At 64.1% G+C, this 55,604-nt stretch carries 53 protein-coding genes and 4 pseudogenes (2 of these 57 running past the window's edge); 27 read left to right on the top strand and 30 right to left on the bottom strand.

Features of this window, described 5'->3' with window-relative positions; all coding sequences use genetic code 11:
- Window positions 1-1,218, bottom strand: the 5' portion of a protein-coding gene (locus CSV86_RS19105; RefSeq protein ID WP_009395276.1) for a Na+/H+ antiporter. 429 nt of this gene lie to the left of the window's left edge; the window shows 1,218 of its 1,647 coding nt (coding positions 1-1,218); the start codon lies at window positions 1,216-1,218; the stop codon falls past the left edge of the window.
- Window positions 1,219-1,426: 208 nt separating this feature from the next.
- On the opposite strand from CSV86_RS19105, the gene pncA reads away from it, so the two are divergent.
- The 5 genes from pncA (at window position 1,427) to CSV86_RS19130 (ending at window position 5,310) form a co-directional block, all read left to right on the top strand.
- On the top strand, window positions 1,427-2,092 hold the full coding sequence (gene pncA / locus CSV86_RS19110; RefSeq protein ID WP_240160538.1) for a bifunctional nicotinamidase/pyrazinamidase: 666 nt from the start codon (window positions 1,427-1,429) through the stop codon (window positions 2,090-2,092).
- Between the two features lie 129 nt (window positions 2,093-2,221).
- On the top strand, window positions 2,222-2,569 hold the full coding sequence (locus CSV86_RS19115) for an ArsC family reductase (protein WP_009395278.1): 348 nt from the start codon (window positions 2,222-2,224) through the stop codon (window positions 2,567-2,569).
- Window positions 2,570-2,608: 39 nt separating this feature from the next.
- Window positions 2,609-3,643, top strand: a complete 1,035-nt coding sequence (dapD, locus tag CSV86_RS19120) for a 2,3,4,5-tetrahydropyridine-2,6-dicarboxylate N-succinyltransferase (protein WP_009395279.1) — start codon at window positions 2,609-2,611, stop codon at window positions 3,641-3,643.
- 54 nt (window positions 3,644-3,697) lie between these two features.
- Entirely contained in the window at window positions 3,698-4,903 is a 1,206-nt protein-coding gene (locus CSV86_RS19125) for an aminotransferase class V-fold PLP-dependent enzyme (protein WP_009395280.1), read from the top strand.
- The gene (locus tag CSV86_RS19130) at window positions 4,900-5,310 is read left to right on the top strand and encodes a SufE family protein (protein WP_009395282.1); all 411 of its coding nucleotides are present in this window, start codon (window positions 4,900-4,902) and stop codon (window positions 5,308-5,310) included. Before CSV86_RS19125 ends, CSV86_RS19130 begins: the two co-directional genes overlap by 4 nt.
- Here the strand turns inward: CSV86_RS19130 and tcdA are convergent.
- Entirely contained in the window at window positions 5,289-6,113 is an 825-nt protein-coding gene (gene tcdA, locus CSV86_RS19135) for a tRNA cyclic N6-threonylcarbamoyladenosine(37) synthase TcdA (protein WP_009395285.1), read from the bottom strand. The two genes, CSV86_RS19130 and tcdA, sit on opposite strands and share 22 nt — an antisense overlap.
- 292 nt (window positions 6,114-6,405) lie before the next feature.
- On the opposite strand from tcdA, the gene CSV86_RS19140 reads away from it, so the two are divergent.
- From CSV86_RS19140 to CSV86_RS19155, 4 genes are all read left to right on the top strand, one after another.
- A complete protein-coding gene (locus CSV86_RS19140; RefSeq protein WP_009395286.1) occupies window positions 6,406-8,997 on the top strand; it encodes a glycosyltransferase in 2,592 nt (863 codons plus the stop codon).
- A gap of 253 nt (window positions 8,998-9,250) precedes the next feature.
- Complete coding sequence (gene dapE / locus CSV86_RS19145) at window positions 9,251-10,402, top strand: succinyl-diaminopimelate desuccinylase (protein WP_009395287.1); 1,152 nt, start codon at window positions 9,251-9,253, stop codon at window positions 10,400-10,402.
- On the top strand, window positions 10,402-11,214 hold the full coding sequence (locus CSV86_RS19150; RefSeq protein ID WP_009395288.1) for a putative RNA methyltransferase: 813 nt from the start codon (window positions 10,402-10,404) through the stop codon (window positions 11,212-11,214). Before dapE ends, CSV86_RS19150 begins: the two co-directional genes overlap by 1 nt.
- 19 nt (window positions 11,215-11,233) lie before the next feature.
- Window positions 11,234-11,611 (top strand): hypothetical protein, encoded by a 378-nt coding sequence (locus CSV86_RS19155; protein WP_009395289.1) that lies wholly within the window; start codon window positions 11,234-11,236, stop codon window positions 11,609-11,611.
- 54 nt (window positions 11,612-11,665) lie between these two features.
- Here the strand turns inward: CSV86_RS19155 and CSV86_RS19160 are convergent, their stop codons facing one another.
- From CSV86_RS19160 to CSV86_RS19170, 3 genes are all read right to left on the bottom strand, one after another.
- The gene (locus CSV86_RS19160) at window positions 11,666-11,875 is read right to left on the bottom strand and encodes a cold-shock protein (RefSeq protein ID WP_009395290.1); all 210 of its coding nucleotides are present in this window, start codon (window positions 11,873-11,875) and stop codon (window positions 11,666-11,668) included.
- A gap of 80 nt (window positions 11,876-11,955) precedes the next feature.
- Window positions 11,956-13,233, bottom strand: a complete 1,278-nt coding sequence (locus CSV86_RS19165; RefSeq protein WP_000610830.1) for an ISL3 family transposase — start codon at window positions 13,231-13,233, stop codon at window positions 11,956-11,958.
- Between the two features lie 12 nt (window positions 13,234-13,245).
- On the bottom strand, window positions 13,246-14,250 hold the full coding sequence (locus tag CSV86_RS19170; protein WP_040363373.1) for a permease: 1,005 nt from the start codon (window positions 14,248-14,250) through the stop codon (window positions 13,246-13,248).
- A gap of 141 nt (window positions 14,251-14,391) precedes the next feature.
- Here CSV86_RS19170 and CSV86_RS19175 point away from each other — a divergent pair, with 141 nt between their 5' ends.
- From CSV86_RS19175 to CSV86_RS19190, 4 genes are all read left to right on the top strand, one after another.
- The gene (locus CSV86_RS19175) at window positions 14,392-14,706 is read left to right on the top strand and encodes an ArsR/SmtB family transcription factor (protein WP_000349485.1); all 315 of its coding nucleotides are present in this window, start codon (window positions 14,392-14,394) and stop codon (window positions 14,704-14,706) included.
- 381 nt (window positions 14,707-15,087) lie between these two features.
- Complete coding sequence (gene plsB, locus CSV86_RS19180; RefSeq protein ID WP_009403240.1) at window positions 15,088-17,568, top strand: glycerol-3-phosphate 1-O-acyltransferase PlsB; 2,481 nt, start codon at window positions 15,088-15,090, stop codon at window positions 17,566-17,568.
- 89 nt (window positions 17,569-17,657) lie between these two features.
- Complete coding sequence (locus tag CSV86_RS19185) at window positions 17,658-18,056, top strand: YbaY family lipoprotein (protein WP_009403244.1); 399 nt, start codon at window positions 17,658-17,660, stop codon at window positions 18,054-18,056.
- A gap of 39 nt (window positions 18,057-18,095) precedes the next feature.
- Window positions 18,096-18,785: a DUF4197 domain-containing protein gene (locus tag CSV86_RS19190; protein WP_009403246.1), complete on the top strand. Its 690-nt coding sequence runs from the start codon at window positions 18,096-18,098 to the stop codon at window positions 18,783-18,785.
- Between the two features lie 151 nt (window positions 18,786-18,936).
- Here CSV86_RS19190 and CSV86_RS19195 read toward each other — a convergent pair whose 3' ends face one another.
- Together CSV86_RS19195 and CSV86_RS19200 are read right to left on the bottom strand one after the other, a co-directional pair.
- Complete coding sequence (locus CSV86_RS19195) at window positions 18,937-22,005, bottom strand: efflux RND transporter permease subunit (protein ID WP_009403248.1); 3,069 nt, start codon at window positions 22,003-22,005, stop codon at window positions 18,937-18,939.
- A 6-nt stretch (window positions 22,006-22,011) separates the two neighbouring features.
- Window positions 22,012-23,112, bottom strand: a complete 1,101-nt coding sequence (locus CSV86_RS19200) for an efflux RND transporter periplasmic adaptor subunit (protein WP_009403249.1) — start codon at window positions 23,110-23,112, stop codon at window positions 22,012-22,014.
- A 112-nt stretch (window positions 23,113-23,224) separates the two neighbouring features.
- Here CSV86_RS19200 and CSV86_RS33480 point away from each other — a divergent pair, with 112 nt between their 5' ends.
- The 4 genes from CSV86_RS33480 to CSV86_RS19220 all read left to right on the top strand — a co-directional run bounded on the left by CSV86_RS33480 (window position 23,225) and on the right by CSV86_RS19220 (window position 25,100).
- Entirely contained in the window at window positions 23,225-23,602 is a 378-nt protein-coding gene (locus tag CSV86_RS33480) for a type II toxin-antitoxin system Phd/YefM family antitoxin (RefSeq protein WP_009403250.1), read from the top strand.
- A 10-nt stretch (window positions 23,603-23,612) separates the two neighbouring features.
- Window positions 23,613-23,897 carry a type II toxin-antitoxin system RelE family toxin gene (locus CSV86_RS19210; RefSeq protein ID WP_009403252.1) on the top strand — a complete coding sequence of 95 codons (285 nt, stop codon included), beginning with the start codon at window positions 23,613-23,615 and terminating at the stop codon, window positions 23,895-23,897.
- 207 nt (window positions 23,898-24,104) lie between these two features.
- The gene (locus tag CSV86_RS19215) at window positions 24,105-24,341 is read left to right on the top strand and encodes a hypothetical protein (RefSeq protein ID WP_009403253.1); all 237 of its coding nucleotides are present in this window, start codon (window positions 24,105-24,107) and stop codon (window positions 24,339-24,341) included.
- 123 nt (window positions 24,342-24,464) lie between these two features.
- Complete coding sequence (locus CSV86_RS19220) at window positions 24,465-25,100, top strand: TetR/AcrR family transcriptional regulator (RefSeq protein WP_009403255.1); 636 nt, start codon at window positions 24,465-24,467, stop codon at window positions 25,098-25,100.
- A gap of 138 nt (window positions 25,101-25,238) precedes the next feature.
- On the opposite strand, the gene CSV86_RS19225 is transcribed toward CSV86_RS19220, so the two are convergent.
- Window positions 25,239-26,018 (bottom strand): class I SAM-dependent methyltransferase, encoded by a 780-nt coding sequence (locus CSV86_RS19225; RefSeq protein WP_009403257.1) that lies wholly within the window; start codon window positions 26,016-26,018, stop codon window positions 25,239-25,241.
- A 90-nt stretch (window positions 26,019-26,108) separates the two neighbouring features.
- Here CSV86_RS19225 and CSV86_RS19230 point away from each other — a divergent pair, with 90 nt between their 5' ends.
- Window positions 26,109-26,729 carry a hypothetical protein gene (locus tag CSV86_RS19230; protein ID WP_009403258.1) on the top strand — a complete coding sequence of 207 codons (621 nt, stop codon included), beginning with the start codon at window positions 26,109-26,111 and terminating at the stop codon, window positions 26,727-26,729.
- On the opposite strand, the gene CSV86_RS19235 is transcribed toward CSV86_RS19230, so the two are convergent.
- The 7 genes and pseudogenes from CSV86_RS19235 to ppc all read right to left on the bottom strand — a co-directional run bounded on the left by CSV86_RS19235 (window position 26,726) and on the right by ppc (window position 33,887).
- The gene (locus CSV86_RS19235) at window positions 26,726-27,415 is read right to left on the bottom strand and encodes an extensin-like domain-containing protein (protein WP_009403259.1); all 690 of its coding nucleotides are present in this window, start codon (window positions 27,413-27,415) and stop codon (window positions 26,726-26,728) included. The genes CSV86_RS19230 and CSV86_RS19235 overlap by 4 nt on opposite strands.
- Before the next feature lie 7 nt (window positions 27,416-27,422).
- Window positions 27,423-28,253 (bottom strand): isocitrate lyase/PEP mutase family protein, encoded by an 831-nt coding sequence (locus tag CSV86_RS19240; protein ID WP_009403260.1) that lies wholly within the window; start codon window positions 28,251-28,253, stop codon window positions 27,423-27,425.
- A 29-nt stretch (window positions 28,254-28,282) separates the two neighbouring features.
- On the bottom strand, window positions 28,283-29,152 hold the full coding sequence (locus CSV86_RS19245; RefSeq protein ID WP_009403262.1) for a DUF72 domain-containing protein: 870 nt from the start codon (window positions 29,150-29,152) through the stop codon (window positions 28,283-28,285).
- Between the two features lie 4 nt (window positions 29,153-29,156).
- Window positions 29,157-29,456: a hypothetical protein gene (locus CSV86_RS19250; protein WP_009403264.1), complete on the bottom strand. Its 300-nt coding sequence runs from the start codon at window positions 29,454-29,456 to the stop codon at window positions 29,157-29,159.
- Between the two features lie 129 nt (window positions 29,457-29,585).
- Window positions 29,586-30,260, bottom strand: a complete 675-nt coding sequence (gene tsaB, locus CSV86_RS19255; RefSeq protein WP_009403267.1) for a tRNA (adenosine(37)-N6)-threonylcarbamoyltransferase complex dimerization subunit type 1 TsaB — start codon at window positions 30,258-30,260, stop codon at window positions 29,586-29,588.
- Window positions 30,261-30,345: 85 nt separating this feature from the next.
- The gene (gene adk / locus CSV86_RS19260) at window positions 30,346-30,993 is read right to left on the bottom strand and encodes an adenylate kinase (RefSeq protein WP_009403268.1); all 648 of its coding nucleotides are present in this window, start codon (window positions 30,991-30,993) and stop codon (window positions 30,346-30,348) included.
- Between the two features lie 267 nt (window positions 30,994-31,260).
- Window positions 31,261-33,887: pseudogene (gene ppc / locus CSV86_RS19265) on the bottom strand (phosphoenolpyruvate carboxylase).
- A 127-nt stretch (window positions 33,888-34,014) separates the two neighbouring features.
- On the opposite strand from ppc, the gene CSV86_RS19270 reads away from it, so the two are divergent.
- The 5 genes from CSV86_RS19270 (at window position 34,015) to CSV86_RS19290 (ending at window position 36,750) form a co-directional block, all read left to right on the top strand.
- Window positions 34,015-34,359 carry a hypothetical protein gene (locus CSV86_RS19270; protein WP_009403270.1) on the top strand — a complete coding sequence of 115 codons (345 nt, stop codon included), beginning with the start codon at window positions 34,015-34,017 and terminating at the stop codon, window positions 34,357-34,359.
- A gap of 340 nt (window positions 34,360-34,699) precedes the next feature.
- On the top strand, window positions 34,700-35,128 hold the full coding sequence (locus tag CSV86_RS19275; RefSeq protein WP_009403273.1) for a DUF4398 domain-containing protein: 429 nt from the start codon (window positions 34,700-34,702) through the stop codon (window positions 35,126-35,128).
- 48 nt (window positions 35,129-35,176) lie between these two features.
- A complete protein-coding gene (gene lptF / locus CSV86_RS19280; protein WP_009403275.1) occupies window positions 35,177-35,968 on the top strand; it encodes a lipotoxin F family OmpA-related lipoprotein LptF in 792 nt (263 codons plus the stop codon).
- 220 nt (window positions 35,969-36,188) lie between these two features.
- Window positions 36,189-36,464 carry a type II toxin-antitoxin system Phd/YefM family antitoxin gene (locus tag CSV86_RS19285; protein WP_170395107.1) on the top strand — a complete coding sequence of 92 codons (276 nt, stop codon included), beginning with the start codon at window positions 36,189-36,191 and terminating at the stop codon, window positions 36,462-36,464.
- On the top strand, window positions 36,427-36,750 hold the full coding sequence (locus CSV86_RS19290; protein ID WP_009403283.1) for a type II toxin-antitoxin system RelE family toxin: 324 nt from the start codon (window positions 36,427-36,429) through the stop codon (window positions 36,748-36,750). Before CSV86_RS19285 ends, CSV86_RS19290 begins: the two co-directional genes overlap by 38 nt.
- Window positions 36,751-36,864: 114 nt before the next feature.
- Here CSV86_RS19290 and CSV86_RS19295 read toward each other — a convergent pair whose 3' ends face one another.
- The 15 genes and pseudogenes from CSV86_RS19295 to CSV86_RS19365 all read right to left on the bottom strand — a co-directional run bounded on the left by CSV86_RS19295 (window position 36,865) and on the right by CSV86_RS19365 (window position 52,949).
- A complete protein-coding gene (locus CSV86_RS19295; protein ID WP_009403285.1) occupies window positions 36,865-37,191 on the bottom strand; it encodes a PA3694 family proteiin in 327 nt (108 codons plus the stop codon).
- A complete protein-coding gene (locus CSV86_RS19300) occupies window positions 37,188-38,111 on the bottom strand; it encodes an alpha/beta hydrolase (RefSeq protein WP_037061482.1) in 924 nt (307 codons plus the stop codon). Before CSV86_RS19300 ends, CSV86_RS19295 begins: the two co-directional genes overlap by 4 nt.
- Window positions 38,083-39,366 (bottom strand): flavohemoglobin expression-modulating QEGLA motif protein, encoded by a 1,284-nt coding sequence (locus tag CSV86_RS19305; protein ID WP_170394947.1) that lies wholly within the window; start codon window positions 39,364-39,366, stop codon window positions 38,083-38,085. The genes CSV86_RS19300 and CSV86_RS19305 overlap by 29 nt, the downstream gene beginning before the upstream one ends.
- A 25-nt stretch (window positions 39,367-39,391) precedes the next feature.
- Window positions 39,392-39,937, bottom strand: coding sequence for a LolA-like protein (locus CSV86_RS19310; protein WP_009403292.1), 546 nt, complete (start codon window positions 39,935-39,937; stop codon window positions 39,392-39,394).
- Between the two features lie 28 nt (window positions 39,938-39,965).
- Entirely contained in the window at window positions 39,966-40,682 is a 717-nt protein-coding gene (locus CSV86_RS19315; protein WP_009403294.1) for a TetR/AcrR family transcriptional regulator, read from the bottom strand.
- A 153-nt stretch (window positions 40,683-40,835) separates the two neighbouring features.
- Window positions 40,836-42,338: a lysine--tRNA ligase gene (gene lysS / locus CSV86_RS19320; protein ID WP_009403296.1), complete on the bottom strand. Its 1,503-nt coding sequence runs from the start codon at window positions 42,336-42,338 to the stop codon at window positions 40,836-40,838.
- Window positions 42,339-42,431: 93 nt separating this feature from the next.
- Window positions 42,432-43,527 (bottom strand): peptide chain release factor 2 gene (gene prfB / locus CSV86_RS19325; RefSeq protein WP_100228131.1). Its coding sequence is split into 2 segments (ribosomal slippage): window positions 42,432-43,454 and window positions 43,456-43,527, totalling 1,095 coding nucleotides; the frame shifts between segments, so codons are not numbered across the junction.
- A gap of 176 nt (window positions 43,528-43,703) precedes the next feature.
- Window positions 43,704-44,742, bottom strand: a pseudogene (locus CSV86_RS19330) (diguanylate cyclase domain-containing protein); the annotation flags it as partial.
- 52 nt (window positions 44,743-44,794) lie between these two features.
- Window positions 44,795-45,808: a chemotaxis response regulator protein-glutamate methylesterase gene (locus tag CSV86_RS19335; protein ID WP_009403302.1), complete on the bottom strand. Its 1,014-nt coding sequence runs from the start codon at window positions 45,806-45,808 to the stop codon at window positions 44,795-44,797.
- Window positions 45,805-48,075 (bottom strand): hybrid sensor histidine kinase/response regulator, encoded by a 2,271-nt coding sequence (locus CSV86_RS19340; RefSeq protein ID WP_009403308.1) that lies wholly within the window; start codon window positions 48,073-48,075, stop codon window positions 45,805-45,807. The genes CSV86_RS19335 and CSV86_RS19340 overlap by 4 nt, the downstream gene beginning before the upstream one ends.
- Window positions 48,072-48,730: pseudogene (locus CSV86_RS19345) on the bottom strand (chemotaxis protein CheW). The gene CSV86_RS19340 and the pseudogene CSV86_RS19345 overlap by 4 nt, the downstream one beginning before the upstream one ends.
- Window positions 48,727-49,989, bottom strand: a complete 1,263-nt coding sequence (locus tag CSV86_RS19350) for a CheR family methyltransferase (protein WP_009403312.1) — start codon at window positions 49,987-49,989, stop codon at window positions 48,727-48,729. Before CSV86_RS19350 ends, CSV86_RS19345 begins: the two are co-directional and overlap by 4 nt.
- Window positions 49,986-50,501, bottom strand: a complete 516-nt coding sequence (locus tag CSV86_RS19355) for a chemotaxis protein CheW (RefSeq protein ID WP_009403314.1) — start codon at window positions 50,499-50,501, stop codon at window positions 49,986-49,988. The genes CSV86_RS19350 and CSV86_RS19355 overlap by 4 nt, the downstream gene beginning before the upstream one ends.
- Before the next feature lie 7 nt (window positions 50,502-50,508).
- Window positions 50,509-52,131, bottom strand: coding sequence for a methyl-accepting chemotaxis protein (locus CSV86_RS19360; RefSeq protein WP_009403321.1), 1,623 nt, complete (start codon window positions 52,129-52,131; stop codon window positions 50,509-50,511).
- Window positions 52,132-52,269: 138 nt separating this feature from the next.
- Window positions 52,270-52,949 (bottom strand): annotated as a pseudogene (locus CSV86_RS19365) (tellurite resistance TerB family protein).
- Between the two features lie 341 nt (window positions 52,950-53,290).
- Here CSV86_RS19365 and CSV86_RS19370 point away from each other — a divergent pair.
- The 4 genes from CSV86_RS19370 to CSV86_RS31455 form a co-directional block, all read left to right on the top strand.
- Window positions 53,291-53,695, top strand: a complete 405-nt coding sequence (locus CSV86_RS19370) for a hypothetical protein (protein WP_009403685.1) — start codon at window positions 53,291-53,293, stop codon at window positions 53,693-53,695.
- A gap of 78 nt (window positions 53,696-53,773) precedes the next feature.
- On the top strand, window positions 53,774-54,673 hold the full coding sequence (locus CSV86_RS19375) for a transporter (protein ID WP_009403684.1): 900 nt from the start codon (window positions 53,774-53,776) through the stop codon (window positions 54,671-54,673).
- Window positions 54,674-54,684: 11 nt separating this feature from the next.
- On the top strand, window positions 54,685-55,428 hold the full coding sequence (locus CSV86_RS19380) for a DUF2092 domain-containing protein (RefSeq protein WP_009403682.1): 744 nt from the start codon (window positions 54,685-54,687) through the stop codon (window positions 55,426-55,428).
- Window positions 55,425-55,604 carry the 5' portion of a hypothetical protein gene (locus CSV86_RS31455; protein ID WP_009403680.1) on the top strand. Its footprint extends 390 nt past the window's final position, so the window shows 180 of its 570 coding nt (coding positions 1-180); the start codon lies at window positions 55,425-55,427; its stop codon lies beyond the right edge, outside the window. The genes CSV86_RS19380 and CSV86_RS31455 overlap by 4 nt, the downstream gene beginning before the upstream one ends.

Below are 55,604 nucleotides of genomic sequence, written 5' to 3' on the forward strand. Positions count from 1 at the left end.
AACCAGCGACAGCAGGATCACCCCGGCCGCAATGAAGATCAGCAGATCCCGTTCCGGGAAGCCGGTGCCAGCACTGATCAGCAAAGGCACCGACATGACGCCAGCCAGGGTCACCGCCCCCCTCACCCCGCCGATGGTCAGCAACCAGCAGGAGCGCGCGTCCGGCAGCAGCACCAGCTCCGATTTGCCACGCCAGCGCCGCACCACGCCGATCAGGCGCCAGATGCTCTGCACCCAGACGAAACGCAGGACCACCAGCACGGCGAAGATCGCCACCACATCCAGGCAGCGCCAGGCCAGGGTCGGCCACAGCGAAGCCTCGTGACTGGTCACCGCCTTGATGATGTCCGGCAGTTGCAGGCCCAGCAGCAGGAAGATCAAACCGTTGAAAGCGAACTCCAGCAACGACCAGACACTGCGGTTGAGCAGGCGCGTGCTGGTCTGGCGCGGCAGCAGGTCGAGCCAGCTCTGCATCATCCCTGCCGCCACCGCCGAGAGGATCCCGGAAGCGCCAAGACGTTCGGCCAGCACATAGGCGGCGAACGGCAGCAACAGCATGAACACCACATGGGTGGCCGGATCATCCCAGCTACGGGCGATCATCCAGGCGCGCAGGCGCCCTACCAGCCAACTCAGGGCCACGCCGATGGCCAGGCCGCCGAGGGCGACAAGGACGAAGGTCAGGCTGGCTTCGGTGAGGGAGAATACCCCGGTGATCGCAGCGGCCAGGGCAAACTTGAAGGTCACCAGGCCAGAGGCGTCGTTCATCAGGGCCTCGCCCTGGAGCATATGCATCAGCGGCGTGGGCAGGCGGTCCTGGGCGATCGCCGACACCGCCACCGCGTCGGTCGGCGAGAGCACGGCGGCCAGGGCGAAGGCAACCGGCAGCGGGATGCTCGGGATGATCCAGTGAATGAAGTAGCCGGCCCCGACCACAGTGAACAGCACCAGGCCCACCGCCAAGGTCAGGATCGGCCCGCGCAAGCGCCAGAACTCGCGCTTGGGCATGCGCCAGCCGTCGGAGAACAATAACGGCGGCAGGAACAGGAAAAGAAACAGTTCCGGATCCAGCGCCACGTGCAGGCCGAGTGTCGGCCAGGCCAATAGCGCCCCGGCCCCGATCTGCACCAGCGGCAGGGGCAACGGAATCATACGCCCCACCAGCTTGGACACGCTGACCAGCATCAGCAGGATAAGGACGGTATAGGCTGACTGCATGTAACGCGTTTCCTGTTCGATTCAAAAGCTTGCCTGCCCGGGCTGGACAGGCCCAGGGCATTGGACACATATAGTAACGAGCCGTGCCACCGACAAGCCGCTGAACCTAAGTCGCAGGTCGCCGGGCAATATGTAACACCATGCTACACAACAGCAATATCCAGAACGCCCTGCCATGATCCGCAGCGTGATTACCAGGAAGGCTCCGATGAGCACAGTAATGAGCAACGATGCAGTAAAGACCGATAGTCCCGATCGCGCCCTGCTGGTGATCGATATCCAGAACGACTTCACGCCCGGCGGCGCCCTCGAGGTGCCTCGTGGCGACGAGATCGTGCCGCTGGTCAACCAGATCGCCGCAGGTTTCAGCAATGTGGTGCAAGCCCAGGACTGGCACCCGGCCGGGCATATTTCCTTCGCCTCCAGCCATCCAGGCAAGGAACCCTACGACATCATCGAGTTGCCCTATGGTCCACAGGTCCTGTGGCCGGACCACTGCATCCAGGGCAGCCACGGCGCAGAATTCCACCCCGGCGTGGACCTGCCCCACACCCAACTGATCGTGCGCAAGGGCGGCAATCCGCTGGTAGACAGCTACTCTGCCTTCTACGAAGCCGACCAGCAGACCACCACCGGCCTCGCCGGCTATCTGCGGGAAAAGGCCATCGAGACCGTCTATGTCGTGGGCCTGGCCCTGGACTTCTGCGTGGCCTGGACCGCCCTCCACGCTCGCCGCGAAGGCTTCGCCACCTATGTGGTGCTCGATGCCTGCCGGGCCATCGACAACGACGGTTCGCTGGAAAACGCCATGAACGAGATGCGCAGGGCCGGGGTGGTGTTCATCGAATCCCGACAGTTGCTCGGCGATGCCTGAAACTCGTCGGTCAGAAGCCGGCGCCACAGCCGTGGCGCCGTGCCGTTCGATCCCGCATAATCCCGCCCACCCCACTTTTCGAGGAGTTGCGGGGTCGCCCCGGGCAAGCCCGGCGCCCCTTTGAGTTCAATGGCTTACATTCTCTACGGCATCAAGGCCTGTGACACGATGAAGAAGGCGCGTACCTGGCTCGAAGAAAAAGCCATCGGCTACGACTTCCACGACTACAAGACCCAGGGCATCGACCGCGACAGCCTGAACCGCTGGTGCGACGAGCACGGTTGGGAAAAGATCCTCAACCGCGCCGGCACCACCTTCCGCAAGCTCGATGACGCGCAGAAGACCGACCTCGACCAGGCCAGGGCCGTCGAGCTGATGCTGGCCCAGCCGTCGATGATCAAGCGGCCGGTCCTCGACCTTGGCGGCAAGACCCTGGTGGGTTTCAAACCGGACCTGTACGCGGCCGCCCTGTCGTGAGCCGCCCGCTTTCAATCAATTTCAGTACGAGGTAACTGCATGTCCAATTCCCTGTTCAGCCTGGCCTTCGGTGTCGGCACCCAGAACCGCCAGGGCGCCTGGCTGGAAGTCTTCTACGCACTGCCCCTGCTCGATCCGTCCGCCGAACTGGTCGCTGCGGTCAGCCCGCTGCTGGGCTATGAAGGCGGCAACCAGGCGATCGCCTTCAGCCCGGCCCAGGCCGGTCAACTGGCCGACGCGGTGAAGTCGATCGACCCACTGCAGGCCGCCCTGCTGACCCGCCTGGCGGAAAGCAGCAAGCCGCTGGTCGCCACCCTGCTGGCCGAAGACGCTACCCTCAGCTCGACTCCGGAAGCCTACCTGAAGCTGCATCTGCTCTCGCACCGCCTGGTCAAGCCGCATGGCCTGAGCCTGGCCGGCATCTTCCCGCTGCTGCCGAACGTGGCCTGGACCAGCCAGGGCGCCATCGACCTGGCCGAACTGGCCGAAGCGCAACTGGAAGCGCGCCTGAAGGGCGAGTTGCTGGAAGTGTTCTCCGTCGACAAGTTCCCGAAGATGACCGACTACGTGGTACCGAGCGGCGTACGTATCGCCGACAGTGCCCGCGTACGCCTGGGCGCCTACATCGGCGAAGGCACCACGATCATGCACGAGGGCTTCGTCAACTTTAACGCCGGCACCGAAGGCCCGGGCATGATCGAAGGCCGCGTCTCCGCGGGTGTCTTCGTCGGCAAGGGCTCGGACCTGGGCGGCGGCTGCTCGACCATGGGCACCCTGTCCGGCGGTGGCAACATCATCATCAAGGTCGGCGAAGGCTGCCTGATCGGCGCCAACGCCGGTATCGGCATCCCGCTGGGCGACCGCAATACCGTGGAAGCCGGCCTGTACATCACCGCCGGCACCAAGGTGCAACTGCTCGACGAGCAGAACCAGCTGGTGAAAGTGGTCAAGGCCCGCGACCTGGCAGGCCAGACCGACCTGCTGTTCCGCCGCAACTCGGTGACCGGCGCAGTGGAATGCAAGGCCCACAAGTCGGCGATCGAGCTGAACGAAGCGCTGCACGCCCACAACTAAGTGGTACGATCGGGTCTGGCCATTCGCCAGACCCGATACCCAGGCCCTACGAACATGTTCCAACCCTCTTCCTGGCGCGCGGACTTTCCCGCCATCGCCACCCTGCAACGCCAGCACCAGACCTACCTGGACAGCGCGGCGACCACGCAGAAACCCCAGGCCCTGCTCGATGCCCTGAGCCATTACTACGTGCATGGCGCAGCCAACGTGCACCGCGCCCAGCATTTGCCCGGCGCATTGGCGACCCAGGCCTTCGAAGCCAGCCGCGACAAGGTCGGCACCTGGTTGAATGCCGGGGCCGGCAGCCAGATCGTTTTCACCCACGGCGCCACTTCTGCCCTGAACCTGCTCGCCTACGGGCTGGAACACCGCTTCGAAGCAGGTGAAGAGATTGCCGTCAGCGCCCTCGAGCACCACGCCAACCTGCTGCCCTGGCAACAACTGGCCAGGCGTCGTGGCCTCAAGCTGGTGATCCTGCCGCTGGCGGACAACGGCCAGATCGACCTTGACGCCGCCTTGCAGTTGATAGGCCCCAGGACCCGGGTGCTGGCGGTCAGCCAGCTGTCCAACGTGCTGGGTACCTGGCAACCACTGCAACCCCTGCTCAACCACGCCCGCGCCCAAGGCGCGATTACCGTGGTCGATGGCGCCCAGGGCATCGTCCACGGTCGCCACGACGTCAGTCAGCTGGGCTGCGACTTCTACGTGTTTTCCAGCCACAAGCTCTACGGCCCGGATGGCCTGGGGGTTCTCTACGGGCGCAACGACGCCCTGGCGAAGCTGCGCCACTGGCAGTTCGGCGGCGAAATGGTGCAACTGGCCGGTTACCAGGACTCCAGCTTCCGCCCTGCCCCGCTGGGCTTCGAAGCCGGCACCCCGCCGATCGCCAGCGTGATCGGTCTGGGGGCGACCCTCGACTACCTGGCCAGCCTCGATGCCACTGCCGTGGCCGAGCATGAAGCGGCCCTGCACCGTCATCTGCTGCGCGGTCTCAACGACCGTGAAGGCGTGCGCATCCTCGGTGCCCCGCAAGCGGCCCTGGCCAGCTTCGTGGTGGAAGGCGTGCACAACGCCGACCTGTCCCACCTGCTGACCGAGCAGGGTATCGCCGTGCGCGCCGGTCACCATTGCGCCATGCCGCTGGTCAACAGCCTTGGCCTGGACGGCGCGATCCGCGTGTCGCTGGCGCTGTATAACGATTCGGACGATCTGCAGCGCTTCTTCAACGCTCTGGACCAGGCCCTGGAGCTGCTGCGATGAGCTTGCCGCCGGATGCCCGGGAAGCCCTCGACAGCTTCGCTGCCGCCGCCGGCTGGGAACAGCGCGCCCGCCTGCTGATGCAGTGGGGCGAGCGCCTGGCACCGTTGACGGACGAAGAGAAATCGGACGACAACCGTGTCCATGGTTGCGAAAGCCAGGTCTGGCTGGTGGCCCGTCAGGACGACGGGCATTGGCGCTTCGCAGCGGCCAGCGACGCACGCCTGATTCGCGGCCTGCTGGCCTTGCTGCTGGTGCGGGTCGAGGGCCTGTCCAGCGCCGAGCTGCGGCAATTGGACCTGCCGGGCTGGTTCAGGCAACTGGGCCTCGACCGCCAGCTTTCCCCTTCGCGCAGCAACGGCCTGAACGCCGTGCTGCAACGCATGGCTCAGCTGGCTTCGGGCGCCTGAGCCGCCTTGCGCTCGGACGGCCGCCGTGCGCCGGCCACCAGCTTGTCCACCGCCTTGCTCGCCGCGACCATGCCAAAGGTCGCGGTAACCATCATCACCGCGCCAAAGCCTCCGGCGCAGTCCAGCCGGGTGCCTTCGCCCACGAAACCCTTGTCCAGGCACACGCTGCCATCCGGCTGCGGGTAGCGCAGTTGCTCGGTGGAGAACACCACCGGCACGCCGTAGCTGCGGCTCTGGTTGCGCGAGAAGTTGTAGTCGCGACGCAGGGTCGAGCGCACCCGTGAGGCCAGCGGATCGTTGTAGGTACGGTTGAGGTCGGCAACCTGGACCTGCGTCGGGTCGATCTGTCCGCCAGCGCCGCCGGTGCTGATGATGGTGATCTTGCGCCGCTTGCACCAGGCGATCAGCGCCGCCTTGGACATCACGCTGTCGATGCAGTCGATGACGCAATCGATTCCTTCGGTAATGTACTCGGCCATGGTCTCGCGGGTGACGAAGTCGCTCACTGCATGCACCCGGCAGGCCGGGTTGATGGCGCGCAGGCGCTCAGCGGTGACCTCTACCTTGGCCTTGCCCACGTTGCCTTCCAAGGCATGGGCCTGGCGGTTGGTATTGCTCACGCAGACATCGTCCAGGTCGAACAGGGAGACCTCGCCCACCCCGCTGCGCGCCAGGGCCTCGGCCGTCCACGAGCCGACGCCGCCGATGCCGACCACCGCCACGTGGGCATCGCGCAAGCGTTGCAGGCCATCGAGGCCATACAGCCGGGCAATGCCGGCGAACCGTGGATCTTCGTTGCTCATGAGGCACACCCCGCAAAAAACCGGCGCGCATTATAGGCCCCTGCGATGGCAATGACAGCGCCTTCGGACAGCCCGCGCATTGGCATGAGGGACGGCAATGCTGCTTTAATGTCCGCCGAAATGTCCTACGCTGCAAAAAGTCTTGGACGACACCAACGGGTTTGAGAACTTAGCCTTCTGAAGAAAATCCAATGGCTGCCCGGTCGAAATTCCTACAAGAACTGACCCGACGCTGCCCTGGATCCGCGCTTCCCGCGCCGGCCCGTTCCACTCTCCGGAACCAGAACTACTTATGTCATCGCGTAAATTTGGTATCAACCTGGTGATCGTCATGGCGATCGCCGCGCTATTCACCGGGTTCTGGGCGTTGATCAACCGCCCGGTATCCGCGCCGAACTGGCCGGAACAGATCTCCGGTTTCTCCTATTCGCCGTTCCGTCTTGGTGAAAGCCCGCAAAAGGGCCTATACCCCACCGAGGCGGAGATGCGCGAAGACCTCGAGCAAATGAGCAAGCTGACCGACAGCATCCGGATCTACACCGTCGAAGGCACCCAGGCGGAGATTCCGCGCCTGGCCGAGGAGTTCGGCCTGCGTGTGACCCTGGGCGTGTGGATCAGCCCCGACCAGGAGCGCAACGAGCGGGAAATCCAGAAGGCCATCGAACTGGCCAATACCACCCGCAGCGTGGTGCGGGTGATGGTGGGTAACGAAGCGCTGTTCCGCGAGGAGATCACGCCCGAGGAACTGATCAAGTACCTGGACCGGGTGCGCGCTGCGGTGAAGGTGCCGGTAACCACCTCCGAGCAGTGGCACATCTGGAAGGAGCACCCCGAGCTGGCCAAGCACGTCGACCTGATCGCCGCGCACATCCTGCCGTACTGGGAATTCATCCCGATGAAGGACGCCGGGCAGTTCGTCCTCGACCGCGCCCGCGACCTGAAACATCTGTTCCCGCGCAAGCCGCTGCTGCTGTCCGAAGTCGGCTGGCCGAGCAACGGGCGCATGCGCGGCGGCGCCGACGCGACCCAGGCAGACCAGGCCATCTACCTGCGTACCCTGGTCAACAAGCTCAACCGCCAGGGCTACAACTACTTCGTCATCGAAGCCTACGACCAGCCGTGGAAAGCCAGTGACGAAGGCTCGGTGGGCGCCTACTGGGGCGTGTTCAACGCCGCCCGCCAGCAGAAATTCAACTTCGAAGGGCCAGTGGTGGCGATCCCGCAATGGCGGGTGCTGGCGGTGGGCTCGGTGGTCCTTGCCCTGCTCTCCCTGACCCTGCTGCTGATCGACGGCTCGGCCCTGCGCCAGCGCGGCCGCACCTTCCTGACCTTTATCGCGTTCCTCTGCGGATCGGTGCTGGTGTGGATCGGCTATGACTACAGCCAGCAATACAGCACCTGGTTCAGCCTGACCGTGGGCTTCCTGCTTGCCCTCGGTGCACTCGGGGTGTTCATCGTCCTGCTGACCGAGGCCCACGAACTGGCCGAGGCGGTCTGGACCCACAAGCGCCGCCGCGAATTCCTCCCGGTGCATGCCGACGAAGCCTACAGGCCGAAAGTCTCGGTGCATGTGCCGTGCTACAACGAGCCGCCGGAGATGGTCAAACAGACGCTGAATGCCCTGGCCGCGCTGGATTATCCGGACTACGAAGTCCTGATCATCGACAACAACACCAAGGACCCGGCCGTCTGGGAGCCGATCAAGGCCCACTGCGAACTGCTCGGCGAGCGCTTCAAGTTCTTCCACGTTTCGCCGCTGGCCGGCTTCAAGGGCGGTGCGCTGAACTACTTGATCCCGCATACCGCGCCGGATGCCGAAGTGATCGCGGTGATCGACTCGGACTACTGCGTCGACCGCAACTGGCTCAAGCACATGGTCCCGCATTTCGCCGATCCGAAGATCGCCGTGGTGCAATCGCCACAGGACTACCGCGACCAGAACGAAAGTACCTTCAAGAAGCTCTGCTATTCGGAATACAAGGGCTTTTTCCATATCGGCATGGTCACCCGCAACGACCGCGACGCGATCATCCAGCACGGCACCATGACCATGACCCGCCGCTCGGTCCTGGAAGAACTGGGCTGGGCCGACTGGTGCATCTGCGAGGACGCCGAGCTGGGCCTGCGCGTGTTCGAAAAAGGTTATTCGGCCGCCTATGCCCACAACAGCTACGGCAAGGGGCTGATGCCGGACACCTTCATCGACTTCAAGAAACAGCGGTTCCGCTGGGCCTATGGCGCCATCCAGATCATCAAGCGCCACGCCGCCGCGTTGCTGCGCGGCAAGGACACCGAGCTGACCCGCGGCCAGCGCTACCACTTCCTGGCCGGCTGGCTGCCATGGATCGCCGACGGCATGAACATCTTCTTCACCATCGGCGCGCTGCTCTGGTCGGCGGCGATGATCATCGTCCCGCAACGGGTCGATCCACCGCTGCTGATCTTCGCCATCCCGCCGCTGGCACTGTTCGTGTTCAAGGTGGGCAAGATCGTGTTCCTCTACCGCCGCGCGGTCGGGGTCAACCTCAAGGACGCCTTCGCCGCAGCGCTGGCCGGGCTGGCGTTGTCCCACACCATCGCCAAGGCGGTGCTGTACGGGTTCTTCACCAGCAGCATTCCGTTCTTCCGCACGCCGAAGAATGCCGACAGCCATGGTTTGCTGGTGGCCCTCTCCGAGGCGCGCGAAGAACTGTTCATCATGCTCTTGCTATGGGGCGCGGCCGCCGGGATCTACCTGGTCCAGGGCCTGCCGAGCAATGACATGCGCTTCTGGGTGGCGATGCTGCTGGTGCAGTCGCTGCCGTATGTCGCGGCGCTGGTGATGGCAATGCTGTCGTCGCTGCCCAAGCCGGCCGAGGCCGTGGAGCAGGCTCCCGCCGCCTGACTCAAGCACTGCACCGCACCCTGTGGGAGCTGGCTTGCCAGCGATGAGGCCAGATCTGACAACATCATCGTCAGTGCCGGCCTCATCGCTGGCAAGTCGGGGCGCCGAACCGCAGCTCCCACAGGTGCGGTGCAGTCCCTGCCACTACCTTTCTTTCCCAGACAAACAGCAGCGATCCGGCGTCCTGCCAGCGCGCTTTTGCTATAAGATAACGCCCCAAAATCGTACCCCTGCCTTGCACCCGGAGTCCTTCATGACGGCCCCCGCCGAACTCTCGCCTACCCTCGAACTGGCCTGCGACCTGATCCGCCGGCCCTCGGTGACCCCGCTCGACTTCGATTGCCAGAAACAGATGATGCAGCGCCTGGGCGACGCGGGTTTCACCCTAGAGCCGATGCGCATCGAGGACGTGGATAACTTCTGGGCCACCCACGGTACCCAGGACGGCCCGGTGCTGTGCTTCGCCGGCCATACCGACGTGGTCCCCACCGGCCCGGTGCAGGCCTGGCAGAACGATCCGTTCGAGGCGCTGGTCGATGCCGACGGCATGCTTTGCGGGCGTGGCGCCGCTGACATGAAGGGCAGCCTGGCCGCGATGATCGTCGCCACCGAGCGCTTCGTCGCCGACTACCCGAACCACCGCGGCAAAGTCGCCTACCTGATCACCAGCGATGAAGAAGGCCCGGCCCATCATGGCACCAAGGCTGTGGTCGAGCGCCTGCGCGAGCGTGGCGAGCGCCTGGACTGGTGCATCGTCGGCGAACCGTCGAGCACCACCCTGGTCGGCGACGTGGTCAAGAACGGCCGTCGCGGCTCCCTTGGCGCCAAGCTCACCGTGCGCGGCAAGCAAGGCCATGTGGCCTACCCGCACCTGGCCCGCAACCCGATCCACCTGGCCGCCCCGGCCCTGGCGGAGCTCGCCGCCGAGCACTGGGACGAAGGCAACGCGTTCTTCCCGCCGACCAGCTTCCAGATCTCCAACCTGAACTCCGGAACCGGCGCCACCAACGTGGTCCCGGGCGAACTGACCGCGCTGTTCAACTTCCGCTTCTCCACGGAATCGACCGTCGAAGGGCTGCAGCAGCGCGTCTCGGCGATCCTCGACAAGCACCAGCTGGACTGGGACGTGGAATGGGCATTGTCCGGCCTGCCGTTCCTCACCGAGCCGGGCGACCTGCTCGACGCCGTGTCGGCCAGCATCAAGGCGGTCACCGGGCGCGAAACCGAGGCCTCCACCAGCGGCGGAACCTCGGACGGACGCTTCATCGCCACCCTGGGGACCCAGGTGGTCGAGCTGGGTCCGGTCAACGCCACCATCCACCAGGTCAACGAGCGCATCCTCGCCAGTGATCTCGACGTACTGACCGAGATCTACTACCAGACCCTGGTCCGGTTGCTCGCCTGATGCTCACCTGCCCACTCTGCCGCGAGCCACTGCGCGACCTCGACAACGGTGTCGGCTGCCCTGCCGGCCACCGTTTCGACCGGGCCCGCCAGGGCTACCTGAACCTGCTGCCGGTGCAGCACAAGAACAGCCGCGATCCCGGCGACAACCAGGCCATGGTCCAGGCCAGGCGCGACTTTCTCGACGCAGGCCATTACGCGCCGGTAGCCAGGCGCCTGGCCGAGCTGGCAGCCGAGCGCAATCCGGGGCGCTGGGTCGACATCGGTTGCGGCGAGGGTTACTACACCGCGCAACTCGCCGAAGCCCTGCCGACCTCGGAAGGCTACGCGCTGGACATTTCCCGCGAGGCCGTCAAGCGAGCCTGCAAGCGCAGCCCGCGAGTGACCTGGCTGGTAGCGAGCATGGCACGGGTTCCGCTGGCCGACGCCAGTTGCCAGTTCATCGCCAGCGTCTTCAGCCCGCTCGACTGGCAGGAGGCGCGCCGCCTGCTCGGTCCCGGTGGCGGGCTGATGCGGGTCGGCCCCACCAGCGGCCACCTGATGGAACTGCGCCAGAAGCTTTACGACGAAGTTCGCGAATATGCCGACGACAAGCACCTGGCCCTGGTCCCGGCGGACATGGCCCATGCCCACAGCGAAACCCTCGAGTTCCGCCTGAGCCTGGCCAATCCCGCCGACCGCGCCAACCTGCTGGCGATGACGCCCCACGGCTGGCGCGCCAGCGCCGAACGACGCGCGGCGGTCATCGACCAGGCGGAGCCGTTCGACGTCACGGTGTCGATGCGTTACGACTATTTTGTCCTGCAGGACTGACCCCTTTCCGGAGAATCCCATGCGCCAACCCGATATCGAGATCTACCTGAAGGACGCCGACGTCGACCACAAGCAGATCACTGCCTGGCTGACCGAGGCCGTTGGTCCGTGCAGCGAATGGAAGCAAAAAGGCCAGACCTTCAAATGCACTGCCGGTGACATTCCTGTTACCTGGCTGCCCAAGGCCGTAGGAAAATGGAACAGTCTTTACCTGGAAAGTGACAACACGCCGTGGGAAGACGACATAGCCTGTGCTCGCGCTGCCTTCGCCGCATTGAACGTCGAAGTACGCTGCGCACCTGGAAGCTGGGTCGAGGAAGAAGGCGAGGACGACGCCGATCGCTGGATCCGCATCAGTGCCGATGGAGAAGAGGAAATCACCTGGCGCACCAGTTGAGGGACTGCAAGCTGCAAGCCTGGCGCGGTCAGCTTGCAGCTTGTGGCTGAAACCTTACAGTCCGACCACATCCTCGGCCTGAAGGCCTTTCTGGCCTTGGGTCAGGCTGTACTCGACCTGCTGCCCTTCGAGCAGCGTGCGATGCCCTTCACCCCGAATCGCACGGTAGTGAACGAAAACGTCCGCCCCGCCTTCACGTTGAATGAAGCCATAGCCCTTGGCGTCATTGAACCACTTCACACTTCCAGTCTCACGAGACGACATCAGTAACACTCCGGATTTTTATGGGTATACGGATTTAATGGTTGATGGGGCACCTTTACCCCACCAACCTGATACCATTATCAGATGGTTGATAGATCGACTCCGTAGTTGAGTTCCTCTGCGAAGTCCGGCAGTCCGTAACCGATGGTTTTCTTGTAGAAAGGAGAGACCTTCGCAGTCGGTGCCTTCTTCTTGTGCTTCGTGGTGTAGAGCATTCGTGCCCGCATCACCTCGAAGGAGTAACCGCGCCCTTCACGGTTCTTGTCCTTGGCCAGTCGGTTGATGGACTCCGTGTAAGCGTTGGTGACGGGCATGTCCGTCTCGAAGTAGGTCATGGTCTCTTCGCGCCAGTTTCCCACTGCCCTGACCAGATCGCTCCAGACTTCCTTTTGGCCCTTCGGGATGGTGGCTATCCACTCGTCCAGGGCGGCTTCTGCCTGGAGCCGTGTGGTGGCGTCCCAGATGCCGTAGAAGCGCTCCTTGTGCTCGTAGGCGGCCAGCAGTTGCGGGAACGCGCCTGTCCAGGTCTCCATGATGAGGCGCTCCCGGTCTGAGACTTCGTGAGCGCGTTTCAGCAGGATTTTCCGGTCTCCCTTGAGAGTCCGGCTCTGGGACGGTTTCAGCTCCTTTCTGAGGCCCTTGCGCACTCTCTCTAGGGCATCGTTGGCCATGCGCACCACATGGAACTTATCGACCACGATACGGGCCTGGGGCAGCACAGCCTTGACCGCTGCCCGGTAGGGGTTCCACATGTCCATGCTGACGATCTCGACCTTCTGCCGGTCTTTCAGCTTCATCAGGTAGTTGGTCACCACGTCCTGGCGGCGGGTGGCCAGCAGGTCGAGCAGGGTTCGCTCCTCAATGTTGGTCAGAATGCAGCGGTAGCGCTTGTTCAGGTATAGCTCGTCAATGCCCAGGATGCGGGGCGTCTCGAAGCGGTGCCAGCGCCCCAGGAACTCGGCGCGGGCGTTGAAGATGTCGCGCACCGTCTTCTCGTCCAGGCCGGTCTGTGCCGCCACAAAGGTGTAGGGGTGGTTGAAGGATTCCTTCTCCACGTACTCATGCAGCCGCAGTGTCATACGGAATCCGTCCACCATCTCCGGTAGCTGGGGCCTGAATGTTGTCTTGCAGGCCCGGCAGGTGTATCGGCGGCGGACCACCCAGAGAGTGACCCGCTTGCCGTGGATGGGCAGATCACGATAGGGAACGTCACGCTTGCCGAACCGCACGAACTCACCCTGCACGCCGCACCCCTCGCAGGCTACTGGTGTAGGTGCTTCAAGCCGAAAATGTATGTCTTCATTCTGCTCATCAGAATCCACCAACTGGTACCCAGGAAGGCTTAACGAATTAATCATCTCCCGCCTTGATCAGAAAAACAGGTAGGTGGCGTAACCGGCAATCATCGCCATAGCAAAAATGACTGCTAAAAACGCCGCTAAAAGCTTCAGCGTGAACAAAGAGCGCAACAGAATGAGCTCAGTCAGGCTGGCTCCGGCACTGCCGATGATCAACGCTAGCACCGTCCCGGCACCCACGCCTTTGGCCATCAGAGCCGCTGCCAGAGGTATGACGGCTTCAGCGCGAATATACAACGGCACGCCGATGACAGCGGCAACTGGAATGGCAAAGGGATTATCTGGGCCTGCATACTGCTCCAATAAGTCAGTGGGCATGAAACCATAGATCACGCTGCCAATCGCAATACCGATGAGCAGGTAAGGCAACACATCGATAAAGTCCGACCAAGCTTCCCGCCACACACCACTGTACTTCCCTTCTTTCTTAACCGTGACAGTGGGTTGACTGTCACAGCATTCGCTAGACGTAGAGACTGTTGTCTTCCTATCAGCCCCGCAAGAAGCCGTCTTCGGAGTGGTGTCGCAGCTGTTGGTGCCGCAACTCGATGCGGTCGATGTAGCACTGCACGGGCTTGCTGATGAACTACATCCACTGCTCTCTTGTGTCGCCGTCCGGCGCACATAACGCTCGAAGCCAAGCGTGTGAAGCAGCCATCCGGCACCTACCGCGACCACCAAAGCGGCGAGCACATAGATAGCAGTAAGTGTCCATCCAAACGTGGCAACCAGCAGGCCGACGACGATAGGATTCAGCAACGGAGATGAGAAAAGAAACACCATCATCGGCCCAAAACCGGCCCGTGCCCGAATCAACCCTTTCAACATGGGGATAGTCGAGCAACTACAGAAGGGCGTTATAGCTCCTAAACCAGCAGCAAGAAAATAGCCTCGCTTCCCACTGGAAGTCAGTAACGCTTCCACCTTGGATGGTGGGATGTGACGTTGAAGAACTCCGACCAGCAAGCTAATGCCAATGAATAAAACCGATAGCTCGATAGCGAGAAAGGCGAACATGCCTAGAGCGTCTTGGAGTTGAGATGACATTCAATATTACTCCTATATTTCTAGTATTGTCGAAATGATGTACGCAGCCTACTTGCGTTTATCCGACCTGTCAACTATAATTCTAGAAACATCGAATTATTGGGGCGTGCTATGGATCACGAAAAGGTTGCAGCCAGCTTAGCTGAGCTAGGGAATAGTCACCGACTGTCCGTGTTCCGCTTTCTGGTCAAAGCTGGCCATGATGGGGCTTCGGTCGGAGATATCCAGAAGGGGCTGGGTATTCCTGCTTCGACGCTATCACATCACCTTGCGCGCATGGCCAAGGTAGGGCTGATCCGGCAGGAGAAACATAGCCGCACGATTGTCTGTATACCCGAGTATGGGCACCTAGAGAATTTGATCGGTTTCTTACAAGAGGAATGTTGTGCAGGTGTCCGGATTGCGCATGAACCAGAACCGCTTTGACGCTTGCCCAGCTCTCGCTGTCCTCCCTAGTCAGCATCGCTATGAAGACTCAGGCGAAGGTGGAAACAGAAAATTGGCAGTAGAGTAGGCTGAAGAGGATCAATCAGATAATCCGCTGAGAAAGATTTTCTTCTTTACATCTTTGGCATTTTATCAACCAGAAATTCCGGATACCCATTTTTATTTTGGACTCGCCTTGTCGACGGGGGTGGGAACCCCTGCCTACGCCGCTTGCCGAATATTCCTGCAAACAGCGGACCGAGTATAAGACAGCGATAAATTATTTTTCATGACCAGGGCGGTTTTTGCTCAACTTGCGCGGATACGTCACACTTGCCCGCCTGTCTGCACGACCGTTCCATTTTCCAGAGCACACTCCACATGATCCATTCCCCCCTGCGCCGCCTGATCTTCGGCGCACTGCGCCGACTGTTGTACCTGTGGGTTCGCTCCGAGACCATCAACCAGTCCGCTTTCACCCTCAACCTGGACCGCAGCCGTCCGGTGTTCTATGCCATCCAGTCGCCGTCGCTGACCGACCTGGCCGTACTGGACAAGGAATGCACCAAAGCAGGGCTGCCGCGCCCGGTATTGCCCGTGGCCGTCGGCAGCCTGATGGAGCCCGCCGCGTTCTTCTACCTGACCCCGGAGCCGGACTGGCTCGGCCGCCAGTACAAGCGCGGTGCCCCGCCGACCCTCGGCCGGCTGGTCAGTGCAGTCAGCCAGCAGCCCGAACAGGACGCGCAGATCATTCCGGTCAGCGTGTTCTGGGGCCAGACCCCGGCCAGCGAATCGAGCCCGTGGAAACTGCTGTTCGCCGATAGCTGGGCCGTCACCGGACGCCTGCGCCGGTTGCTGACCGTGCTGATTCTCGGGCGCAAGACCCGCGTGCAGTTCTCCGCACCGATCCACCTGCGCGAGCTGGTCGATCACAACAAGGGCCACGAACGCACCGTACGCATGGCCCAGCGCCTGCTGCGGGTGCACTTCCGCAACCTGAAGACGGCCGTGATCGGCCCGGACATCTCCCACCGGCGCAACCTGGTCAAGGGCCTGGTCCATGACCCGCTGGTGCGCCAGGCGATCCTCGACGAAGCCGAGCGCGAGAAGATCCCGGTGGCCAGGGCCGAAGCCACGGCGCTGAAGTACGGCAACGAAATCGCCTCGGATTACACCTACACCGCGATCCGCTTCCTCGAGGTGGTGCTGAGCTGGTTCTGGAACAAGATCTACGACGGTATCAAGGTCAACCATATCGAGCAGGTGCAGGGCATCGCCCCGGGTCACGAGGTGATCTACGTGCCGTGCCACCGCAGCCATATCGACTACCTGCTGCTGTCCTACCTGCTGTTCCGCAACGGCCTGACCCCGCCGCACATCGCTGCCGGCATCAACCTGAACATGCCGGTGATCGGCGGCCTGCTGCGCCGCGGCGGTGCCTTCTTCATGCGCCGCACCTTCAAGGGCAACCCGTTGTACACCGCAGTGTTCAACGAGTACCTGCACACCCTGTTCACCAAGGGCTTCCCGGTGGAGTACTTCGTCGAGGGTGGCCGCTCGCGTACAGGACGCATGCTGCAACCCAAGACCGGCATGCTGGCCATCACCCTGCGCAGCTTCCTGCGTTCGTCGCGTACGCCGATCGTCTTCGTCCCGGTATACATCGGTTACGAGCGGGTGCTGGAAGGCCGCACCTACCTTGGCGAACTGCGCGGGGCAAGCAAGAAGAAGGAATCGATCTTCGACATCTTCAAGGTACTTGGCGCGCTCAAGCAGCGGTTCGGCCAGGTCTCGGTGAATTTCGGCGAACCGATCCGCCTCAACCAGTTCCTCGACCAGCAGCAACCCGGTTGGCGCGAACAGCAACTGGCGCCGCAATTCCGTCCGGCCTGGCTGAACGAAACCACCTCGCGCCTGGGCGAGAAAGTGGCCCGTCACCTGAACGAAGCGGCGGCGATCAATCCGGTCAACCTGGTGGCCCTGGCCCTGCTCTCTACCAGCCGCCTGGCCCTGGACGAACGGGCCCTGACCCGGGTGCTCGATCTTTACCTGGCGTTGTTGCGCCAGGTGCCCTATTCGCCCCACACCACCCTGCCGGAAGGCGACGGCCTGGCGCTGATCGGTCATGTCCGCGGCATGGACCTGCTGGCCGAACAGCGCGACGCGCTGGGCCGGATCCTCTACCTGGACGAGCAGAACGCCGTCCTGATGACCTACTACCGCAACAATGTCCTGCACATCTTCGCCCTGCCGGCGCTGCTGGCGAGCTTCTTCCAGATCAGCTCGCGGATGAGCCGCGAACTGATCCTGCAATACGTCCGCGCGCTGTATCCGTATCTGCAATCGGAGCTGTTCATCCGTTGGGAGCTGGATGAACTGGACGACGTGGTCGACCAGTGGCTGGCCGCCTTCATCGACCAAGGTCTGCTGCGCAAGGAGAACGACGTTTACCTGCGTCCGCCACCCAGCTCGCGACAATTCGTCCTGCTGACGCTGCTGGCCCGGGCCATCACCCAGACCCTGCAGCGCTTCTACATGGCCACCGCGCTGCTGCTCAACAGCGGCCAGCACAGCCTCAGTGCCGAGGAGCTGGAGGACCTGTGCGTGGTCATGGCCCAGCGCCTGTCGATCCTGCATGGCCTGAACGCCCCGGAGTTCTTCGACAAGAGCCTGTTCCGCCACTTTATCCAGACCCTGGTCGAGCAGGGCGTGCTGCGCCCGGACGAAGCCGGCAAGTTGGGCTTCCACGACAAGCTCGGCGAACTGGCCGAAGGCGCGGCCAAGCGCGTGCTGTCGGCAGAGGTGCGCCTGTCGATCCGCCAGGTGGCCCTGCACCGCGATGAAGCCAGCAGCGGCGAATAATCCCACGGCATCGCGGGAAGTCGACTACCGAAAAATCCGCTAAAGTCCTGGGTGCCGGCCACAAGCCGGTATCCAGGATCGGAGACCCCATGAAAAAACTCTTTCTGCTGTGCTGCGCCTCGCTGGTCGCGGCCTGCTCCAGCCACGCCCCTGTCGAAAAGGCTTCGCTGCATGGCGAAGTGTTCTACCTGCAACGCATTGCCCTGCCACCGACGGCCACCCTTAATGTAGCCTTGCAGGATATTTCCCTGGCCGACGCCCCGGCGGTCACCCTTGCCAGCCAGAACGGCCCGGTCAAGGGCCAGGTGCCACTGCCCTTCCAACTGTCCTACGACAAGGCCCAGCTCAAGCCCGGCCATCGCTACGCGGTCAGTGCGCGTATCGAGCTGGACGGCAAGCTGCTGTTCATCAACACCGAGCAGCACAGCGTCAAGCTCGACGGCAGTGATCCGCAGCCGCTGCGGATCAAGGTCGATGCGGTCCGCTGATATTCCGTATTCCCCGCTTTCTCCAATAAGGATGTCGTCATGATTCGCCGTAGCCTCACCTTTACCGGCCTGTGCGCCGGCCTGTTGCTGTCCGCCAGCGCCATGGCCCTCTCCTTGAGCGACCTGTCGCAGAAAGACGCCTCCGGGGGCCTTAAGGACGCCCTGAGCCAGGGCGCACAGATCGCCGTCAAGCAGCTTGGCACCCCGGGTGGTTTCAGCAACAACCCGGACGTGCGCATCGAGTTGCCGGGCAACCTCGGCAAGGCAGCGAAAAAGCTCAAGCAGTTCGGCATGGGCGCGCAGGTGGAAGAGCTGGAAACCAGTATGAACAAGGCCGCCGAAGCAGCGGTTCCGCAGGCCCAGGCACTGTTGCTGGATGCAGTGAAGAAGATGACCGTGGACGATGCCAAAGCCATTCTCGGCGGTGGTGACAATGCCGCCACCCAATACCTGAGCAAGACCAGCCGCGAGCAGATCCGCGAGAAATTCCTGCCGATCGTGAAGAACGCGACCGACAAGGTTGGCGTGGCGAAAAAGTACAATCAGTTCGCAGGCCAGGCCGCAGCCTTTGGCGTAGTGGACGCCAAGAGCGCGAACCTGGAAGGTTATGTCACCGAGCAAGCACTCAACGGCCTGTTCGAGATGATCGGCAAGCAGGAAGCCAGTATCCGCGAAAACCCGGCGGCAGCGGCAACCAGCCTGGCGAAGAAGGTCTTCGGGGCCCTGTAACCTGCCCTCGCTTCAAAGGCTGAACACAAAAACCTGTGGGAGCTGGCTTGCCAGCGATGAGGCCAGAACAGACAACATCCTTGCCCTTGAGGGCCCTATCGCTGCGGTGCGGCGATCCGACAAGCCAGCTCCCACAGGGTCCGCGTCGTTTTCACTCCTCTCTCTTGACCCTGAACCACGCCGCATACAACGCCGGCAGGAACAGCAGGGTCAAGGCCGTCGCCACGATCAGCCCGCCCATGATGGCCACCGCCATCGGCCCGAAGAACACGCTGCGCGACAGCGGGATCATCGCCAGCACTGCCGCCAGCGCGGTCAGCACGATGGGCCGGAAACGCCGCACCGTGGCTTCGATGATCGCTTGCCAGCGTCCCAGCCCCGCCGCGATGTCCTGCTCGATCTGGTCCACGAGGATCACCGAGTTGCGCATGATCATCCCCGACAGGGCGATGGTTCCGAGCATCGCCACGAAGCCGAACGGCTGGCGGAACACCATCAGGAACAGCACCACGCCGATCAGCCCCAGCGGCGCGGTGAGGAACACCATGGCGGTCCGCGAGAAGCTGCGCAGTTGCAACATCAGCAGGGTGAGCACCACTACGACGAACAGCGGCACCCCGGCGTTCACCGAGTTCTGCCCGCGGGTCGAATCCTCCACCGTCCCGCCGACCTCCAGCAGGTAACCATCGGGCAGTTCGGCCCGCACCGGCTCCAGTGTCGGCAGGATCTGCTTGACCAGGGTCGCCGGCTGGTCCTTGCCGTAGATATCGGCGCGCACGGTCACGGTCGGCAGGCGGTTGCGGTGCCAGATGATGCCTTCCTCGAAGCCGTATTCCAGGGTCGCCACCTGGGACAATGCGATGCTGCGACCATTGTCGGTGGGCACCGACAGGCTCGACAGATGCTCAAGCTGGGTACGCTCTTCCTGGGTCCCGCGCAGCAGGATCTCGATCAGCTCGTTGTCCTCGCGGTACTGGCTGACACTGCTGCCGGTCAGGGAGCTCTGCAGGAAGCGCGACAGCGCGGCGGTACTGACGCCCAGGGCCCGGGCCCGGTCCTGGTCGATATTCAGGTAGACCACCTTGCTCGGCTCTTCCCAGTCCAGATGGACGTTGGCCACGTGCGGGTTCTCGCGCACCCTGGCCGCCACCTTGCGGGCCAGGGCGCGGACTTCCTCGATATGCTCGCCGGTCACCCGGAACTGCACCGGGTAGCCCACCGGCGGGCCGTTTTCCAGGCGGGTGACCCGCGAGCGCAGATCGGGGAACTGTTCGTTGAGGGTTTCGATCAGCCAGGTGCGCAGGGCCTCGCGGTCCTCGATGGTTTTCGCCAGCACCACGAACTGGGCGAAGCTGGCAGCCGGCAATTGCTGGTCCAGCGGCAGGTAGAAGCGCGGCGAACCGGTGCCGACGTAGGCCACGTAGCTATCGATGCCTTCGCGCTTCTTGAGCATGGCCTCCAGGCGCTTGACCTGTTCGGCGGTATTGCTCAGGGAAGCCCCCTCGGCCAGCTTCAGATCGACCATCAGCTCCAGGCGCCCGGAGGCCGGGAAGAATTGCTGCTCGACGAAACGGAAGCTCATCACGCTGCCGACGAACAAGGCGATGGTCAGCACGATCACCGTCTTGCGCCGGCTCACGCACCAGCTCACTACCCGGCGCACACGCTGGTAGAACGGCGTGCCGTAGGGGTCGGTCTCGCCGTTGGTGGTGCCGTGTTTCTTCGCATGCAGCCTGGCCAGGTCCGGCAGCAGGCGCTCGCCCAGGTAGGGAACGAACACTACCGCCGCGATCCACGACGCGAGCAGGGCGATAGTCACCACCTGGAAGATCGAGCGGGTGTATTCGCCCGTGCCGGACTGCGCCGTCGCGATAGGCAGAAAACCCGCCGCCGTGATCAGAGTGCCGGTGAGCATCGGGAACGCCGTGCTGGTCCAGGCGTAGCTGGCCGCCTTGAGCCGGTCGAAGCCCTGCTCCATCTTGATCGCCATCATCTCCACGGCGATGATCGCGTCGTCCACCAGCAGGCCGAGGGCCAGCACCAGGGCGCCGAGGGATATCTTGTGCAGGCCGATGCCCAGGTAATACATGGTGGCGAAGGTCATCGCCAGCACCAGCGGAATGGCCAGTGCCACCACCAGCCCGGTACGCATGCCAAGGGAGAAGAAGCTCACCAGCAGGACGATCGCCAGTGCTTCCACCAGCACCTGGACGAACTCGCCCACGCCGGTCTTCACCGCCGCCGGCTGATCGGACACCTTGCGCAACTCCATGCCCGCCGGGAGGTTGGTGGAAATCCGGGCGAACTCCACCTCCAGGGCCTTGCCCAGCACGAGGATGTCGCCGCCGGGCTTCATCGAAACCGCCAGGCCGATGGCATCCTCGCCCATGAAGCGCATGCGCGGCGCAGGCGGATCGTTGAAGCCGCGATGGACCTGGGCCACATCGCCGATGCGGAAGGTGCGCTCACCCACGCGGATCGGGAACTGCTCGATCTGCTCGACGCTGTCGAAACGCCCGGTCACCCGCAATTGCAGGCGCTCGCTCGGGGTCTCGAAGAAGCCGGCGGTGCTCACCGCGTTCTGCTCTTCCAGCGCTTGCTGCACCGCAGCCAGCGGCAGGCCAAGGGTGGACAGCTTGGTGTTGGACAGCTCGATCCAGATTTTCTCGTCCTGCAGGCCGAGCAACTCGACCTTGCCCACGTCCTTGACCCGTTGCAGCTGGATCTGCACGCGGTCGGCGTAATCCTTGAGCACGGCGTAGTCGAAGCCCTGCCCGGTCAGCGCGTAGATATTGCCGAAGGTGGTGCCGAACTCGTCGTTGAAGAACGGGCCCTGGATGCCTGGAGGCAAGGTATGGCGGATATCCGCGACCTTCTTGCGGATCTGGTACCAGAGCTCGGGAATATCCGCCGAATGCATGGAATCCCGCGCCATGAAGGTCACCTGGGATTCGCCGGGCCGCGAGAACGACACGATCTTTTCGTACTCGCCGGTTTCCATCAGCTTCTTTTCGATGCGTTCGGTGACCTGGCGCGAGACCTCCTCGGCGCTGGCGCCAGGCCACAGGGTGCGGATGACCATCGCCTTGAACGTGAAGGGTGGGTCCTCGCTCTGTCCGAGCTTGGTATAGGACAGCGCCCCGACGAGGGCGAGAAGAATCATCAGGAACAGTACGATCTGCCGATTGCGCAGGGCCCAGGCGGAAAGGTTGAAACCCATCGGGACTTACTCCTTGGCCGCCAGATTCACCGTACGATTGGACCGGTCCACCGGTCGTATCCGCTCGCCCTCATGCAACACATGGCCGCCGGCAGCCACCACCCAGTCGCTGGCGCTGAGGCCTTCGAGCACCGGAACGCTATCCTGGCCGTAGGCGCCGACCCGCACTGGCACGCGCTGCAAGGTACTGTTGGCATCGACACGCCAGACGTAGGTCTGGCCATTCTCCGCACTCAGCGCCGACAACGGCACCGCCAGCGGAATCTGCTCGGTATGCTGGATGAACACCCGGGCGCTCTGACCCAGCTCGGCGGGAACCTTGCCGGTATTGAAGGCGATGCGCGCGGCGAAGGTGCGCGAACGCGGATCGGCGGCCGGCGACAGCTCGCGGATACGGCCGTCGAAGCGCTGCCCAGGTTGCGACCACAATTCCACGGTCACCGGCTGGCCCACGCTGAAACGGCCGAAGTTCTGCTCCGGCAGGCTGATCAGCACTTCGCGCTCGCCATCGGCGGCGAGGGTGAACGCGGTCTGCCCGGCGGCCACCACCTGGCCGACTTCCACCTGGCGCTTGGACACGACCCCGTCCTGGGACGCGCGCAGCACCGAGTAGCCGGCCTGGTTGCCGGCCACATCGAACTCGGCGCGCATCTGCTTCACCCGGGCTAGGCCGGCGCGATAGAGGTTCTCCGCATTGTCGTACTGCGACTGGCTGACCATCTGCCGCTCCAGCAGCCTCTTGTAGCGATCGCGCTCGGCCTGCACCAGGTTCAGGTTGGCCTCGGCCGCGGCGACTTGGGCGCGGGTCGCTTCCAGTTGCAGGCGCACGTCCTGCGGATCCAGTTCGGCCAGCGGCTGATCCGCCTTGACCCGCTGCCCCTCCTCCACCAGGCGCTTGCTCACCTTGCCGCCGATCCGGAACGCCAGCTCCGGCTCGAAGCGCGCGCGCACCTCGCCGGGATAGCTGTCCACCGCGGCCGAAGCCGGCTGCGGCTGCACCACCATGGCGGGACGGATAACGGTGGGTGCCGCGGCTTCCTGCCCGCAAGCGGACAACAGCGCGGCCAGGAGGGCAGGCAGAGCGAGGGGCAAGGCATGACGCAACATGAGTGATGACCTTTCGCGAGGAGGGGCGCTTCGAATATTTATACTGGCGGGTATATTAAATCAGCGGGTTGCGGCGGGGAAGGTGGATTTTTTGGTCTGGATAGATCAATAAATGCGCATTGTTTTACGCATTACATTGCATATACTCCAACTCATGTGTGTCGCGCTCAGTGCGGCCATCCTCTGCAAACATATTGAGGCAAATGACATGAGTGCACTTCTTGACCGGGCCGAGCAGGCGGTGTCTGCTACCGCGATGGTTCGAAGCTTCAGCGCCAAACTGAAGGAGGTTACCAGCGGGAAGCACTCCCACTTGGTGATTTTCAAGGACAACGAGCCCGCTGCGGTATTGATTGGAGTCAAGTCCTTTCAAGCGCTTCAGGACGAACTCGAAGACCTTCGCGCCGAGCGGCTCGCCATCGATCGCCTGTCCACCCTGGATGAAGAGAAAACGGTGAGCCTCGAGGACATGGAGGCTCGCTTCAAATAGGCAGCGACCCATGAAGTGGCGTGTACGGTTTCACCCTGAAGTCGAGCGGGATCTCAAGCAGTTGGGAAAGGTCGAGGCCCAGAGGGTACTGGTGGTGATCCGCGAGCGCATTGCCGAGGGAGAGCCGGATAAGATCGGCAAACCGCTGCGTGGCGCGCTTACCGGTTACCGACGTATCAGGACCGGGGATGTCAGGGTCGTCTACAGGATCAATGGCACCGAGATCGTGCTGGTCCTCTGCGTGGGGGCCCGCCGCGATGATGAGGTCTATATCAGCGCCACTCGGCGTATCTGATCCCGCCGCGCTCAGGCAGAAGTCCAGACTGCGCTTTGGCAGGCATCCGAGGTCGTAAAGCCAGGTTGCTATGGCAGCTGTGCGTGTGGGCACCTTCGGGTGCGCCAGGCTTTCTATGGCCCCTGGTCTGTCAACCCGCGCACAGTTGCCACCCTCCGTTTGACAGCGGACTTGGCAAATCCCGATCAACGGCCATAGAGATACACCATGAAGAAACTCGTCCCCGACCCACCTCCCGTCCTGTGCATACGCGCCGGCATCTCTCACGAACAATCCATCCAGCTAGCGCAGCAGCACATCGACAGCGCCATGAACATCGCCCACGAAATCGCCGCACATGCCTGCACTGACCAACAGGAGCGGATCAACGCGGCCATCCTGCAGATGCAGATCACCCGTGCCTTGCTGAAGGTCTCGGCGGCAACGCTGGACGTGGTGGTATAACCGCCAATCGCGACGGTTCGACAGCCTCATGGCCGTCGCGATTGCAGCAATTCGACAACCTGACCTGACCCCGCCTCGCCCGCGTTGTACTATTCCTCGCTTCAATCCCTGCAAAAGTGACCCATGTCCCAAGATCCCACCGTATCCAGCGGCCCAGGACGGCCCAAGGATCTGGCCAAGCGCCAGGCCATCCTCGAGGCCGCCAAGGACCTGTTCCTCGCCAATGGTTATGCCAGCACCAGCATGGATGCGGTCGCGACAGCGGCAGGTGTGTCGAAACTCACGGTCTACAGCCACTTCAATGACAAGGAAAACCTGTTCGCCGAGGCCATCATCGCCACCTGCCAGGCGCAGTTGCCGGGGCTGATCTTCGAGCTGCCCGAAGGTGTGCCGCTGGAGCAGGTACTGATGAAGATCGGCCGCGGGTTCCAGGTGCTGATCAACAGCGATCATTCGGTGAAGCTGCATCGCCTGATCATCACTCAGGGACCACAGGATCCGAAGCTTGGGCAGATGTTCTTCGAGGCGGGACCGGCACGGGTGCTGCGCGAAACCGAGGCACTGCTGAGGCTGGCGGACGAACGCGGCATGCTGCGGATTGCCAATCCGGCTTCGGCGGCGGAGCATTTTTTCTGCCTGCTCAAGGGCGGGGCGAATTTCAGGCTGCTGCTCGGGTGTGCCGGGCCGCTGGAGGCTGAAGAGGCCGAGGCGCATGTGCGGGAGGTGGTGGAGCTGTTTCTGCGGGCTTATCGCGTCTAGCCCAGGCACCGCAACCCCCTGTGGGAGCTGGCTTGCCAGCGATGAGGCCGGCACTGACAAAGATGTTGTCAGGTTGGGCCCAATCGCTGGCAAGCCAGCTCCCACAGGGATTTGTGGGGTCTGCCAAATCAAGTCAGATCAGGGTTTGAGCGCCTTTTTCGGATAGATGTCATAGCGACTGGATTTGCCCTCCAGGCTATGGCTCGGCTTCGTGCCCTCGATGATCGGCGCTTTGCGCGGGCGCTTGACCACGACCCGGTGGGTCGCCAGGGCCAGCGCGGCTTCGAGCAGGGCCGGGGCATCAAGGTCGTCCCCCACCAGCGGCCGGAACACGCGCATTTCCTTTTTCACCAAGGCGCTCTTGTCGCGGTGAGGGAACATCGGGTCGAGGTAGATCACCTGTGGCGGCTCGCCTTGCCAGTTGCGCATGCGCTCGATGGAGTTGCCATGCAACAGCTCCATGCGCGCCACGATCGGGCCGACCTCTGCATCCCCGGCAGCCCGCGCCAGACCATCCTCGAGCAGTGCCGCCACCAGCGGCTGGCGCTCGATCAGTTGCATCCGGCAGCCGAGCGTGGCGAGCACGAAGGCGTCCTTGCCAAGCCCGGCCGTGGCGTCCAGCACATGGGGGCGTACGCCCTGGGCGATACCGACCGCCTTGGCGATCATCTGCCCCGCACCGCCGCCATACAGGCGCCGATGGGCCGCGCCGCCCTCAAGAAAGTCGACCCGCACCGGCCCCGGTGCCTGCGGCCCGAGCTGCTGGATCTGCAGGCCGTCCGCGCCCACCTGCACGGCGAACGCCGCCTCGGCATCGTCCAGTGGCAGCCCCAGGCGCGCCGCCCATTGCTCGGCCTGCGCCTGATACCCGGCGTCCAGTGCCTCGACCCGGATCCCGCCTTCGACCTGCTGCTCCACGCTCACCTTCCTGCCCAAAAAAAGTTAAAGATCGGCGCCTGCGGCCGATACACAAAGTACGCGCCATTTTGCCAGAGCTCTTCGACAACCATGTCAGAGATTCTTCAACTTCCCTCAGGCTACCTGTCACCCGTCGGTGACTACAGCCGCCACAACACCCAGGCCCTGGGCGGCGTCAGCCACCTGTGGTCGGACTTCTTCGCCCGTGCCCTGGCTGCGCAGCAGGAAGAAGGCGTGGTGCGCGAGGCGCTGCCGGTCGAAGAAGTGGACGTGCAGACCGGCGAACCGATCAGCGGCAGCCAGACCCTGGCGCAGATCCACAGCCAGCGCCTGTGCGAGGTCACCGATACCGAGATCGCCCCGCCGGAGCCCCTGTTCCTGCCGATTGCCGAATTCGAGCTGGACCTGCTGGACAAACCCGCCCCGCCCTTCAGCGCTGCCGAACTGATCGAGCAGCAGCGCCAACTCGACATCAGCAACAACTGGGTGCGCCCGGTGGTCATGAGCCAGGGCCATCCGCTTCCCGAGCCGGGCCCGGCACCGGCGCCTTATCCACTGCACCTGCCGATCGCCGAACTGGAGCGCAAGCTGCTGGACCCGGCGCCGGAGCCTTTCGACGAGGCCACCCTGGCCAAGCAGCAGCACGACCTGGAGTTCGATATTCACTGGGCTCGCCCCGTCGTGCTGAACAACGTGCGCATCGCCGCCTAACGGCAGACCCGCCAACGCCCCATATCCAGATGAAAGTGGTTGTGATGGGCGCTGTTGTAGTCCGGCCCGAGTACCGTGTTGAAACTCTCGCAGGCAGCATCCCGCGCTTCGCGCAGAAAGCGGGCCTTGGGCCCGTCGCCGCTCCAGTCCTTTTGCAGCTCAATGCGCCGGCCGTCCTTCAGGCGAAACCCGGAAATATCCAGGGCATTGGCCGTAGCGTGCTGGCTGAGCCGGCCTTCGGCACGGTTGTAGACGTTGCGACAGGCATAGCTGCCCAGATGATCGACCTGGGTCACCGGCTGCCCGAAAACCCGTTGCGCCGCCGGTTGCAGGCCATGCCGCTCGAACAGGGCGAAGGCTACGGCTACCGGGCAGGTAGCAAGAAAGCTGCTGCTCAGTTTCACTTCTGCGCCCTGGACGCGGACCACGTTGGTCAGGGGGCAATTGCCGCCAGTGGTATTCGCCTGCGGGCTGTAACGCAGGCCGGACGTGGCCAGCACCTCGGCGCACAACTGCGGATCGTCGCGCAGGCGGCCCAGTTTCCATGAGGTCAGGAGGTTGGGCGGCTCGCGCACATCCAGCGGCGCCCAGGGGTTCCATTGTCCGGGCAGGCGCCAACCCTGTCGCCAGCCGAACAGCGCCACGCCGGCCAGCACCACCAACAGCACCAGTGCGCCATGGCGCATGATCACCTCAGCGCCGGAACAGGTCGTTGAGCTGGGCGAAGGTCATGGCCTTGTCGCCATGGTCGAAGCGCCCTTCCCCGCGAATCCGCGTCGCCGCTTCGAAGAATGCACCGTAGGCGACCCGGGCCAGGGACGAACCCACGCTGATGCGCTTCACGCCCAGCGCCTTGAGGTCCTCCAAACCCAGGTCCACGCCTGCCAGCCCCATCAACACGTTGACCGGTTTCGGTGCCACCGCCTTGACCACCCGCTGGATGTCCTCGGCAGTGCGCAATCCCGGCGCATAGAGCACATCGGCCCCAGCCTCGGCGAAGGCCTGCAGGCGGGCGATGGTGTCGTCGAGATCATTGCGCCCGTGCAGCAGGTTTTCCGCACGGGCGCAGAGCATGAAGGGAAAGTCCAGGCTGCGGGCGGCCGCAACCGCGGCCTCGACCCGCTCCACGGCGCGATGGAAGTTGTAGATGGGCTCATCCTCGCGACCGGTGGCGTCCTCGATGGAGCCGCCTACCAGGCCCATCTTCGCTGCCTGCAGGATGGTGTCGGCGCACCCGCCCGGCTCATCGCTGTAGCCGTTCTCCAGGTCTGCCGCCACCGGCAGGGCCGTGGCATCGACGATGGACTGGGCATTGGCCAGGGTCTCGTCGCGACTCACCGCACCTTCGGCATCCGGCCGCCCAAGGGCGAAAGCCAGGCCGGCACTGCTGGTAGCAAGGGCCTCGAAGCCGAGGCTGGCAAGCAGCTTGGCCGAACCGGCATCCCACGGATTGGGAATGACGAAGGTTCCGGGGCGTTCGTGCAGCGCCTTGAAGGCTTCGGCACGCAGGGTTTGCACATCCATGGTGGAACTCCCAGGCAGACGACGGGAAATCACAACAGTCCGAGTTGTTCGACCTGCGGCCCCCGATCGGGTTCATGCAACGGCGCAAGCCCCGGCAGGCGTTCCATCAAGCCTTGATGGAAACGCCGGGCCAGGGCTGCGGCCAGGCGGTTGTCAGCGGTATGCAGGAAAACGTAGGGGCTGCGCCCTTCCTCGATCCAGGCGGCGACCTTGTCCAGCCACGGCACCAGGAACGGCTCGTTCGCCGCCAGTTCCGGATGGCCGATGAAACGCACCTGCGGTTGCTGGCTGAAGGCAGCGGGGCGCGGCGGCACCCGTGGCTTTTTCGATTGGGCGTGGAGCACGCTCGGGTCGCGGGAGGTGCAACTGAACAATGCCCGCGGGTCGAGACAGATGCGCTCGATGCCACGCTCGTTGAGCAGCCGGTTCAGCAGGCGCTCGTCCTCGCCCTTGGCGAAGAAGGCATCGTTGCGCACCTCGACGGCCACCGGCACGGCAAGCTCGTCGATGAACTGCATCAGTTCGCCGAGGCGCGCCGGCCCGAAGCTCGCCGGCAACTGCAACCAGTACGGCGATACCCGTGTGCCCAAGGGTGCGAGCAACTGCACAAAGGTGCGCGCTGCCTCCAGTTGCGCATGCAAGTCGCCGCTGTGGCTGATATCACCGGGAAACTTGGCAGTGAAGCGAAAGTGCGCGGGCATGACCTTGGCCCAGCGCTCGATGGTGGCCGGCGCAGGCCGGGCATAAAAGGTGGTATTGCCCTCGACGGCATTGAACACCTGGCAGTAGAGGCCAAGAAAATCGCTGCTTTTCGCGTCGCTGGGGTACAGATAGTCACGCCAGGCGTTTTCACTCCAGGACGGACAACCGAGGAAATAAGGTAAGGATGCTGAGCTCATTGGCTCAAATGTACAGATCCAGCCCCAGCACTTCCATCTCCCAATCGACGAACCCGGCAGTGGTCAGGTAGCTGGCCAGGGCGCCGGCGGTGCGCCGGTCGCGGGCGCGGGGGAAGATCATGTCCTGCGGACGGGCCGGCAGGTTGGGGAGGGCCCGCTGCGAATTGCCAGGGTTATCGGCGGCTTGCGCCTCGACTTCGAACTCGCCGGCGATGTCTTCCTGCGATTCCTCCACCCGCACCGGCCCTTTGCGCTGAGGGCGCTTGAGCGGGTAACTCGATGAAGAAAAGCCGTCGATACGCATGGCAATGAACTCGGGGTCGATGATGGCAATTTAGCGGCACCTGACACCTTGCGCAAATGCCCTACTGATAACTGGACCACATATACACAAATTGGTTTACCGCCTTTGGCGATAACCGACCGGAGGTCGTCAGGCTTTCTTGGGCGTGGCGACCTTGTCACGCAGGTACACCGGCTGGGCCTGCTCGGCCGGGACGCTCTCGCCGCGCGCCCAGGCGAATCCGGCCAGGGTCAGCAGGTCGAGCGCGTGGGGCAGCATGGCCTGGTCCTGCGCGGCGACCTTGACCGCCAGGCGTTCGGCATAGCCCCAGCCGGTACCGGCACCGAACCAGGAATCCCCGTTACCGTCGGGAAGCGCCACCTGCCCGGGCGGCAGCACGGCCTCGCTCCCCTGCAATTGCATTTCGCCCTTCACTTCTTGATAGCAGCCCCAGTAGACCTCGTCCATGCGCGCATCGATGGCCGCCGCGACCCGGGTGGCGCCGTGTTCGCGCAAGGCGCGCTGGGCCAGCACCGCCAGGTTGGACACCGGCAGCACCGGGCGCTCCAGGGCGAAGGCCAGGCCCTGGACCACGCCGATGGCGATACGCACCCCGGTGAAGGCTCCCGGGCCGCGGCCGAAGGCGATCGCATCCACCGCCGAAAGCGCCACACCGGCATCGGCCAGCAGGGCCTGGATCATCGGCAACAGCTTTTGCGCGTGCAGGCGCGGAATCACCTCGTAATGGCTCGTGATCTTGCCCTCGTGCAGCAGGGCGACGGAGCAGGCTTCAGTGGCGGTATCCAGGGCCAGCAAGGTGGTCATCGGGGTGTTCCAGGCGAGAAAAAAAGAGCGGCAGTATAAACGACAACGGCCCGCAAGCGGGCCGTTGGCGATACAACGAAAGGGATCAGCTCAGGGCTGCCAGGACCTTGGCGGTGATCGCCTCGACCGAACCGACGCCAGGAATGTGGCTGACCTTCGGTTTGCCATTGGCGGCTTCGAGCTTCTGGTAGAAGTCCACCAGCGGCTTGGTCTGCTCGTGGTAGACCTTGAGGCGGCCACGCACGGTTTCTTCGTTGTCGTCCGGGCGCTGGATCAGGTCCTCGCCGGTGACGTCGTCCTTGCCTTCCACCTTCGGCGGGTTGTACACGACGTGGTAGACACGACCGGAGTCCAGGTGAACGCGGCGGCCGGCGATGCGCTGGACGATTTCTTCATCATCGACAGCGATCTCGACTACCGCATCCAGGGACACGCCAGCGGCAACCATGGCTTCGGCTTGAGGGATGGTGCGCGGGAAACCGTCGAACAGAAAACCGTTGGCGCAGTCAGGCTGGGCGATACGGTCCTTGACCAGGTTGATGATCAGGTCGTCGGAAACCAGCTTGCCGGCATCCATCACGGCCTTGGCTTCCAGGCCCAGCGGAGTGCCGGCCTTGACCGCGGCACGCAACATGTCGCCGGTGGAGATCTGCGGAATACCGAATTTTTCGGTGATGAACTTTGCCTGAGTACCTTTACCGGCCCCGGGAGCTCCCAGCAGAATTACGCGCATCTTGTGCTCCTCATTTTTTATAAGCAAATCAATGGATTCGCGAGCGTTGGCGAATCGCAGGAAATCGGGCGATGACCATAAATCGGTCAAAAGGCTGCCCAAGATACACAGCGCATGGGGACCATACAAGCGGTCGAAAGTCGGAAAAACCTGCGACAGGACGCCACGGTGTATACAGGTTGCGCCCGGCGCAACCTGCCCTTTATACGGTCATTTCCTACGCACCTGGGAACACATTCCGACGCCTGACAGCCATCCAGCCGACACTCAACCCGTGTTGCGCAACCCTGCAGCGATGCCTGCCACCGTCACCAGCAAGGCCTGCTCCAACGGGCTGTCCAGAGCGGCTTCGCGCTCTCGCGAGCGGGCCAGCAGCTCGGCCTGGAGCAAGTGCAACGGATCCAGGTAGGTATTGCGCAGGCGGATGAACTCCAGGGTCTCCGGGCTGTGCGCCAGTAGCACCGGCTGCCCGGTCAGGCCCAGCACCACCTGGCATGCCTGCGACAATAGGTCGCGCAAATGCTCACCCAAAGGTCGCAGGTGCGGTTGCACCAGACGTTCGTCGTAGGACGCGGCGATTTCCGCGTCGGCCTTGGCCAGGACCATCTCCAGCATGTCGATGCGGGTGCGGAAGAACGGCCACTGCTCGCGCATCTGCGCCAGCAGCGGCCCCTGGCCACGGGCCAGGGCGTTGTTCAGCGCGGCTTCCCAGCCGAGCCAGGCTGGCAGCATCAGGCGGGTCTGGGTCCAGCCGAAGATCCACGGGATGGCCCGCAGGCTCTCGATGCCACCGGCGCGGCGCTTGGCCGGGCGGCTGCCCAAGGGCAGGCGGCCAAGCTCCTGTTCCGGCGTGGACTGGCGGAAATACTCGACGAAATCAGGGTTTTCCCGCACCACGCCGCGGTAGGTCTTCACCCCGTCGGCGGCCAACTGGTCCATCACCTCGCGCCAGGCCGGCTGAGGGGCGGCGGCGGCAGCAAGGTGGCTTCCAGCACGGCGGCCAGGTACAGATTGAGGTTCTGCTCGGCGATATCGGCCAGCCCGAACTTGAACCGGATCATCTCGCCCTGCTCGGTGGCGCGGAAACGCCCGGCCACCGACCCCGGCGGCTGCGACAGGATCGCCGCGTGGGCCGGCGCGCCGCCGCGCCCGACGGTGCCGCCGCGGCCATGGAACAGCAGCAGCTCGACTTCCTGCTCCCGGCAGATCTGCACCAGGGTCTCCTGGGCGCGGTACTGCGCCCAGGCTGCAGCGGTGGTGCCGGCGTCCTTGGCCGAGTCAGAATAGCCGATCATCACTTCCTGCGGGCCGTGCAGCCCTGCGCGATAGCCCGGCAGGGACAACAGGCGCTGCATCACCGGCCCGGCATTATCCAGGTCGGCCAGGGTCTCGAACAGCGGCACCACGCGCATCGGCCGTTGCAGGCCGGCCTCCTTGAGCAGCAGTTGCACCGCCAGCACGTCGGACGCCGCTCCGGCCATGGAGATGACATAGGACCCGAGGGACGCGGCGGGTGCCGCAGCGATCTCGCGGCAGGTGTCAAGCACTTCGGCGGTGTCGGCCTGGGGCTGGTAATGCGCCGGCAAGAGCGGGCGGCGGCTGGCCAGCTCGCGCTGGAGGAAGTCGATCCGCGCTTCCTCGTTCCACTCGGCATAGCTGCCCAGGCCAAGGTATTCGGTGATTTCGCTGAGGGCAGCGGCGTGGCGGGTGGAGTCCTGGCGCACATCGAGGCGCACCAGGAACAGGCCGAACGTCACGGCGCGGCGCAGGCAGTCCAGCAGCGGACCGTCGGCGATCACCCCCATGCCACATTCATGCAGGGACTCGAAGCACAGGTGCAAGGGCTCGAAGAGTTCGCGGTTGTCCTGCAACACCAGCGGGCCCGGTGGCTGTGCCGTAGTCAGGGCCGACTGGGCCCAGGCTCGGGTTTCCCGCAGCCGCTCGCGCAGCGGCTTGAGCAGCGCACGATAGGGCTCGGCGCAATCACCGACCCTGGCGCGCAAGGCCGGGCTGGCCTGCTGCATGGACAGCTCGGCGGCGAGGGAATGCACGTCGCGCAGGAACAGGTCGGCAGCCATCCAGCGCGCCAGCAACAGTACTTCGCGGGTGACGGCTGCGGTGACATTGGGGTTGCCGTCACGGTCACCGCCCATCCACGAGGCGAAGCGGATCGGCGCAGCCTCCAGCGGCAGGTGCAGGCCGGTGGCGGCGTGCAGGGCCTTGTCGGCCTTGCGCATGTGGTTGGGAATGGCGTGCCAGAGTGAGTGCTCGATCACCGCGAAGCCCCACTTGGCCTCGTCCACCGGAGTCGGTCGGGTGCGGCGGATTTCCTCGGTGTGCCAGGCCTCGGCGATCAGCCGTTGCAGGCGCTCGCGGACCTGCTCGCGTTCGGCGGGGGTCAGGTCGCGGTGATCCTGGACGGCAAGCTGCGCGGCGATGGCGTCGTACTTCTGGATCAGCGTGCGCCGCGCCACCTCGGTGGGGTGGGCGGTCAGCACCAGTTCGATGTTCAGCTTGCCGAGCTGGCGGGCCAAGGCGTCGTCGCTATGGCCGGCGGCCTTGAGGCGGGCCAGCAGCTCGGGCAGCACCCGGGCCTCGAACGGCTCCGGCTGGTCGGCGTCGCGACGGCGGATCAACTGGTACTGCTCGGCGATATTGGCCAGGTTGAGGAACTGGTTGAAGGCCCGGGCCACCGGCAGCAGCTCATCGTCGGCGAGGTCGGCGAGGGTCGAACTGAGCTGTTCTTCGCCGCCGCTACGGTCGGCCTTGGCGCTGTGGCGGATCGCCTCGATCTTCTGCAGGAACGTCTCGCCATGTTGCTCGCGTACCGTATGGCCCAGCAGCTCGCCCAACAGATGAACATCTTCCCGCAAACGCACATCGATATCGGTCATCAACCTTCTCCACCCTGGAAATACTGCGTCGTTGCAGAGTGCCCCACTACCGGTCGTGCTTTCAAGGCACGGGCGCGGGCGAACTGGCTACGCTGTAACCAGTCGCCATGGTTTTACGGAGGGCATCATGAAGATTCGCGAACTTGCACAGTACTGGGAACAGCACGCCAAAGGACGTCTGAGCCCGACCGGTCATGTCCTGCACCTGGACGTCGAGGCCTCGGCGCGCCTGGCGGCACTGGCCGAAATGTATCCCAAGCGCACCCCGGAGGAACTGCTCGGCGAGCTGCTGGGTGCGGCACTGGAAGAGCTGGAAGCGAGTTTCCCGTACGTTCAGGGGCAGCAGGTGATCGCCACCGATGAGGAAGGTGATCCGTTGTACGAGGATGTCGGGCCGACGCCGCGCTTCCTGGCGCTTTCGCGCCAGCATCTGCATGCGTTGAGCAGTGGCGAGGAAGGTTCTACCCACTGAAATCACTGACACATTAGCCCCTGTGGGAGCTGGCTTGCCAGCGACGAGGGCAGATCGGCCAACCTCATTGCTCAAGCCGGCCAAATCGCTGGCAAGCCAGCTCCCACAGGGATCTCCATCGGCGGAAGGGTCGGTGGATACCACTCCATCCCCGCAAAAGTTCCCGCCCCTCCCCACTGACCGATCAGTCAGAAAAACTCGCCCATCAAGCGGCACTTTTTGTGAACTTTTCAAAAAACCGGCGACTCCGAGCCAATAGCCACTACGGCAAAATTCCTCCCGGTTCCCTCCGGAGAGGTGTGTCGATGGACTGTTACGGATGTTCATCAGGAGTGATCCAATGGAGTTGACCACCATGAAGACCCGCATCGAGAAATCCCCGTTCCAACTGCGCGGGATCAAGCTGGCCGCCCTGGCCCTGGGCAGCAGCCTGGTTCTGGCCGGCTGTGCTGGCAAGCCACCCACCGAGCAATACGCCGTGACCCAGTCGGCCGTTAACTCTGCGGTGAGCGCCGGTGGCACCGAGTTTGCCGCCGTCGAGATGAAGGCCGCGCAGGACAAGTTCAAGCAAGCCGAAATCGCCATGCACGACAAGAAGTATGACGAAGCGAAGATTCTCGCCGAACAGGCCGAATGGGATGCCCGTGTTGCCGAACGCAAGGCCCAGGCCATGAAAGCCCAGAAAGCCGTGCAGGATGCCCGCCAGGGCGTCCAGGACGTACGCGAGGAAGGCATGCGTGCCGCTGACCCGCTGCAGCCGCAGCAGTAAGCGCCGCCGCGCTCCGTGCATTCGAAATTCGATCAAAGGACGAACACTATGCGTAACCACGTGATGATTCCCGCCCTCCTGGCCGTGAGCATGGGCCTGGTCGCCTGCGCCCACCAGCCGAACCCCAACCTGGAGTCGGCCCGGACCAACTTCTCCGCCCTGCAAAGCGACCCTCAGGCGAGCAAGGTAGCCGCCCTCGAGACCAAGGACGCCCAGGACTGGCTGAACAAGGCCGACAAGGCCTACATGGACAAGGAAGACGACAAGAAGGTCGACCAGTTGGCCTACCTGACCAACCAGCGCGTCGAGGTGGCCAAGCAGACCATCGCCCTGCGCACCGCCGAAGCCGAGCTGAAAAACGCCGCCGCCCAGCGCGCCCAGGCCCGCCTGGACGCTCGCGACGCGCAGATCAAGAAGCTCCAGGAAAGCCTCAACGCCAAGCAGACCGAGCGCGGCACCCTGGTGACCTTCGGTGACGTGCTGTTCGACTTCAACAAGGCCGAGCTGAAGAGCAGCGCCTACCCGAACATCACCAAGCTGGCCCAGTTCCTCCAGGAAAACCCGGACCGCAAGGTGATCGTCGAGGGCTACACCGACAGCGTCGGCAGCGCCGGCTACAACCAGTCCCTGTCCGAGCGCCGCGCCAACTCGGTGCGCATGGCGCTGGTCCGTGCCGGTGTGGACCCGGCCCGTATCGTCGCCCAGGGTTATGGCAAGGAGTATCCGGTAGCGGACAACTCCAGCAACTCCGGTCGCGCGCAGAACCGTCGGGTGGAAGTGACCATTTCCAACGACAACCAGCCGGTGGCACCGCGCAGCAGCGTGAGCAGCGCGCAGTAACCTGCTGGCTATGACGAAAAATCCCGCCGGTTGGCGGGATTTTTTTTACCCACCAAAAAGCAAAAGCACCTATAAAAGCACCTTTAAAGACACCTATTAAAGAGCTACCATTCCGGCCACGCAGTATCGGCTTCGATCAGGGTCTGAAATACAGATCCGGACTACCGATCCCGGAGCTCTCTCCCGACAGCAGAACTCGACAGGAAGTGTTGCCATGGCAATGACATTCGCGGTGTTGGCCGATGTAGCGGCATCGGTCACCGACCTTAAAAAAGATCCAATGGGCACTTTGCGCGAAGGTAAAGGCGAAACCGTGGTCATCCTCAACAGAAACGCACCGGCCTTCTATGCAGTTCCACCGGACCGCTATGAGGCGATGATGGATCTGATCGACGATGTCCAGTTGGCAGAGCTTGTACGCCAGCGGCGTGGCGAGCCCACTGTCAGGGTAGATATCGATGAGCTCATCGCAGACGCCAAAGGAAGCGGCAACTGACTACGCGCTGGAATTCAATCTGAGGGCCAAAAAGGAGTTCGACAGGCTGGATGCAGCGATCCGCCTGCAACTGGCCAAAAAGCTGAAATCCAGGCTGGCTGAACCGAGGGTGGACGCCGACAAGCTTTCAGGGATGCCGGACTGCTACAAGATCAAGTTGCGCAGTTCTGGTTATCGGCTGGTGTATCAGGTTTTCGATAAGCGATTGGTGGTGCTGGTAATTGCGGTGGGCAAGCGGGAGAACAACCAGGCTTACGGCGCGGCCTTATCACGGTTCACACACTGATAGCGCTTGCACCACCGCTATCGCGGGCAACGCCAGCTCCCACAGGGTCTGCGGTGCACGCGTCCCTTGTGGAGCTGGCGTTGCCAGCGATATGACAGGGAAGACACAACAAACCTACTGGACCGCCTGCGGCGTCTCCTGCCCCATGCAGCGCACCGCCTGCTTCTTGCTGTCCACCAGCACGCCGGTCAAGCCCTTCTGCTGCATGTCGAACAGCACCAGCACGCCGTCGATGCACTGGGCCATCTGCGGTGCCGGGTTGATCGATAGCTTGTAGTCCTCGCCCGGCACCGTCTTGAGCATGGTGAATTCCGATAGCAACAAGGCGTCCTCCGGCTTGGCGAAATGCAGGTAGCCGTAGTACCACAGGGCGCAGACCGTGCCGACGATACTGCAGACCCCGGTGATGATCAGGGGGATGGCGTTGCGTTCTTCACTCATTGCGACTTCTCGTCAGGGTAGTTGGGGACTTCGGCCAGGCGGCGCAGGCCGTTGAAATGTTCGGGGTCGTCGAGGAACCGCAGCATGACCTGGCGCCAGGTCGGGTCGCCGAAGGTCTGCACGTGTCCGCCACGCACCAGTTGCAATACCCGCGGCGGCGGCGCGGCCTGGTACAGGCGGATACCGTTGTCCATGGGTACCAGCGCATCGTCGATGCTGTGGAAGAACAGCTTGGGCGGGCTGTCCAGGCGCGCGATGGAACGGATCGCACTGTCTCCATCGGGCACCAGCCACGACAGCGGCACCTGCATCGGCCAGGTCAGCCATGAAGTCCCCAGGGCGAAGCGTCCGACATCGCGATAACTGGCCGGGACGCCGTCGAACACCAGCGCCTTGAAGCGCGCAGCCTGCTCGGGATGCTGCGCCAGGTAGTGAATCGCCATCGCCCCGCCCAGGCTTTGCCCAAGCAGGACCCGTGGCTTGCCCTGGACTTCCGGGGCCTTGTCCAGCCAGTCGAAGGCGGCGGCGAGGTCCTGGTAGACCTCGGGCAGCGTCGGCTTGCCTGCCGACAGTCCATAACCGCGGTAATCGATCATCAGTACCTGGTAGCCCTGTTCCGGCAGCCAGTAGCTCGCCCCCAGATGCCAGGCCAGGTTGCCGCCATTACCATGCAGGTGCAGCACCGTGCCCTTCACCTCGACGCCTTCCTTGGCCGGCAGCCACCAGCCATGCAGGCGCGTGCCATCGGCGGCGGTGAGGGTCACGTCGCGCCAGGCGATCTTCGCCTTTTCTGGCGTGAACGGCTGCCCGGGCTCGGGATAGAACAGTAGCGAACTGCACCCGGACAACCCCGGCAGCAACAGGCACGAGAGCACTATCGCGCGCCAGCGCTCAGAGAATGTTCGAATAGTCGGCTTCAATGCGATCCAGGCTCAGGTGATTGAGGAAGTTGGAGAAGCACATCCATGCCGACAGGGCATTGAGGTCGCGGAACTGCTCCGGCAGGTACTTGGGCGGTTCCACCAGCCCTTCGTCGACCAGCTGGCGCAGGGTGCGCATGTCTTCCAGGGTGGTCTTGCCGCAGAACAGCAGCGGGATCTGCTCGAGCTTGCCCTTCCTCACGGCCAACTGAATGTAGTTGTAAACCATGATGAAACCCTTGAGGTAGGACAAGTCCTTGGTAAATGGCAAGCCGTTCGGCACCGAACCCCGGAACACCCGGCTGGCATTGCCATAGCTCTCCGCCATTTCGAAGCCCTGGTCGCGGAAGAACTGGTAGATCTGCAGGAAGTCGGCGCCCTCCTCCACCATATGGATGGCGCGGGTGCGGTTGGTCAGCTTGCGCAGGCGGGTCGGGTAGGAGGCGAAGGCAATCACTTCCATGAGGATCGCCAGGCCTTCCTGGGTGACGGTGGACGACGGCGGGCCCTTGGCGAGAAAGGTGCAGATCGGCTGGTTGAGGCCGTTGAGAGTAGTGCCGACGTGGACCAGCCCTTCGTGGACCTCCAGCGCCCGCACATCACGGCTGTTGAACATGGCGTCGGCGCGGATCTTGATGTAGTCGGCGCCCGCCGCCGCGTCGGCGACGATACCGTCGGACTCGAACACCCGGATGGTCCCCTCCGCCTCGCCGAACACGGTATTCAGGCGGCGCTGGAGGATTTCCACGGCTTCCTTGGCAGTGAGGTTCTTCGGCTCGTCCTTGAGATCGCCACGGCCGTCGATATTGTTCAGGTAGTCGGAGAGCATCAGGCCGAGATCGGCGAGGGTCGGGTCACCCGCATGGAACGCGTCGGACGCGGCGCCGTAGAGCTCCTGGGAGATCAAGCCGAAATCCTCGGTGCCACGCGCCTCGAGCATGCGCACCACCATGCGGTACTCCTTGCACATGCGCCGCATGATCTGCCCGACCGGGTTGAACTGGCCGAGCTGACGGGTGATATCGCGCTCGATGTTCTGGAATTCCAGCTTCAGCGCAGCGGAATCGAAGGACAGCGGCCGGTTCTGGTAGTACTCGCGGCTGATCGCCGGTGGCTCCTTGCCCTTGGCCTTGAAGAAACCCTGACGGATGCTGTCGTCCCACTTCACCGCATCCAGCACGCGTATCGGCGTCTGCGCCTGGACGATACGGTCGGAAAGGGTGCGAATCGTCTGCTGGTACTCGTCCACGCTCATGCCTCGCTGTTCCTTTTGTTTCGGCTTACTTCCCCGCCCGCTGGAAGCGCGCCACTTCCACGAACAGATCGGAGTTGGCTGGATCGTCCAGATAGGCCAGGACCCGCTCGGCCGGGCTGTCGATCAGCACACCCTGGCCGTTGTCCTCGGGGACTTCGATGCTGCGTCCGCTCAGTTCCTTGTTGTCCAGGGCCTGGGTGACCTGCTCGACGTCGAGGTTGTAGACCACCAGTTCGTTGTTATCGATCACTTCGAAGCCGCCGATCAGGAAGTTGCCGCCAAGCTTCTTCGGCACCCCGGCCGACAGGTACCAGCGGTTGCCGTGCCGGGACACGGTGAAGGCGTACTCCTCGCGCGGCTTGCCCTTGGCACTGGCCACGGCCTTGTAGGCATTGCCGCCGGACCGGCTGATCTGCAGGGTCAGCGGCTCGCCCCAGGCGTCCTTGCTCGACCACTTGCCGAGCAACGCCCTGGGCGCCGCCTGGTTGGCCGGGATCGGCTCGTTGAAGGTCACCAGGCAGCCATTCAACAGCAGGAAAGACAGGGCCAGCAGTACACGCCAGGCTTTCATCGAAATCTCCTTGAAAGGCGCTCGCGGCTCACTCCGCCGCCAGCACCAGGTGCTGGTATCGGACAAGAATAGCGAGCATCTGCCCTTCAGCCTGCGGTTTTGCGGCTTCGAGCAGGCCCTGATACTCCATCTGCTCGATGATTGCCGTCAATACAATGGCGTCCTGTTGCGGCTGGCGCGAGCCCACCACCTGCAAAAGCTGGCAGGCGCCACGCAGGAGGATCTGCTCGTGCGACTTCACCAGCTCGGCCAGGCGCGGGCTCAGCAGCGCTTCCTGGCGGAAGGCCTGCTCGGCCATGAGAAAGTCGCGGCGATTGTGCAATTGGCGCTGGACATACTCGCAGGTCATCTTGGCCACCTCGTCGGCCAACCGCGCGCGGGAAGCCGGGCTGCCATCACCCTGGGCCAGCAACTGGCGCAGGACCACCTCGGTGCTTTCCCACAGCTTGGCCATGTAGGCGGCACTGCGCTCGACATACTGGGCGAAGGTATCGCTGAGCAGGTCCTGGATATCGTCGAAGTAGTAGGTGGTGGCCGACAGCGGCACGCCCGCCTCTGCCGCCACCGCGCGGTGGCGCACGCCACGCACGCCGTCACGGACGACGATGCGCATGGCCGCATCGAGAATCTGCTGGCGACGCTGCTCGCTGCCCTGGCGGCTGGCCTTGCGGCCCTGGTACTGGACGCTTTCGGCGACGGCGGAGGCAACGCCGGCGGCGCCTTGTTGGGGCTGGGAGGGAGTCACGGGCGGTTACCTCGAAATCGGGATTTTCGGGCATGAAAAAGCCGCTCTTGGCGGCTGATTCATAGTGTCCTTCAGGGCCTCATCGCTGGCAAGCCAGCTCCCACAGGTACGGCGTGGCTTGCCAGCGATGGGGGCCTTCAAGCCTGGTGAAGATCAGGCCTGCGGACGCATGTGCGGGAACAGGATCACATCACGGATCGACGGCGAGTTGGTCAGCAGCATCACCAGGCGGTCGATACCGATGCCTTCACCCGCAGTCGGCGGCATGCCGTATTCCAGGGCGCGGACGAAGTCGGCGTCGTAGTGCATGGCTTCGTCGTCACCAGCGTCCTTCTCGGCCACCTGGGCGAGGAAACGCTCGGCCTGGTCTTCGGCATCGTTGAGCTCGGAGTAGGCGTTGGCGATCTCGCGGCCACCGATGAACAGCTCGAAGCGGTCGGTAACGTTCGGGTTGGCGTCGTTGCGGCGCGCCAGCGGCGAGACTTCGAACGGGTACTCGGTGATGAAGTGCGGCTGCTCCAGCTTGCTCTCCACCAGTTCCTCGAAAATCATCACCTGCAGCTTGCCCAGGCCTTCGTGACCGAGCACCTTGGCACCGGCCTTCCTGGCGATTTCGCGAGCCTTGTCGACGTCCAGCAGGTCAGCCTCGGTCAATTCCGGGTTGTACTTGAGGATCGAGTCGAATACCGACATCCGCGCGAACGGCTCGCCGAAGTGGAACACCTTGTCGCCGTACGGCACGTCGGTAGTGCCGAGCACCAGTTGCGCCAGCTCGCGGAACAGTTCCTCGGTGAGGTCCATGTTGTCGGTGTAGTCGGCGTAGGCCTGGTAGAACTCCAGCATGGTGAACTCGGGGTTGTGCCGGGTCGAGACGCCTTCGTTACGGAAGTTGCGGTTGATCTCGAAGACCTTCTCGAAGCCACCGACCACCAGGCGCTTGAGGTACAGCTCCGGCGCGATGCGCAGGAACATCGGCATGTCCAGGGCGTTGTGGTGGGTTTCGAACGGCTTGGCCGCGGCGCCGCCCGGAATGGTCTGCAGCATCGGCGTCTCGACCTCGAGGAAGTCGCGCTTGGCCAGGAAGCTGCGGATATGCGAGATCACCAGGGAACGCACGCGGAAGGTCTCACGGGTGTCTTCGTTGACGATCAGGTCGACGTAGCGCTGGCGATAGCGCTGCTCGGTGTCGGTCAGGCCATGGTGCTTGTCCGGCAGCGGGCGCAGCGACTTGGTCAGCAGGCGCACGCGGGTCATCTCGACGTACAGGTCGCCCTTGCCGGAACGGGCCAGGGTGCCTTCGGCGGCGATGATGTCGCCCAGGTCCCAGGTTTTTACCTCGGCCAGGGTTTCTTCGGGCAGGGTCTTGCGGTTGACGTAGACCTGGATGCGCCCGGTCATGTCCTGGATCACCATGAACGAACCGCGGTTGAGCATGATGCGCCCGGCAACCTTGACCGGGATCGCAGCCGCTTCCAGCTCTTCCTTGGTCTTGTCGACATACTGCTTCTGCAGGTCGTTGCAGTAGCTGTCGCGGCGGAAGTCGTTGGGGAAGGCCTGGCCCTTGGCGCGCGCTGCGGCAAGTTTTTCCTTGCGCAGGGCGATCAGGGCGTTTTCTTCCTGTTGCAGGTCTTGCGATTCGGTCTTGAGTTCGCTCATGTCGTCATTCTTTCCATCAGGTATTCGTTGCCCGTTCCGGGCAGGGCACGCGCCCCAGGCGCTTGGCCTGGGGGCGCGGCAGTGGTGTACGGCTTACAGCCCCTGCTTGAGGCTCGCTTCCAGGTACTGGTCCAGGTCGCCGTCCAGGACCTTCTGGCAGTCGCTGCGCTCGACGCCGGTACGCAGGTCCTTGATACGCGAGTCGTCCAGCACGTAGGAACGGATCTGGTGACCCCAGCCGATGTCCGACTTGCTGTCTTCCAGGGCCTGGGAGGCGGCATTGCGCTTCTGCATCTCCAGCTCGTACAACTTGGCCCGCAGCATTTTCATGGCGGTGTCCTTGTTGGCGTGCTGGGAGCGTTCGTTCTGGCAGGCCACCACGGTGTTGGTCGGCACGTGGGTGATACGCACCGCCGAGTCGGTGGTGTTGACGTGCTGGCCGCCGGCGCCGGAGGAGCGATAGGTGTCGATGCGCAGGTCGGACGGGTTGATCTCGATCTCGACCTTGTCGTCGATCTCGGGCGAGACGAACACCGCGGAGAACGAGGTGTGGCGACGGGCGCCGGAGTCGAACGGGCTCTTGCGCACCAGGCGGTGCACGCCGATCTCGGTACGCAGCCAGCCGAAGGCGTACTCGCCCTTGATATGCACGGTGGCGCCCTTGATGCCGGCGACTTCGCCTTCGGACAGTTCGATGATGGTCGCGTCGAAGCCGCGCTTGTCGGCCCAGCGCAGGTACATGCGCAGCAGGATGTTGGCCCAGTCCTGCGCTTCGGTACCGCCGGAGCCGGCCTGAATGTCCAGGTAGGCGTTGTTCATGTCCATCTCGCCGCTGAACATGCGCCGGAATTCCAGCTTGGCCAGGTGTTCCTCGAGTTGCTGCAACTCGGCCACGACGTCTTCGACGGCGCTCTCGTCGTTCTCCTCGACGGCCATGTCGAGCAGGTCCTTGCAGTCGGCGAGGCCGCCGGAGAGCTTGTCCAGGGTTTCCACGACCTGCGCCAGCATGGCGCGCTCGCGGCCAAGGCCCTGGGCGTATTCGGGCTTGTTCCAGACGTTCGGGTCTTCGAGCTCGCGGTTGACTTCGATCAGGCGGTCATGCTTGTGATCGTAGTCAAAGATACCCCCGAATGGACTCGGAACGCTCGGTGAGGTCCTTGATGGTATTCAGGATCGGATTGATTTCCATGGGCGGGCTGCTCTCGTGCGTAATTCGGTGAAAAGCCGGGGAGTATAGCGCAGGGGGGGTGGCGGGGGACAAGCTGGAAGCTACGGGCGGCAGGGTGATTTACAGGAATATCGGAAAATGGCGGTGCTTTTGCTGGCCTCATCGCTGGCAAGCCAGCTCCCACAGGGACTGCATGCACCTGTGGGAGCTGGCTTGCCAGCGATGGGGCCCTCAAGCCACGGCTACACGGTTGCGGCCGCCGTTCTTGGCCTGGTACAGGGCATTGTCCGCCGCCGAGATCAGTTGCCGGCAGTGGCTGCCGACCCCCGGGGTCTGGGTGGCCAGGCCGATGCTGACGCTGAGCACCGAGTCCTGCGCCGGCATGATATGGGCGATGCGCGCGGCCTCCACGGTCTGGCGCAGTTTCTCGGCCAGCAGGCGGGCGCCACCCGGCGAGGTATTGGGTAGCACCAGGGCGAACTCTTCGCCGCCATAGCGCGCCGGCAGATCGCTTGGCCGTGCGCAGCACGAGCGAATGGCCTCGGCCACCTGGCGCAACGCCTCGTCGCCGGCCAGGTGGCCGAAGGTGTCGTTGAAAGACTTGAAGTAATCCACGTCCACCATCAGCAGCGACAACTGCGACTGCTCGCGCATGGCCCGGCGCCATTCCAGCTCCAGGTACTCGTCGAAGTGGCGACGGTTGGACAACCCGGTCAGGCCATCGGAGTTCATCAGCCGCTGCAGCACCAGGTTGGTATCGAGCAACTGCTGCTGGCTGACCCGCAGCGCACGATAGGCCTCGTCGCGCTGCAACAGGGTCATGTAGGACCGCGAGTGATAGCGGATCCGCGCCACCAGCTCTATGTTGTCGGGCAGCTTGACCAGATAGTCGTTGGCCCCGGCGGCGAAGGCCGCGCTTTTCACCAGCGGGTCTTCCTTGGTCGAGAGGACGATGATGGGGATGTCCTGGGTCGCCGGGTTGGCGCGGTACTCGCGCACCAGGGTCAGGCCGTCGAGGCCCGGCATGATCAGGTCCTGGAGGATCACCGTCGGCTTGATCCGCACCGCCTGGGCCACGGCCTCGTGCGGATCGGCGCAGAAGTGGAAGTCGATGTTGTCTTCCTGGGCCAGGCCCCGGCGCACGGCTTCGCCGATCATCGCCTGGTCATCGACCAGCAGCACCATCGCCGAATTCTCGTCAGAGGTTGAAAAGCCGTCGATCGGTAGATCATTCATGCGCTGTCACCTGGGCACTGCCGGCGCCGCCGGCGTGACTCAATACATATCGTCATTTCGGGAAAATTTCCATTAGTCGTGGGGCTATCCGCTCCAGCGGACGCACTTCCACGGCCGCGTCGATGGCGACGGCGGCCTTGGGCATGCCGTACACCGCACTGCTCTGCTGGTCCTGGGCGATGGTCAGGAAGCCCTGCTCGCGCATGAGCTTGAGCCCCTGCGCACCATCGCGGCCCATGCCGGTGAGCAGCACGCCCACCGCATCGCCACGCCAGAACCGCGCCACGCTCTCGAAGAACACGTCGATCGAGGGGCGGTAGATCTCGTTCACCGGCTCGGCCGTATAGGCCAGGGTGCCATCCCTGAGCAGGCGGATATGATGGTTGGTCCCGGCCAGCAGCACGTGCCCGGGTTGCGGCGGTTCGCCCTCGCGGGCCAGGCGCACCTTCTGCTCGGAACTGCTGGCCAGCCACTCGGCCATGCCGCCGGCGAACACCTGGTCGACATGCTGGACCAGCACGATCGAAGCCGGAAAAGCCTTGGGCAAGCCCTTGAGCAGCACTTCCAGCGCGGCCGGCCCGCCTGCGGACGAACCGATGGCAACCAGGCCCTGGCGTTGCACCGCCTGGCGCACCGGGGCCGCCACCGGGCGTACGCTGCTGCCGCGCTGCTGGCCGATGAGCCAGGAGATATTGAGGATCTTGCGCAACAAGGGGGCCGCGGCTTCCTTCGGATCGCCGCTGCCCAGCGCCGGCGTATCGACCACGTCCAGGGCGCCATGCCCCATGGCCTCGAATACCCGGTGCACGTTCTGTTGCCGATCGACGGTGACGATAACGATGGCGCACGGCGACTCGGCCATGATCCGCCGGGTCGCCTCCACACCGTCCATCAGCGGCATGATCAGGTCCATCAGCAGCAGGTCCGGGGTCTGCTCGGCGCAGCGCTGCACCGCCTCCACGCCATTGCTGGCGACCCAGATCACCTCGTGCGCCGGCTCGAAGGCCAGCGCCCGGCGCAGGGCCTCGACGGCAAGGGGCATATCATTGACGATGGCGATCTTCATCCCTGGGCACTCCCGATCAGCTCGACTACGGCATCCAGCAAGGCGTCGTCATGGAAACTCGCCTTGGCCAAATAATAGTCAGCCCCGGCATCCAGCCCGCGCCGTCGGTCTTCTTCCCGGTCCTTGTAGGACACCACCATGACCGGCAGCGATTGCAGGCGGCTGTCGCGGCGCACCAGCGTCACCAGCTCGATACCGTCCATGCGCGGCATGTCGATATCGGTAATGAGCAGGTCGAAATCCTCGCTGCGCAGGGCGTTCCAGCCGTCCATGCCGTCCACCGCCACCGCCACCTGGTAGCCGCGGTTGCTTAGCAGCTTGCGTTGCAGCTCGCGCACGGTGAGCGAGTCGTCTACCACCAGCACGCGCTTGCGCGCCGCTTCACGGGCACTGCCGCGGCGCTCGATACGCTCCAGGCGGCCGGTACCGAGCAGTTTTTCCACCGAACGCAGCAGGTCCTCGACATCGACGATCAACACCACCGAACCGTCGTCCAGCAAGGCCCCGGCAGAAATGTCCTGGACCTTGCCCAGGCGCGAATCCAGCGGCATGACCACCAGCACGCGCTCGCCGACCAGGCGGTCGACGGCCACGCCGTACAGCGTCTCGCGCTCGCGGATCACCACCACCTTGATGCTCTGCTCGCTGTTCTGGCCGACCGGCCGATTGAGCAACTGGCTGGCCGACACCAGGCCCACGGCCCGGCCTTCGTGCCAGAACTGCTGGCGCCCCTCGATCTGCACGATCGCCTCGGCGGACAGTTCCAGGGTGCGTTCGATATGAGCCAGGGGGAAGGCGTAGGCTTCGCCGCTCACCTGCACCACCAGGCTGCGCACCACCGACAGGGTCAGCGGGACTTCCAGATGGAAGCGACTGCCGCTGCCGTCGCCCTGGGTCATCCCGACCTGGCCGCGCAACTGGCGGACCATGTGCTGCACCGCGTCCAGGCCGACACCGCGCCCGGACACCTCGGTAACCTTGTCGCGCAGGCTGAAGCCGGGCAGGAAGAGGAAGGTCAGCAGCTCCGCCTCGCTCATCTGCGCCACGGTCTCGGCCGGTGACAGATTGCGCTCTACGATGCTGCGACGCAGGCGCTGCAGATCGACGCCGCCGCCATCGTCGCTCAATTCGAGCATCAGCAATCCGGCCTGGTGGGAAGCGCGCAAGCGGATGGTGCCTTCCGCCGGCTTGCCCGCGGCCAGGCGCTGCTCCGGCAGTTCGATGCCGTGATCGACGGCATTGCGCAGCAGATGGGTCAGCGGCGCTTCGAGTTTTTCCAGCACGTCGCGGTCCACCTGGGTCTTCTCGCCTTCGACTTCCAGGCGCACCTGCTTGCCGAGGGAACGTCCCAGGTCGCGGACCATGCGGCTCTGTCCGGCCAGCACGTCGGCGAACGGGCGCATGCGACAGGCCAGGGCCATGTCGTAGAGGTTCTGCGCGCGCTGCCCGGCCTGCCAGCCCAGCTCGTCGAGATCGACCACCTGCTGCTGCAGCATCTGTTGTGCTTCGCCCAGCAACTGTTGGGTCAGGGCCAGGGCCTGGTGAATGTCTTCACCCTGCCCGCCGGCCTCGATCTGCGCCTTGAGTTCGTCGAGGACGCGCAGGCTCTGGCCCTGCACGCGCTTGAGGCGCTGCAGGGTGGCCAGGAACGGCTTGAAGCGCTGGGTTTCCACCAGGGCCTTGCTGGACAGGTCGAGCAGGCTGTTGAGGCGCTCGGCCGTGACCCGCAGGACCCGTTCGCCACCCTCGACCGCCTTGCCCTTGGACACCGTTCGCGGTTCGGGCTCGGCTGGCGGCTCCTCGGGCGCAGCCGCTGCCACGGTCTCTGGCTCCGGCTCGGGCACCGGTGGCACAACCGGCACCGGTGCCGGCGCAGCACCGGGCTGCAACAGCTCGGCCACCTGCACCAGGTACGCCTGCACCGCCGCGTCCACCGACGTATCCCCCGGCGTGGCAATACGCATCAGCAGATCGGTGCCCTGCAGCAACGCATCGATATGTTCCGGACGCAGGCGCAGGCGCCCTTCCTGGGCTTCCACCAGGCAATCTTCCATGACATGGGCCACGCTGACCCCGGCATCGATGCCGACGATCCGTGCCGCGCCCTTGAGCGAGTGCGCAGCACGCATGCACGCCTCGAGCTGGTCGGCCTGGGCCGGATTGCGCTCGAGCGCCAGCAGCCCGGCGCTGAGCACCTGGGTCTGGGCTTCGGCTTCGAGGCTGAACAGCTCCAGCAACGAGGCATCGCGCATCTGCTCTGGGGTCATGAAAGGCTCCGCTCGACTGCAGACAACAACTGGTCTTCATCCAGGATTCGCACGCTTCGCCCGCGCCATTGAAGGATGTGCCGGGTAAAACGGTTTTCGTGGGCGGTTTCGCCGCGCAGGCGCAGGTCGAGGGCGTGGATGCCGTCCACCTCGTCCACCGGCAGCACCACCGCGCCGCCCCTGGCAGCCAGGATCAGCATGCGCGGCATGACCCGGCCGGTACCGGGCGGGGCTTCGGTCAGCTCCAGCCCGAGCAGGTCACCGAGGGCCAGGCAAGGCACCAGTGCGCCGCGCACATTGGCCACCCCAGCAGCATCCGCGAGCGCTGGTGCGGCAGCGAGTGCACCGGTTGCACCGGCGCCACTTCGGCCAGGCAGCGGGTGGCCAGGGCCAGCCATTCCTCACCGAGACGGAACAGCAGCAGCGAAGGCCCCTGCTCCGCCTGTTCCTCGACCACTTCGCGGACATGGGCGTCCTGGGCCAGGGCATAACGGTCCAGCAGGCGCGTGGCCGCAGCGGCATACACCGGGCAATTGCGACAATGCACATGCTCCTCGAGCAACGGGCAGCTCTTGTCGCCGTGCACACCGATGCGGTTCCAGCAATCGTCGATGCGCTGCACATCGCCGGTCAGCACGTTGATTCCTTCGCTCATCGATCAGCCTCCCGCTCGCGCCGCGCGGCGCGCTCCTGCAAGCGCCGGGCGCCGGCCGTATCGCCCCGCGAGGCGAGCAATGCCGCCAGGTGGGCCAGGGCCTCGGGATGCTGCGGTTCCAGATACAGCGCCTTGCGGTACTGGTTGACGGCGTCGCTGCTGTCGCCGGCGGTGTCGCTGAGCAGCCCCAGCCAGTAGAACACCTGGGCCGAAGGCTCGAACTGCTTGAGGTAACGCTGGCAGGCGGCGCGGGCCTGCTCGCTGTTGCCGGCATTGGCGAGGACGGCGATCTGCGCCAGCAATTCGCCGGGCTGCTCGTTGCGCGCGGGCTGCGCCGGTCCAGGGGCCGGCGCGGGGATCCTGCGCCGCGCAGGTGGCGGCGCGGCCACTGCGGCCTGACGCAGCGGCGCGGCCCGAGGCGCTGCTACCTGCGCGGCCGGGCGCGGCGCCGGCATGGCTTCGGCGACCTGGCGGACATAGGCGAACGACTGGGCGATGCCCACCGGGCGCATGCCCAGGCGCGCCAGCAGGCTGCCTTCGGCCGGGCCGATGAACAGCACGCCATCGGCATGGGTCAGGTTCTTCAGCACTTCGAATACGCGCTGCTGGGTCGCCAGGTCGAAATAGATCAGCAGGTTGCGGCAGAACACGAAGTCATAACTGCCCTGGCGAACCAGCAGGGCCGGGTCCAGCACATTGCCAACCTCGAAACGCACCTGGCGCTGCACCCGTGCGTCGAGCTCATGGCCCTCCTCGCTTGCGCTGAAATGTCGCTCGCGAAACGCCTGGTCGGGCCCGCGGAAGGAGTTGCGCCCATACAGGGCGCGCTGGGCACGGGCAATGGAATTGGGGCTGATGTCCATGGCCTCGACCGTGAACGCCTGGGCCGGCACACCGCCGTCGAGCAGGGCCATCGCAATGGAATAGGGCTCCTCGCCGGTGGAACAGGGCAGGCTGAGAATCTTCAGAGACCGCGCACCGCCCAGTTCCGCCAGGCGTTTGCGCGCCAGTTCCAGAAGCGCAGCGAAGGACTCCGGATAGCGGAAGAACCAGGTCTCGGGAACGATCACCGCCTCGATCAGTGCTTGCTGTTCGGCGTGGGACTGCTGCAACTGCACCCAGTAATCGTCCAGGTCATTGGCCGCCAGCGCCGCGCAACGCTGGCGCAGGGCGCGCTCGACCATCTGCTCGCCGACCGAGCTGACATCCAGCCCGATGCGCTCCTGAAGAAAACGGAAGAAACGCCGCTCGATGGTCATGCCGGGCCCCCGTCGGCGGGGAACAGCATCGAACGCACCTGCTCGTCGAGCAGGTCCTGCACGCCGATCCATTGCAACAGGCCATCGGCATCCTCGCGCACCGGGCCGAGATAAGGCGCCTCGCGGTTGTCCACGCCGTAGGGGCGGAACTGTGCCGGATCGCAGCGCAGGGTATCGCTGGCCTGTTCGAGGATCAGCCCGAGCAGCAGGTCCGGCCGCGCCGGATCGAAACGGTAATGCACCAGCACCAGGCGCGTGCTGGTGCGCTGCGGCGCTGGCGTACCGAAGGTCAGGGCGCTGACATCAATCACCGGCACCAGCACGCCACGGTGGGCCAGAACCCCGGCGACATAGCCCGGAGCATGGGGCAGCGGTTTCAAGGGCAGGCGCGGCAACACCTCGGCGACTTCCCGGGTGTCCAGGGCAAAACGCTCGGCGCCGATACGGAACACCAGGAACAGGCGTTCCTGGCAAGCCGCGTCCGGGCTGCGGCGGGGCGTGGGCTCGGTCATCGTCACGTCAGACTTTGAACCGCGAGACACCGCCGCGCAGACCGACCGCGACCTGGCTCAATTCGTCGATGGCAAAACTGGCCTGGCGCAACGACTCCACGGTCTGGCTGCTGGCATCGCTGAGCTGGGCCAGGGCGTGGTTGATCTGCTCGGCGCCCGTGGCCTGGGCCTGCATGCCTTCGTTGACCATCAGCACCCGCGGCGCCAGGGCCTGGACCTGATGGATGATCTGGCTCAACTGCTCGCCGACCTGCTGGACCTCGAACATGCCGCGGCGCACTTCCTCGGAAAACTTGTCCATGCCCATCACCCCGGCGGAGACCGCCGACTGGATCTCGCGGACCATCTGCTCGATGTCGTAGGTGGCCACGGCGGTCTGGTCGGCCAGGCGGCGCACCTCGGTGGCGACCACTGCAAAACCGCGACCGTACTCGCCAGCCTTCTCGGCCTCGATCGCCGCGTTGAGCGACAGCAGGTTGGTCTGGTCGGCGACCTTGACGATGGTCACCACCACCTGGTTGATGTTGCCGGCCTTCTCGTTGAGGATCGCCAGCTTGTTGTTCACCAGGTCGGCGGCGCCCATCACCTGGTGCATGGTTTCCTCCATGCGCGCCAGCCCTTGCTGGCCGGAGCCGGCGAGCACCGAGGCCTGGTCGGCGGCGGTGGTCACTTCGGTCATGGTGCGCACCAGGTCGCGGGAGGTGGCGGCGATTTCCCGCGAGGTGGCGCCGATCTCGGTGGTGGTGGCCGCGGTTTCGGTGGCCGTGGCCTGCTGCTGCTTGGAAGTGGCGGCGATCTCGGTCACCGACGTGGTCACCTGCACCGAGGACCGCTGGGCCTGGGAGACCAGGCCGGTGAGTTCGCTGACCATTTCGTTGAACCCGGTTTCCACCGCGCCGAACTCGTCGTTGCGCTCCAGGTTCATGCGTACGCTGAGGTCGCCGCCGCGCAGGGTTTCCAGGGAGCGCACGATACGCTGCATGGGCTCGGTAATGACCCGCATCAGCAACAGGCCGCAAACGCCGGCGGCGATCACCGCCAGGATCAGCGACACCACCATGCTCAGCTTGGCGGTACTCACTGCCGAAACGATGCTGTCGGTGGCCTGGTCGGCATAGCGACGGTTCCAGTCGATCAGGTTGTTGACGCTCTTGCGCCCGGCGGCCCAGGTCGGCATCAGGTCTTCCAGGAGCACGCGCTGGGCTTCGGCGTAGTCCTGCTTGCCGTAGGCGTTGAGCACGGTGGTGAGGTACTGCTTGTACTCGGCGACCATGCCTTCGAACTGGGCGAAGTTGGCCTGGTCTTCCGAGTCGTTCATGGTCTTGCGGTAGTTGCCCATCTGCTGCTGCAGGTGCTCGTCGTAGCTCCTGTACAAGGCCATGTCGGCATCGGTCAGCGCGCGCCGGTCGTTGAGGCCGACCAGGCGCTGGGTCAGGATGAAACTGTCAACCCAGGCGCTGCGGATCATCGAGCTGTAGTAGACGCCGGGCATGCTGTCGGCACGGACTGCCTGCTCGCTTTCCTCGATGGTGATCAACCGCGAATAGGCGGCGACCACCATCAACGACATGATGGCGATGATCACGGCGAAACTTGCCAGGATCCGTTGGCGCAATGTCCAGTTCTTCACAATCAGCCCTCGAGCGTTGTACGCGGCAGGAAAAATGGGCTGATTATAGCCTAGGGCCTACGTATCGATAGGACTGATCCTACAGGGTTGATTGGGCAAAATGGCGACGCGCCGTGGCCATTTGCCCGGTTTGTTGACTCAGGTCGCACGAACCTGACGTTCCAGCTCGGCTTTCAGCGCCGGATCGAGGCGCAACTGCTTGGCCAGTTCGTCGAGGTAGGCGCGCTCCATGAAATGCTCCTCGTCCACCAGCATCACGCTGGCCAGGTACATTTCCGCAGCCATTTCCGGGTGGTGGCAGCACGCGCGACCTCGGCCGGGTCCAGCGGCTTGCCCAGCTCGGCGTGCAGCCAGTGCTGCAGATCGCGGTCATCGCCGGACAGCCTGACGAACTCGCCCTCGATCAGTTCCCGCTCGCGTTCATCCACATGGCCGTCGGCCCTGGCGGCGGCGACCAGCGCCTTGAGGATCGCCTGGCTATGCTGCTCCACCTGGGCCGGGGGCAGCCGGTCGACGGTCTGCGGCTCGCCCTTGGGCGCTGCCGCCTGCTGCGCCTGCCAGTTGCCATAGGCCTTGTAGGCCAGCACGCCAAGCGCCGCCAGGCCACCGTAGGCCAGGGCCTTGCCGCCGTATTTGCGGGCTTTCTTGCTGCCCATCAGCACACCCAGCGCCCCGGCCGCCGCCGCGCCGCCGCCCATGCCGGAAAGCAGGCTGCCCAGCCCGCCGCCGCTTTTCGATGCGCCGGGCGCGCCGGTCTGTTTTTGCAGCAGGTCCTGCCCGGACCTGAGCAGTTGATCGAGCAAACCTCGGGTATTCATTGCAATGCTCCTCGGAGAATCAATGTAGGAAAAATCCATTGACTGTTAAGAGAGGCATGCTACCCGGGGTTTCCCGAAAGCAGGATGAAAATCTATTTCCGGTAATGACAAAGGACCGGTTGGCAAACGTATCAGGTTCAACAGTCGGGAAATGATTCAGCACACAGTTTCGCAGTTGCCCTTTTCGATAAATCAACTAGCGCCTAACTTCCAGAAGGTCACTGGTTTTATCTGGACGACTACTTATAGCGATTTCTAATAACCCTGCCTTGGTATTAATCCGAACTCTCTACTAACGTCTCAGCAGTCTTGTAACACGCGTTCTTTGAAAGGAGTCGAAGATGAAGACAGTCCTCGGGCGTTGCCTCCCCGCCGGCCTCGTCGCCATGGGGTTGCTGCTGGTCGGATGCAGCAGCATCGACGCCCGCACCACCGAGTATGTCGGCGCACCCCACGCTGCGCCTACGTCTGCCGCCCAGGTGGCGGTGCTGCGCACGGAACCGACCCGCCCTCATGTACGCCTCGGCGAAGTCCTGATCGATGCCAGTATCGAACCGCCGCCGGCCATCAGCGAAGTCGAGCAGAAGTTGCGCGAACAGGCCGCCAGCATTGGCGGGGATGCCGCCGTCGTGGTCTACGACCGCATCCAGCCCGTCGCCACCTATGTCGAAGGTCCGTTATGGAACCGCGATATCCGCGATGTCGAGGGGCGCAAGCTCAAGGCCGTGGTCATCAAGTACCAGTAGTTTCGCTCGTTGAACAACAGCGTTATCCGAATAGCGCGGGATGCACTCGTCCGTTACTTGAATTGCAAGGAATGTCGTATGGGGATTCGTCGTATTTTCCTGTCCATGTCCCTAATGCTGGGCATTGCCAGCCCGGCCCTGGCCGATAATGCCCGCGACTGGCAGAACACCCCGATCGACCTGAACATGGTGTTCGGCTACTACAACCGGATCGACACCAACACCCCCATCGACACCACCCTGCCCATCGACGGGCTATCGCTCAATGCCGACCTCTACCTGTTCCGCTACGCCCGCAGCTTCGCCATCGACGGGCGCAACAGCGCCATCCAGTTGATCCAGCCCTACGCCGATGTCTCGGCGTCGTTCGATGATGCGCGCTTCTTCGATGGCACCAAGCACAACGGCGGCATGGGCGATACCCAGGTGGTCTTCGCCCACAATTTCTTCGGCGGCCCGGCCCTGACCGCCGAGGAGTTCGCCAAGTGGACCCCGGAAACCTTCATGAGCGGCGCGCTGTGGGTGACGCTACCCAACGGCGATTACGACAAGGACCGGGTGATCAATATCGGCGCCAATCGCTGGGTGGTGAAGCCGGAGATCGCCTTCGGCCACCCCATCGGCCCGACCTGGCTGGAAATCAACGGCTACGTCTCGCTGTACGGCGACAACGACGACTACCTCGGTGACAGCAAGCTGGAGCAGAAGCCGCTGTACGCCGTGGAAGGGCACTACAGCTACAGCGTCAACCGCGCATTGTGGGTGTCGTTCGACGCGACCTACAGCACCGGTGGCGAAACCCGCGTAGACGGCGTGGACCAGGACAACAAGCAATCCAACACCCTGCTCGGTGCCAGCCTGGGCTTCATGCTTTCGCCGCAGTTCGGCGGGCTGGTGGCCTACACCGATACGGTCTCGGAACGCACCGGCTCGCCGGACGTGAACACCTGGACCCTGCGCCTGCAGTACGTCTGGTAAGGAGGCACGGCATGAAACCGCGTCATATCGCCCTTGCCCTGCTCCTGGCCTGCGGCTGCGCCCAGGCCGCCGACAAGAACGAGCGCGACCCCGCCGCCCTCGCCGCGCTGTCCTCGATGGGCAGCTACCTGCAGGGCCTGGACCGCTTCAGCCTGAGCACCCGCAGCGAAACCGACCAGCAACTGGACAGCGGCCAGACCATCGCCTTCCAGCACCATACCCAGGTACTCGCGGTGCGGCCCGACAAGCTCTACGTCAATGTCGACCAGGCCGGAGCCAGCCGCCGCTTCTTTTATGACGGCAAGCACTTCACCCTCTACGACCAGCGCCTGAACTACTACACCCGGGAGCCTGCGCCCGAGAGCATCGACAAGCTCCTGGACCTGCTGGACGACCGCTACGGCATCGAGCTGCCATTGGCCGACCTGTTCCGCTGGAGCCCCGGCACCGCCGACGAGGTGGGCATCAGCCAGGCCTACACCATCGGCAAGGACAGCATCGATGGCCAGCGCTGCGTGCATTACGCCTACCGCCAGCCCGAGATCGACTGGCAACTGTGGCTGCGCGAAGGTCCGCAGCCGCTGCCCTGCCGCCTGGTGATCACCCGCCGCGACGACGCCGAGCGGCCCCGGCACAGCGTCAGCTTTGCCTGGGACCTGAGCTCGCCGATCAGCCCGGACGCGTTTGCCTTTACCCCGCCAGCCAAGGCGCTGCCGGTGCCGCTGGTGCAATTGCGCGCAGGAGAACGACCATGAGCCGGACCAGGGCGCTCTTCAGCCTGGGCCTCGCCGCCTGCCTGGCGCTGCCGGCGGTTGCCGAGGCATGGCAATTGCGCGGCGGTGGCGGCGGGCGCAGTTTCGTGGTGCCGCATCATATGGGCGGGGGTGGTTTCCAGAGACCGGCGTTGCAGCCTGGCTATCGGCCCGCCTAC

Origin of the sequence: Pseudomonas bharatica CSV86 (genome assembly GCF_000319305.2) — a bacterium.
Taxonomy (GTDB): Bacteria; Pseudomonadota; Gammaproteobacteria; order Pseudomonadales; family Pseudomonadaceae; genus Aquipseudomonas; species Aquipseudomonas bharatica.

Excerpts from the sequence above, each read along its gene's own strand:
- CSV86_RS19185 (WP_009403244.1), top strand. The coding sequence starts at position 17,658 with ATGAAAAAACTCTTTCTGCTGTGCTGCGCCTCGCTGGTCGCGGCCTGC.
- CSV86_RS19230 (WP_009403258.1), top strand. The coding sequence starts at position 26,109 with ATGTCAGAGATTCTTCAACTTCCCTCAGGCTACCTGTCACCCGTCGGT.
- tcdA (WP_009395285.1), bottom strand. The coding sequence starts at position 6,113 with ATGAGCAACGAAGATCCACGGTTCGCCGGCATTGCCCGGCTGTATGGC.
- CSV86_RS19240 (WP_009403260.1), bottom strand. The coding sequence starts at position 28,253 with ATGGATGTGCAAACCCTGCGTGCCGAAGCCTTCAAGGCGCTGCACGAA.
- CSV86_RS19160 (WP_009395290.1), bottom strand. The coding sequence starts at position 11,875 with ATGTCGTCTCGTGAGACTGGAAGTGTGAAGTGGTTCAATGACGCCAAG.
- CSV86_RS19130 (WP_009395282.1), top strand. The coding sequence starts at position 4,900 with ATGAGCTTGCCGCCGGATGCCCGGGAAGCCCTCGACAGCTTCGCTGCC.
- CSV86_RS19175 (WP_000349485.1), top strand. The coding sequence starts at position 14,392 with ATGGATCACGAAAAGGTTGCAGCCAGCTTAGCTGAGCTAGGGAATAGT.
- dapD (WP_009395279.1), top strand. The coding sequence starts at position 2,609 with ATGTCCAATTCCCTGTTCAGCCTGGCCTTCGGTGTCGGCACCCAGAAC.
- CSV86_RS19375 (WP_009403684.1), top strand. The coding sequence starts at position 53,774 with ATGGGGATTCGTCGTATTTTCCTGTCCATGTCCCTAATGCTGGGCATT.
- dapE (WP_009395287.1), top strand. The coding sequence starts at position 9,251 with ATGACGGCCCCCGCCGAACTCTCGCCTACCCTCGAACTGGCCTGCGAC.
- CSV86_RS19335 (WP_009403302.1), bottom strand. The coding sequence starts at position 45,808 with ATGAAGATCGCCATCGTCAATGATATGCCCCTTGCCGTCGAGGCCCTG.
- CSV86_RS19140 (WP_009395286.1), top strand. The coding sequence starts at position 6,406 with ATGTCATCGCGTAAATTTGGTATCAACCTGGTGATCGTCATGGCGATC.
- CSV86_RS19290 (WP_009403283.1), top strand. The coding sequence starts at position 36,427 with ATGAGCTCATCGCAGACGCCAAAGGAAGCGGCAACTGACTACGCGCTG.
- CSV86_RS19155 (WP_009395289.1), top strand. The coding sequence starts at position 11,234 with ATGCGCCAACCCGATATCGAGATCTACCTGAAGGACGCCGACGTCGAC.
- CSV86_RS19215 (WP_009403253.1), top strand. The coding sequence starts at position 24,105 with ATGAAGAAACTCGTCCCCGACCCACCTCCCGTCCTGTGCATACGCGCC.
- adk (WP_009403268.1), bottom strand. The coding sequence starts at position 30,993 with ATGCGCGTAATTCTGCTGGGAGCTCCCGGGGCCGGTAAAGGTACTCAG.
- CSV86_RS19350 (WP_009403312.1), bottom strand. The coding sequence starts at position 49,989 with ATGACCATCGAGCGGCGTTTCTTCCGTTTTCTTCAGGAGCGCATCGGG.
- plsB (WP_009403240.1), top strand. The coding sequence starts at position 15,088 with ATGATCCATTCCCCCCTGCGCCGCCTGATCTTCGGCGCACTGCGCCGA.
- CSV86_RS19150 (WP_009395288.1), top strand. The coding sequence starts at position 10,402 with ATGCTCACCTGCCCACTCTGCCGCGAGCCACTGCGCGACCTCGACAAC.
- CSV86_RS33480 (WP_009403250.1), top strand. The coding sequence starts at position 23,225 with ATGCGCATTGTTTTACGCATTACATTGCATATACTCCAACTCATGTGT.
- CSV86_RS19125 (WP_009395280.1), top strand. The coding sequence starts at position 3,698 with ATGTTCCAACCCTCTTCCTGGCGCGCGGACTTTCCCGCCATCGCCACC.
- CSV86_RS19270 (WP_009403270.1), top strand. The coding sequence starts at position 34,015 with ATGAAGATTCGCGAACTTGCACAGTACTGGGAACAGCACGCCAAAGGA.
- CSV86_RS19370 (WP_009403685.1), top strand. The coding sequence starts at position 53,291 with ATGAAGACAGTCCTCGGGCGTTGCCTCCCCGCCGGCCTCGTCGCCATG.
- CSV86_RS19195 (WP_009403248.1), bottom strand. The coding sequence starts at position 22,005 with ATGGGTTTCAACCTTTCCGCCTGGGCCCTGCGCAATCGGCAGATCGTA.
- pncA (WP_240160538.1), top strand. The coding sequence starts at position 1,427 with ATGAGCACAGTAATGAGCAACGATGCAGTAAAGACCGATAGTCCCGAT.
- CSV86_RS19295 (WP_009403285.1), bottom strand. The coding sequence starts at position 37,191 with ATGAGTGAAGAACGCAACGCCATCCCCCTGATCATCACCGGGGTCTGC.
- tsaB (WP_009403267.1), bottom strand. The coding sequence starts at position 30,260 with ATGACCACCTTGCTGGCCCTGGATACCGCCACTGAAGCCTGCTCCGTC.
- CSV86_RS19250 (WP_009403264.1), bottom strand. The coding sequence starts at position 29,456 with ATGCGTATCGACGGCTTTTCTTCATCGAGTTACCCGCTCAAGCGCCCT.
- lysS (WP_009403296.1), bottom strand. The coding sequence starts at position 42,338 with ATGAGCGAACTCAAGACCGAATCGCAAGACCTGCAACAGGAAGAAAAC.
- CSV86_RS19235 (WP_009403259.1), bottom strand. The coding sequence starts at position 27,415 with ATGCGCCATGGCGCACTGGTGCTGTTGGTGGTGCTGGCCGGCGTGGCG.
- CSV86_RS19210 (WP_009403252.1), top strand. The coding sequence starts at position 23,613 with ATGAAGTGGCGTGTACGGTTTCACCCTGAAGTCGAGCGGGATCTCAAG.
- CSV86_RS19190 (WP_009403246.1), top strand. The coding sequence starts at position 18,096 with ATGATTCGCCGTAGCCTCACCTTTACCGGCCTGTGCGCCGGCCTGTTG.
- CSV86_RS19245 (WP_009403262.1), bottom strand. The coding sequence starts at position 29,152 with ATGAGCTCAGCATCCTTACCTTATTTCCTCGGTTGTCCGTCCTGGAGT.
- CSV86_RS19340 (WP_009403308.1), bottom strand. The coding sequence starts at position 48,075 with ATGACCCCAGAGCAGATGCGCGATGCCTCGTTGCTGGAGCTGTTCAGC.
- CSV86_RS19380 (WP_009403682.1), top strand. The coding sequence starts at position 54,685 with ATGAAACCGCGTCATATCGCCCTTGCCCTGCTCCTGGCCTGCGGCTGC.
- CSV86_RS19275 (WP_009403273.1), top strand. The coding sequence starts at position 34,700 with ATGGAGTTGACCACCATGAAGACCCGCATCGAGAAATCCCCGTTCCAA.
- CSV86_RS19220 (WP_009403255.1), top strand. The coding sequence starts at position 24,465 with ATGTCCCAAGATCCCACCGTATCCAGCGGCCCAGGACGGCCCAAGGAT.
- CSV86_RS19305 (WP_170394947.1), bottom strand. The coding sequence starts at position 39,366 with ATGAGCGTGGACGAGTACCAGCAGACGATTCGCACCCTTTCCGACCGT.
- lptF (WP_009403275.1), top strand. The coding sequence starts at position 35,177 with ATGCGTAACCACGTGATGATTCCCGCCCTCCTGGCCGTGAGCATGGGC.
- CSV86_RS19165 (WP_000610830.1), bottom strand. The coding sequence starts at position 13,233 with ATGATTAATTCGTTAAGCCTTCCTGGGTACCAGTTGGTGGATTCTGAT.
- CSV86_RS19310 (WP_009403292.1), bottom strand. The coding sequence starts at position 39,937 with ATGAAAGCCTGGCGTGTACTGCTGGCCCTGTCTTTCCTGCTGTTGAAT.
- CSV86_RS19285 (WP_170395107.1), top strand. The coding sequence starts at position 36,189 with ATGACATTCGCGGTGTTGGCCGATGTAGCGGCATCGGTCACCGACCTT.
- CSV86_RS19115 (WP_009395278.1), top strand. The coding sequence starts at position 2,222 with ATGGCTTACATTCTCTACGGCATCAAGGCCTGTGACACGATGAAGAAG.
- CSV86_RS19170 (WP_040363373.1), bottom strand. The coding sequence starts at position 14,250 with ATGTTCGCCTTTCTCGCTATCGAGCTATCGGTTTTATTCATTGGCATT.
- CSV86_RS19355 (WP_009403314.1), bottom strand. The coding sequence starts at position 50,501 with ATGACCGAGCCCACGCCCCGCCGCAGCCCGGACGCGGCTTGCCAGGAA.
- CSV86_RS19200 (WP_009403249.1), bottom strand. The coding sequence starts at position 23,112 with ATGTTGCGTCATGCCTTGCCCCTCGCTCTGCCTGCCCTCCTGGCCGCG.